At 69.5% G+C, this 57,671-nt stretch carries 48 protein-coding genes (2 of these 48 cut by a window edge); 24 read left to right on the top strand and 24 right to left on the bottom strand.

Translation table 11 applies throughout. The features are described from left to right. Positions 1-595, bottom strand: partial view of a FadR/GntR family transcriptional regulator gene (locus AWC02_RS09315; RefSeq protein WP_085128479.1) — the 5' portion only. Its footprint begins 128 nt before the window's first position; only the first 595 of its 723 coding nucleotides appear in the window; the start codon lies at positions 593-595; its stop codon lies off the left edge, out of view. 25 nt (positions 596-620) lie between these two features. Here AWC02_RS09315 and AWC02_RS09310 point away from each other — a divergent pair, with 25 nt between their 5' ends. From AWC02_RS09310 to AWC02_RS09300, 3 genes are read left to right on the top strand one after another with little or no spacing between them, the layout of a single operon-like run. Continuing rightward, the gene (locus AWC02_RS09310; RefSeq protein ID WP_085128478.1) at positions 621-1,607 is read left to right on the top strand and encodes a hypothetical protein; all 987 of its coding nucleotides are present in this window, start codon (positions 621-623) and stop codon (positions 1,605-1,607) included. Next, positions 1,604-1,960 carry a hypothetical protein gene (locus tag AWC02_RS09305; RefSeq protein ID WP_085128477.1) on the top strand — a complete coding sequence of 119 codons (357 nt, stop codon included), beginning with the start codon at positions 1,604-1,606 and terminating at the stop codon, positions 1,958-1,960. Before AWC02_RS09310 ends, AWC02_RS09305 begins: the two co-directional genes overlap by 4 nt. Further along, positions 1,957-3,825 (top strand): GMC family oxidoreductase, encoded by a 1,869-nt coding sequence (locus tag AWC02_RS09300; RefSeq protein WP_085128476.1) that lies wholly within the window; start codon positions 1,957-1,959, stop codon positions 3,823-3,825. The genes AWC02_RS09305 and AWC02_RS09300 overlap by 4 nt, the downstream gene beginning before the upstream one ends. Positions 3,826-3,835: 10 nt before the next feature. On the opposite strand, the gene AWC02_RS09295 is transcribed toward AWC02_RS09300, so the two are convergent. Together AWC02_RS09295 and AWC02_RS09290 are read right to left on the bottom strand one after the other, a co-directional pair. After that, on the bottom strand, positions 3,836-5,275 hold the full coding sequence (locus AWC02_RS09295) for a DUF4185 domain-containing protein (protein WP_085128475.1): 1,440 nt from the start codon (positions 5,273-5,275) through the stop codon (positions 3,836-3,838). Between the two features lie 132 nt (positions 5,276-5,407). Beyond that, entirely contained in the window at positions 5,408-6,310 is a 903-nt protein-coding gene (locus AWC02_RS09290) for an LLM class flavin-dependent oxidoreductase (protein ID WP_085128534.1), read from the bottom strand. Between the two features lie 47 nt (positions 6,311-6,357). On the opposite strand from AWC02_RS09290, the gene AWC02_RS09285 reads away from it, so the two are divergent. Continuing rightward, positions 6,358-6,747 carry a VOC family protein gene (locus AWC02_RS09285; protein ID WP_085128474.1) on the top strand — a complete coding sequence of 130 codons (390 nt, stop codon included), beginning with the start codon at positions 6,358-6,360 and terminating at the stop codon, positions 6,745-6,747. Between the two features lie 115 nt (positions 6,748-6,862). On the opposite strand, the gene AWC02_RS09280 is transcribed toward AWC02_RS09285, so the two are convergent. The 5 genes from AWC02_RS09280 to AWC02_RS09260 all read right to left on the bottom strand — a co-directional run bounded on the left by AWC02_RS09280 (position 6,863) and on the right by AWC02_RS09260 (position 11,574). Next, positions 6,863-7,339, bottom strand: a complete 477-nt coding sequence (locus tag AWC02_RS09280; protein WP_085128473.1) for an Rrf2 family transcriptional regulator — start codon at positions 7,337-7,339, stop codon at positions 6,863-6,865. Between the two features lie 25 nt (positions 7,340-7,364). Further along, positions 7,365-8,093, bottom strand: a complete 729-nt coding sequence (locus AWC02_RS09275) for a 3'(2'),5'-bisphosphate nucleotidase CysQ (RefSeq protein ID WP_085128472.1) — start codon at positions 8,091-8,093, stop codon at positions 7,365-7,367. Beyond that, positions 8,090-9,943 carry an adenylyl-sulfate kinase gene (cysC, locus tag AWC02_RS09270; RefSeq protein ID WP_085128471.1) on the bottom strand — a complete coding sequence of 618 codons (1,854 nt, stop codon included), beginning with the start codon at positions 9,941-9,943 and terminating at the stop codon, positions 8,090-8,092. Before cysC ends, AWC02_RS09275 begins: the two co-directional genes overlap by 4 nt. Then, on the bottom strand, positions 9,943-10,881 hold the full coding sequence (gene cysD / locus AWC02_RS09265; protein ID WP_085128470.1) for a sulfate adenylyltransferase subunit CysD: 939 nt from the start codon (positions 10,879-10,881) through the stop codon (positions 9,943-9,945). Before cysD ends, cysC begins: the two co-directional genes overlap by 1 nt. A 201-nt stretch (positions 10,882-11,082) precedes the next feature. Continuing rightward, positions 11,083-11,574, bottom strand: coding sequence for a beta-class carbonic anhydrase (locus AWC02_RS09260; protein WP_085128469.1), 492 nt, complete (start codon positions 11,572-11,574; stop codon positions 11,083-11,085). A gap of 183 nt (positions 11,575-11,757) precedes the next feature. On the opposite strand from AWC02_RS09260, the gene AWC02_RS09255 reads away from it, so the two are divergent. Genes AWC02_RS09255 through AWC02_RS09240 form a run of 4 tightly spaced genes read left to right on the top strand, consistent with a single transcriptional unit; the run spans position 11,758 to position 17,202 of the window. Next, a complete protein-coding gene (locus tag AWC02_RS09255) occupies positions 11,758-12,735 on the top strand; it encodes an ABC transporter permease (RefSeq protein WP_085128468.1) in 978 nt (325 codons plus the stop codon). Between the two features lie 38 nt (positions 12,736-12,773). Further along, complete coding sequence (locus tag AWC02_RS09250; RefSeq protein WP_109560948.1) at positions 12,774-13,652, top strand: ABC transporter permease; 879 nt, start codon at positions 12,774-12,776, stop codon at positions 13,650-13,652. Further along, entirely contained in the window at positions 13,649-15,481 is a 1,833-nt protein-coding gene (locus AWC02_RS09245) for a dipeptide ABC transporter ATP-binding protein (RefSeq protein WP_085128466.1), read from the top strand. Before AWC02_RS09250 ends, AWC02_RS09245 begins: the two co-directional genes overlap by 4 nt. Then, on the top strand, positions 15,478-17,202 hold the full coding sequence (locus AWC02_RS09240) for an ABC transporter family substrate-binding protein (protein ID WP_237160399.1): 1,725 nt from the start codon (positions 15,478-15,480) through the stop codon (positions 17,200-17,202). Before AWC02_RS09245 ends, AWC02_RS09240 begins: the two co-directional genes overlap by 4 nt. Positions 17,203-17,326: 124 nt before the next feature. On the opposite strand, the gene AWC02_RS09235 is transcribed toward AWC02_RS09240, so the two are convergent. Then, the gene (locus tag AWC02_RS09235; RefSeq protein ID WP_085128465.1) at positions 17,327-19,942 is read right to left on the bottom strand and encodes an AAA family ATPase; all 2,616 of its coding nucleotides are present in this window, start codon (positions 19,940-19,942) and stop codon (positions 17,327-17,329) included. Then, entirely contained in the window at positions 19,939-21,084 is a 1,146-nt protein-coding gene (locus AWC02_RS09230; protein WP_085128464.1) for a metallophosphoesterase family protein, read from the bottom strand. The genes AWC02_RS09235 and AWC02_RS09230 overlap by 4 nt, the downstream gene beginning before the upstream one ends. 204 nt (positions 21,085-21,288) lie before the next feature. Here AWC02_RS09230 and AWC02_RS09225 point away from each other — a divergent pair, with 204 nt between their 5' ends. Next, on the top strand, positions 21,289-21,789 hold the full coding sequence (locus AWC02_RS09225) for a SixA phosphatase family protein (RefSeq protein WP_085128463.1): 501 nt from the start codon (positions 21,289-21,291) through the stop codon (positions 21,787-21,789). Between the two features lie 25 nt (positions 21,790-21,814). Here AWC02_RS09225 and AWC02_RS09220 read toward each other — a convergent pair whose 3' ends face one another. The 3 genes from AWC02_RS09220 to AWC02_RS09210 all read right to left on the bottom strand — a co-directional run bounded on the left by AWC02_RS09220 (position 21,815) and on the right by AWC02_RS09210 (position 24,605). Then, the gene (locus AWC02_RS09220) at positions 21,815-22,465 is read right to left on the bottom strand and encodes an RES family NAD+ phosphorylase (RefSeq protein ID WP_085128462.1); all 651 of its coding nucleotides are present in this window, start codon (positions 22,463-22,465) and stop codon (positions 21,815-21,817) included. Between the two features lie 3 nt (positions 22,466-22,468). Continuing rightward, entirely contained in the window at positions 22,469-23,302 is an 834-nt protein-coding gene (locus AWC02_RS09215) for a hypothetical protein (RefSeq protein ID WP_165757876.1), read from the bottom strand. Positions 23,303-23,429: 127 nt separating this feature from the next. Beyond that, the gene (locus AWC02_RS09210) at positions 23,430-24,605 is read right to left on the bottom strand and encodes an acyl-CoA dehydrogenase family protein (RefSeq protein WP_085128532.1); all 1,176 of its coding nucleotides are present in this window, start codon (positions 24,603-24,605) and stop codon (positions 23,430-23,432) included. A 134-nt stretch (positions 24,606-24,739) separates the two neighbouring features. Here AWC02_RS09210 and AWC02_RS09205 point away from each other — a divergent pair, with 134 nt between their 5' ends. Further along, positions 24,740-25,246, top strand: coding sequence for a TetR/AcrR family transcriptional regulator (locus tag AWC02_RS09205; protein WP_085128460.1), 507 nt, complete (start codon positions 24,740-24,742; stop codon positions 25,244-25,246). A gap of 25 nt (positions 25,247-25,271) precedes the next feature. Here the strand turns inward: AWC02_RS09205 and AWC02_RS09200 are convergent, their stop codons facing one another. Continuing rightward, positions 25,272-25,823, bottom strand: coding sequence for a DUF3558 domain-containing protein (locus tag AWC02_RS09200; protein ID WP_085128459.1), 552 nt, complete (start codon positions 25,821-25,823; stop codon positions 25,272-25,274). Beyond that, positions 25,820-26,320 (bottom strand): DUF3558 domain-containing protein, encoded by a 501-nt coding sequence (locus tag AWC02_RS09195; protein WP_085128531.1) that lies wholly within the window; start codon positions 26,318-26,320, stop codon positions 25,820-25,822. The genes AWC02_RS09200 and AWC02_RS09195 overlap by 4 nt, the downstream gene beginning before the upstream one ends. A gap of 171 nt (positions 26,321-26,491) precedes the next feature. Here AWC02_RS09195 and AWC02_RS09190 point away from each other — a divergent pair, with 171 nt between their 5' ends. Together AWC02_RS09190 and AWC02_RS09185 are read left to right on the top strand one after the other, a co-directional pair. Then, positions 26,492-28,240 carry an ABC transporter ATP-binding protein gene (locus AWC02_RS09190; RefSeq protein WP_085128458.1) on the top strand — a complete coding sequence of 583 codons (1,749 nt, stop codon included), beginning with the start codon at positions 26,492-26,494 and terminating at the stop codon, positions 28,238-28,240. Beyond that, positions 28,237-30,138 (top strand): ABC transporter ATP-binding protein, encoded by a 1,902-nt coding sequence (locus AWC02_RS09185; RefSeq protein ID WP_085128457.1) that lies wholly within the window; start codon positions 28,237-28,239, stop codon positions 30,136-30,138. Before AWC02_RS09190 ends, AWC02_RS09185 begins: the two co-directional genes overlap by 4 nt. A 6-nt stretch (positions 30,139-30,144) precedes the next feature. Here AWC02_RS09185 and AWC02_RS09180 read toward each other — a convergent pair whose 3' ends face one another. From AWC02_RS09180 to AWC02_RS09170, 3 genes are all read right to left on the bottom strand, one after another. After that, positions 30,145-31,509, bottom strand: a complete 1,365-nt coding sequence (locus AWC02_RS09180; RefSeq protein ID WP_085128456.1) for an HNH endonuclease signature motif containing protein — start codon at positions 31,507-31,509, stop codon at positions 30,145-30,147. Positions 31,510-31,785: 276 nt separating this feature from the next. Next, positions 31,786-32,769, bottom strand: a complete 984-nt coding sequence (locus AWC02_RS09175) for an Acg family FMN-binding oxidoreductase (RefSeq protein ID WP_085128455.1) — start codon at positions 32,767-32,769, stop codon at positions 31,786-31,788. 94 nt (positions 32,770-32,863) lie between these two features. Then, positions 32,864-33,976, bottom strand: a complete 1,113-nt coding sequence (locus tag AWC02_RS09170; protein ID WP_085128454.1) for an adenylate/guanylate cyclase domain-containing protein — start codon at positions 33,974-33,976, stop codon at positions 32,864-32,866. A gap of 32 nt (positions 33,977-34,008) precedes the next feature. Here AWC02_RS09170 and AWC02_RS09165 point away from each other — a divergent pair, with 32 nt between their 5' ends. From AWC02_RS09165 to AWC02_RS22855, 4 genes are all read left to right on the top strand, one after another. Next, complete coding sequence (locus AWC02_RS09165; RefSeq protein ID WP_085128453.1) at positions 34,009-35,163, top strand: MalY/PatB family protein; 1,155 nt, start codon at positions 34,009-34,011, stop codon at positions 35,161-35,163. 18 nt (positions 35,164-35,181) lie between these two features. Next, on the top strand, positions 35,182-35,619 hold the full coding sequence (locus tag AWC02_RS09160; protein WP_085128529.1) for an HIT family protein: 438 nt from the start codon (positions 35,182-35,184) through the stop codon (positions 35,617-35,619). A 4-nt stretch (positions 35,620-35,623) separates the two neighbouring features. Then, positions 35,624-36,079 carry a nitroreductase family deazaflavin-dependent oxidoreductase gene (locus AWC02_RS09155; protein ID WP_085128530.1) on the top strand — a complete coding sequence of 152 codons (456 nt, stop codon included), beginning with the start codon at positions 35,624-35,626 and terminating at the stop codon, positions 36,077-36,079. 140 nt (positions 36,080-36,219) lie between these two features. Next, a complete protein-coding gene (locus tag AWC02_RS22855) occupies positions 36,220-39,558 on the top strand; it encodes a PecA family PE domain-processing aspartic protease (protein ID WP_133055615.1) in 3,339 nt (1,112 codons plus the stop codon). A gap of 3 nt (positions 39,559-39,561) precedes the next feature. On the opposite strand, the gene AWC02_RS09140 is transcribed toward AWC02_RS22855, so the two are convergent. Then, positions 39,562-40,602 carry an LLM class flavin-dependent oxidoreductase gene (locus AWC02_RS09140; protein ID WP_085128452.1) on the bottom strand — a complete coding sequence of 347 codons (1,041 nt, stop codon included), beginning with the start codon at positions 40,600-40,602 and terminating at the stop codon, positions 39,562-39,564. A 21-nt stretch (positions 40,603-40,623) separates the two neighbouring features. After that, a complete protein-coding gene (locus AWC02_RS09135; protein WP_085128451.1) occupies positions 40,624-41,442 on the bottom strand; it encodes a uracil-DNA glycosylase in 819 nt (272 codons plus the stop codon). Positions 41,443-41,545: 103 nt separating this feature from the next. Here AWC02_RS09135 and AWC02_RS09130 point away from each other — a divergent pair, with 103 nt between their 5' ends. The 4 genes from AWC02_RS09130 (at position 41,546) to AWC02_RS09115 (ending at position 46,134) form a co-directional block, all read left to right on the top strand. Beyond that, positions 41,546-42,838: a PE-PPE domain-containing protein gene (locus AWC02_RS09130; RefSeq protein ID WP_165757875.1), complete on the top strand. Its 1,293-nt coding sequence runs from the start codon at positions 41,546-41,548 to the stop codon at positions 42,836-42,838. A 46-nt stretch (positions 42,839-42,884) separates the two neighbouring features. Further along, the gene (locus tag AWC02_RS09125) at positions 42,885-44,252 is read left to right on the top strand and encodes an FAD-binding oxidoreductase (protein WP_085128449.1); all 1,368 of its coding nucleotides are present in this window, start codon (positions 42,885-42,887) and stop codon (positions 44,250-44,252) included. Positions 44,253-44,320: 68 nt separating this feature from the next. Continuing rightward, the gene (locus AWC02_RS09120) at positions 44,321-45,541 is read left to right on the top strand and encodes a cytochrome P450 (RefSeq protein WP_085128448.1); all 1,221 of its coding nucleotides are present in this window, start codon (positions 44,321-44,323) and stop codon (positions 45,539-45,541) included. Beyond that, entirely contained in the window at positions 45,541-46,134 is a 594-nt protein-coding gene (locus AWC02_RS09115) for a TetR/AcrR family transcriptional regulator (RefSeq protein ID WP_085128447.1), read from the top strand. The genes AWC02_RS09120 and AWC02_RS09115 overlap by 1 nt, the downstream gene beginning before the upstream one ends. Here the strand turns inward: AWC02_RS09115 and AWC02_RS09110 are convergent. Together AWC02_RS09110 and AWC02_RS09105 are read right to left on the bottom strand one after the other, a co-directional pair. Further along, entirely contained in the window at positions 46,115-47,254 is a 1,140-nt protein-coding gene (locus AWC02_RS09110; RefSeq protein WP_085128446.1) for an acyltransferase family protein, read from the bottom strand. The genes AWC02_RS09115 and AWC02_RS09110 overlap by 20 nt on opposite strands. Beyond that, positions 47,251-49,002, bottom strand: a complete 1,752-nt coding sequence (locus AWC02_RS09105) for a DEAD/DEAH box helicase (RefSeq protein WP_085128445.1) — start codon at positions 49,000-49,002, stop codon at positions 47,251-47,253. Before AWC02_RS09105 ends, AWC02_RS09110 begins: the two co-directional genes overlap by 4 nt. Positions 49,003-49,161: 159 nt before the next feature. Between AWC02_RS09105 and AWC02_RS09100 the strand changes: the two genes are divergently transcribed. Continuing rightward, entirely contained in the window at positions 49,162-49,689 is a 528-nt protein-coding gene (locus AWC02_RS09100) for an LppP/LprE family lipoprotein (protein WP_109560946.1), read from the top strand. Between the two features lie 10 nt (positions 49,690-49,699). Here AWC02_RS09100 and AWC02_RS09095 read toward each other — a convergent pair whose 3' ends face one another. After that, positions 49,700-51,466 carry an MFS transporter gene (locus AWC02_RS09095; protein WP_085128527.1) on the bottom strand — a complete coding sequence of 589 codons (1,767 nt, stop codon included), beginning with the start codon at positions 51,464-51,466 and terminating at the stop codon, positions 49,700-49,702. Between the two features lie 313 nt (positions 51,467-51,779). Between AWC02_RS09095 and AWC02_RS09090 the strand changes: the two genes are divergently transcribed. The 3 genes from AWC02_RS09090 to AWC02_RS09080 all read left to right on the top strand — a co-directional run bounded on the left by AWC02_RS09090 (position 51,780) and on the right by AWC02_RS09080 (position 57,378). After that, positions 51,780-52,559, top strand: coding sequence for a hypothetical protein (locus tag AWC02_RS09090; protein WP_085128444.1), 780 nt, complete (start codon positions 51,780-51,782; stop codon positions 52,557-52,559). Between the two features lie 134 nt (positions 52,560-52,693). Beyond that, a complete protein-coding gene (locus tag AWC02_RS09085; RefSeq protein ID WP_085128443.1) occupies positions 52,694-56,458 on the top strand; it encodes a multifunctional oxoglutarate decarboxylase/oxoglutarate dehydrogenase thiamine pyrophosphate-binding subunit/dihydrolipoyllysine-residue succinyltransferase subunit in 3,765 nt (1,254 codons plus the stop codon). Positions 56,459-56,553: 95 nt separating this feature from the next. Next, positions 56,554-57,378 (top strand): SDR family NAD(P)-dependent oxidoreductase, encoded by an 825-nt coding sequence (locus AWC02_RS09080; RefSeq protein WP_085128442.1) that lies wholly within the window; start codon positions 56,554-56,556, stop codon positions 57,376-57,378. Positions 57,379-57,384: 6 nt separating this feature from the next. Here AWC02_RS09080 and AWC02_RS09075 read toward each other — a convergent pair whose 3' ends face one another. Further along, positions 57,385-57,671 carry the 3' portion of a glycine betaine ABC transporter substrate-binding protein gene (locus AWC02_RS09075; protein ID WP_419179225.1) on the bottom strand. 571 nt of this gene lie beyond the right edge of the window, so 287 of the gene's 858 nt are visible here — the last part of the coding sequence; the start codon falls outside the window, past its right edge; it ends in the stop codon at positions 57,385-57,387.

Below are 57,671 nucleotides of genomic sequence, written 5' to 3'. Positions count from 1 at the left end.
CAGTCCGTACGGCGCCGGCGTCCTCGAAGGCCGCGGTGAGCTCGTGCTCGCGGCCACCGAAACCCTGCTGCACCCAACCGAACATCAGGGCCAGGGCGCGATTGTGGGTGGCCTGGATGAGCACTGCAAAAAAGGCAAGCTCCGCGGTCTGGAGCACTTCAGGGCGGTCAGCGGCGCGCACAAACTCCACAGTCGGGCGCAGGGCAGCCAGGTCCTCGGATGTAGCGCGACTGATGGCCAGCTCGCCGATGAGCAGACCGAGCGCCTCCCGGATCTCCAACAGCTCGGCGAGGAAGTCGGGACCCAGCTTGCGCAGCAGGACCTCGACGATCGCCGGATCGGTCAGCGCCGCCGGCTCACGCACCAGATTCCCGCTGCCCTGCCGGGCTTCGATCAGCCCCATGTGCTGCAACCGGGCCAGCGCCTGCCGCAGCGATGTCCGGTTGACCCCGAGTTGTTCGGCCAGGTCACGCTCCGGCGGCAGCACCGAACCCGGCGGATAAGCGCCGTCGACGATCGCCTCGATGATCGACGTCGCGATCTGCTCGTCGAGGCGCCGGCGCTGCGGTTGCCCGATGGGGCTTGACTGGTCCATTGGCTCAACCAATACAGTACGCAGGATGACGTCAAGTGATGTGGCATCGGCGGCCGCCGCCCGCTGGCGCGGACAGTCCGGTCGCCTTGAGGTGTGGTACGCGACCCTGTCGGATCCGGTGAGCCGCGCCGGCCTGTGGATCCACCACGAGATTGTCGCGCCGACCGACGGCGGGCCGCCGTTCAGCCATGGCTGGATCACCTGGTTTCCGGCGCAGGGCGAACCGCAGACGCAGCGGCTCGGCCCCGAGCCGCTGGCGCCCCACGAGCACGACGGCAGCTGGTACCGCGGCGCCGGTGGCCGGGTCGGTCCGGGCTTTCTTGGCGGAAGCGCCGGTGCCATGGAATGGGACCTGCGCTGGACGGACCCCGCAGCACCGCTGTGGACCTTCCCCCGATTCGTCTGGGAGCGCGAGCTGCTGCCCGGCGCGCAGGTGGTGTTGGCCCCGACCGCCGAGTTCCAGGGAACGCTGTCGCTCAACGGGACTGCGCACAAGATCGACGGATGGCGCGGCGCGGTATCGCACATCTACGGTCACGGAAACGCCGAGCGGTGGGGCTGGATCCACGCCGACCTCGGCGGCCAGGACGCCCTCGAGGTCGTCACCGCGGTATCGCGACGGCCGGGCCTGCGCGCGCTGCGGCCGGTGGCGTTCATCCGGTTGCGCGCCGATGGCCGGGACTGGCCGGGCAGCGGCCTGCCGGCCGTGCGAGTGCGCACCAGCCTCGACCTGCCGCGGTGGCAGCTGGAGGGACGAATCGGCAAGCGTGACATTCGAATACGCGTCGATCAACCGGCCGAGCGATGCGTCAGCATGCGCTATCAGGATCCCGACGGCGCCGTCGCGGTGTGCACCAACACCGGGCAGGCCGATATCCACATCGAGGTCGGCCGGCACCGGCGCGGCGTGCGCATCGTGGAACGCAGCTGGTCGGTGTCGGGCACCGGCCATGCCGAGATCGGCTTCCGCGGCGACGCGGCGCCCACCGTCAACGAAAGGTCGCTTGGATGAGTTTTCTGCTTGATCCCCCGATGCTGGTGGCCGCCGGCGTCTTGATCGAACGCGAAGTCGACGTCGCCGAGCGTGATCTGGCGGAGGCCGCGGTGCTGGGAACCTTCTTCGGGGCATCCTTCGGGTTGTACAACAACGTCCCCGGCTTGGGCATCATGTGGCGGCCCTTCGGCTCGCGCGACGGCCGCGACTTCATGTGGAACAGCGGGATTGGGCGGCTTCGCACCGAGTCGTTGGGATGGCGCGCGCACGCTGTGGCGGCGGTCCTCTTCGCGACGTATCCGTTCTTCCTCAAATTGGGCCGCCGCCTTGGTCGGCGTCGTTCTGCTCGCCGACTCACGTTGGTCTCATGACACTCGCCGGCCGCGCCGCCGCGTCGTTCGGTGCCGCGCTGTTGCCGCAGGAGCACGGCGGCCCCCCGCCGGAGGTGCTCGTCGCCCGGATCGAGCGTTACGTCCGACAGCTGCCCGGTGGCACCAGGCTCGCGGTACGCGCCGGGCTGCTGTCGATGGCGGCAGCCGGCTACCTGGGGACCGGCCGCACCGCGCGCCGCCTGACACCCGATGCGCGAGCGGCCGTCCTGCGCCGCATCGCCGGACTCGGTGCAGCCACCGAGGCGGCAGTCGACGGCCTCAAGGCGGTGGCACTGCTGGCCAATGGCGCCGACACCTACGCGGGCGAACTGCTTGCACACGCGCAGTCAACCCCGGTCGTGCGGCCCGACGCAGCACTGTCGGTCACCGCTTCGGCCGAAGCCGCCACGACGATTCGCGCCGACGTCGTAGTTGTCGGCTCCGGCGCCGGTGGCGCCATGGTGGCGCGGACGTTGGCGCGGGCCGGCCTGGACACGGTGGTGCTCGAGGAAGGCCGGCACTGGACGTCCGAAGAGTTCCGCACCACGCACCCGATGGACCGCTATGCCGGTCTCTACCGCGCCGGGGGCACCACGCTCGCGCTCGGCCGCCCGCCGGTGGTGCTGCCCATCGGCCGCGCCGTCGGCGGCACCACCGTGGTGAATTCGGGTACCTGCTATCGCCCGCCGGCAGACGTGCAACAACGATGGCGGGATCACTTCGGCCTGGCACTTGCCGATCAGGATGTGCTGGCACGCGCACTCGATGACGTCGAAGCCACCCTGCAGGTCGGCCCGGTTCCCCACGACATCATGGGCCGCAACGGCTCTCTGCTCTTGGCAGGTGCCCGCGAACTCGGCTGGAGCGCTGCGCCGCTCACCCGCAACGCCCCCGGCTGCGGCGGCTGCTGTCAATGCGCGTTGGGCTGCCCCCGCAACGCCAAGTTCGGGGTCCACCTCAACGCGCTGCCGCAGGCGTGCGACGCCGGGGCCCGCATCATTTCCCAGGCCCGGGTGACTCGGGTGTTGCATTCGCGTGGTCGCACCCGCGGGGTCCGCGCGCTGCGACCCGACGGTTCCACCTTCGAGGTGCTCGCATCGACGGTGGTGATCGCCAGCGGCGCCGGCGAGACGCCGAAACTTCTGTGGCGCAGTCGACTCGGCAGTCACCCCCGTCTCGGCCGCAACCTGGCCCTGCACCCCTCGGTCCCGCTGGCCGGCCGTTTCGACGAAGAGGTGTACGCCTGGAACGGCGTCCTGCAAAGCGCAGCGGTCGAGGAGCTGCACCGGTCACACGGCATCCTGATCGAGGCCACCGCCACGCCGCCCGGGATGGGGTCGATGGTGTTCCCGGGCTACGGCCGGGAACTGCTGAGCTGGCTCGACCGGGCGCATCACATCGGGTCGGTGGGCGCCATGGTTGCCGATGAGGGCGTGGGGCGAGTCGTCCGAACAGCGCGCGGCCCGGCCGTGCTGCGCTATGACATCACTGATCGGGATCTGGCCAAACTGGTGGTGGCGATCGAGGCCATGGGCCGCCTCCTATTTGCCGCCGGCGCGGTCGAGGTGATCACCGGCCTGTCCTCGGCGCCCACGGTGTCCTCGGTTGCGGAGTTGAGCGACGTTCTGCACCGGGCCGATCCCCGGCGCCTGCACCTGGCGGCGTTCCACCCGACGGGCACCGCCGCCGCCGGAAGCGACGACCAGCTGTGCCCGGTCGACGAGCGCGGGAGACTGCGCGGAGTGGACGGCGTCTGGGTCGCCGATGCGTCCATCCTGCCCAGCTGCCCCGAGGTCAATCCCCAGGTGTCGATCATGGCGCTGGCCCTGGCGGTGGCCGACGAGGTGATCGCCTCGCGGTGTTGAGCGGTCGCCCTCAGCCCAGCACCGTGCGCATCAGCATCACGTCGTAGGCGTTCCACAGCGACAGGGTGAAATACACCTCTTTGCCGGTCGACCAGGGGTGCATGTAGGGCGCGTAGATGCCGCCGGGAATCTGGCCGGTGGGGATCAGCGTCTGCTCGGCGCTCCACGGACCCTGCGGCGTCGGCGCGGTGCGGGCCACGACGTCGTTGCCGCCATTGCCGTACAGCGCCAGGTACTGGCGCAGATAGGTGTTGTACTGCACCGACATCTCGCCCACCGGTCCGGGGATCACCGGTGTGGCCGCAGCCGGGTTGTTGGGCACCCACGCCCCGTTGTCGCCGTTCCAGTACTCATATGTGGTCAGGTCCGGAATGGTGCGCTCGGGCACCCGCGACAGGTACGCCGAGCCGCCGCGGCCCGAGGGCGTGCCGTAGGAGTACAGGTAGCCGTCGTTGCCGCGCAGGAACGCGCCCATCTGAAACTTCTCGTTACCGGGCACGAAGCGCGCCCGGGGGACGTTCTCCGGCGACGTGGACCGCACCGTGCCCGGATAGACGCCCCACGTTTCGCCGTTGTCGTTGGAGACCGCGATCGCCGAGTAATTGGTGGACCACTCCCCGTCGCGGCCCCACTTCTTGATCGACATGAAGTTCATGTACTGGTTGCCGGCAATCCCGATTGCAGCAGTGGGGATCATGCCTTCCTGGTGGGGAGCCAGTTGCACGGCGGGCAGAATCTGCTTGGAGAAATTCGCTTGCCGCAGTGGCGAACCCGAATACTTGTTGCCCACCGCTCCGGCGGTCACCGTGATGCCGTCGGACAGGTTGTTGTCCTGGCTGCGCAACAGCACGTTCTTGCGCCACTGCTTGCCCTCGATACGGCAGTAGCCGAACGTGTCGCCGAACGCCATGAGGATCTGCCTGTTGACGGGATCCCCGTTGTCCCAAGGGATGCCGAGGTCGGTTCCGGAGATGCCGAAGCGTTCCAGTGTCTTGTTGGGGCTGTTGGGCCCGGTCACCCACTCCACCAGGGACGTCTGCGCACCGGCGATGGCCCCGCCGGGATCGGCGGTGGAGATGCCCTGGTCCGCACCGACGTTCGGAACGGGCTGCACCGGCTGGGCGACGTTCGGGGCGGCCTGGCCGGCGGGGTTGGGAACCGGCGGCACCACCGCGGCCTGCTGCTTGATGGTGCCGTTCGGGTTGATCAGTGCGGCGATCAGCGGGCCCAGCTTGGGCAGCGGCGCCTGATCGTTGGTGCCGCGGGGCCGGCGCCCGGTCGGCATCTGCCCCGCCCCGGTGGTGGGCGATCCCGGCGGCGGGTCGATGTTGGCCTCGGGGGCGTGGCAGGTTGCGGCGTTGGCGGGTGGGGCGAATTCGGTGGCGGCCACCAACCCAAGAACCACCGCCGGCACCAATGCCGCCGAGACGATTCGACGCGTCGCCGACATGTCCCACCTTTCCCCGGACCCGGTGCCGGGTCTCACTCCCCTGCGACCCTAGTGATTTCTGGGGCTGGTGTGGCTGGCGGTGAACGATAGAGACGTTTCCGTGACGGTGTCGCAACCAGCAGGAAAGCCCGCTCAGCCAGCGCGGCTGATCTCGGCGACCACGTCGGCCACGCTGCGCAGCTGGCCCAGGTCCGAGCTGGTGGGAATCAGGTGGACCTCATCGGTGCCCACCGCCGCAAACCGGCGCAGCACCTCGGCGAGCTCGTCCTCGCTGCCCGCCCAGCCGGTCGAGGGCGCCATCGCCTCGACGTACTCGGCGGGAATCCAGTTCATGTAGCGCAGCAGGTGCCGGCGGACCTGGTCGCGGGCAGCGTCGCGATCACCCAGTGCGAACCAGAACGACGTCGCCAGCTGCGGCTTGCCCCGGCCCGCCTGGTGCCAGGCGTCGCGCGCGACGTCGAACAGTTCGTTCTGCTTGGCCACATCAAGGTCCATGGTGATCCCGGCCAGGCCCTCGGCCCACGACGCGGCACTGCGCAGCGTCTTGGGACCGATGGTGCCGACCAGCAGCGGCGGCCCACCGGGTTGCACCGGGCTCGGCCCCACCGGCAGCACCGACTCGGTGACCTTCTCCCCCGCCCATACCCGTCGCATGATCGCCACCGCGTCGGCCATCGCGCGCATCGTCTGCGTCGCCGGGTCGGCTCCGACAGCGCGATAGTCCTCGACCCGGCCGCCCACGCCCAGCCCGACGGTGAGCCGGCCGTCGCAGAGCACGTCCGCAGTGGCCAGCGCCTTGGCCAGCATGACGGGGTCGTGCAGTTGCGGGACGATCACGGTGGTCACCAGGCGAACCCGCTCGGTCCACGCCGCCAGCGCACCCGCCAACGTCAGGCTGTCCGGGTTGGCGAAGGCGATCCGTTCGCCCCAGCACAACGCCGAGAACGGCCCGTCGTCGATAGCGCGGGCCCAGTCACGCAGCAGCGTCGCATTCAGGTCCGGTTCCATCACCGGCATGGTCATTCCCACCCGCATGACCGCGATTGTGGCATGCGCGCCGCGCACGGCCGACACTGGAACGAATGGGAATCTCCTTCAATCACACCATCGTGGCCGCCCGTGACAAGCAGACCTCGGCAGCGTTTCTGGCCGACCTGTTCGGCCTGCCCGAACCGCAGCCCTTCGGCCACTTCCAGGTGGTCGCCCTCGAACACCAGGCCAGCCTGGATTACGCCGACGTGCCGGCCGGTGAGCCGATCCGGCCGCAGCACTACGCCTTCTTGGTCTCGGAGTCCGACTTCGACGCGATCTACGCCAAGATCTCCGACCGGGGGCTGGAGCACTGGGCCGATCCCGGCGGCAGCCAGGCCGGGCAGATCAACCACCGCGATGGCGGGCGTGGTGTGTATTTCCGCGACCCCGCCGGCCACAACATGGAGATCCTCACCCGCCCGTACGGCTCCGGCGGTTAGCGAGGCTCGACGCAGGAGAGCCGAAGCTGAACCGCCGCATCAAACCCGGCGGTTAGCGAGGCTCGACGAAGGAGAGCCGAAGCTGAACCGCCGCACCAAGCCCCGCGGTTAGCGTCTAACCCCCCGAATGCCCCCGCTGGCGCTCTTGGGTGCGGTAGTCGGCGGCCAGTTCGACCACGTGGTCGGGCAACTGCCCCGACGCCACGTCGGCCAGGCTGGTCTTCTCCAGCACCGAGCGCATGCTGGCCCGCAACGCCCGCCACACGTCGGTCAGGGCGGCGGTCGGACCGGAGTAGGGCAGATCGCCCATGCCGATGTCGCGAACGCTGGCCAGCGGACCGTCGATGCAGCGCAGCACGTCCGCGACGCTGATCTGGGTTGCCGCCCGGGCCAGTTCGTAGCCGCCGTCGCGGCCGCGCTGGCTGCGCACCAGCCGGTCGGTGCGCAGATCGGACAAGATGTCGACCAGGAACTGCGCCGGAATGCCTTGCGCTGCCGCGATCTCATCGGTCTTCACCAGGGCGCCGGGCTCGGCGGTGGCCAGTTGGACCATCGCTCGCACCGCGTACTCCGCCTTGGCCGACATGCGCATTGCGAGCATTCTTCCATCTGGTGGGTCAGTTGACTGCCGAGAGCACCGCTTGGGCGTATTCGGGGCGGCACACCACGAGGTCGGGCAGCAAGGGGTCGGCCCGGTTGTAGACCAGCGGCGAGCCGTCCAGGCGGGAGGTGTGCAGCCCTGCGGCTCGGGCCACCGCCACCGGGGCCGCCGAGTCCCACTCGTACTGCCCGCCGGCGTGCACGTAGACATCGGCGGTGCCCTGGACCACAGCAGCCACCTTCACCCCTGCCGAGCCCATCGGCACCAGAACACCGTCCAGCCGGGCGCGAACGGCCTCGGAGATCGCCGGGGGCCGGCTGCGCGACACCGCGATCCGGGGCGCGCCGTCGGCGGCGGGCGGTGCGGCAACCGACGGGGTCGCCAGCGTGATGTCTCGTGCGGGCAGGGCCACCGCCCCGGCTGTCAGATCGCCGGCCTGCCACAGCGCCACATGCACGGCCCAGTCGTCACGGCCCAGTTCGCTGAACTCCCGGGTCCCGTCGAGCGGGTCGACGATCCACACCCGTTCGGCGCGAAGCCGGGCCGGGTTGTCGGCGCCTTCCTCGGACAGCACCGCATCCTGCGGCCGCGCCTGCGCCAGGGCAGCCATCAGGAATTCGTGGGACCGCCGGTCCCCGGCGGCCTTGCGCTCGGCTTCGCCGGCCTCGGCCAGTTCCTGGCGCACCGCCAGCAGCAGCCGGCCGGCCTCGGTGGCGAGGTGACCTGCCAGCTGGTGGTCGTTCACTGCCGAGCGTCGATCGCTGCGACCACCTGACGGGCCTGCTCGTCGATGCTGTCGTCGGAGGTCAGGCGCACGTCGGGATTACGCGGCCGCTGATACGGGCTGTCGATGCCGGTGAAGTGGGTGATCAAGCCCGCCCGCGCCTTCGCGTAGAGCCCCTTGGGGTCACGCTGCTCGCACTCCTCGAGCGAGGTGTCGCAGAACACCTCGATGAAGTCGAATCCGGCGTCGGTGTGCACCTGGCGGGACAGCTGCCGATGCTCGATCATCGGGCTGATGGCCGGCACCAGCACGATCTGGCCGGAGTCGGCCAGCAAGGTGGCCACATGGGCCAGCCTGCGCAGGTTCTCGGCGCGGTCGGCCATCGAGAAGCCCAGGTCGGCGTTGAGGCCGTGCCGCAGGTTGTCGCCGTCGAGAACGTAAGCGGGCGTGCCGCGTTCGAGCAGCAGCTGTTCGACGCGCATCGCCACCGACGACTTGCCCGCACCGGAGAGGCCGGTCAACCACACGGTGAGCCCCTTGGACAACCGGTCCGCCGCGGTGACCAGTGACTGGTGCCGCACCGTGTTGGGGCTCGCCGCACGCGGCGACACGTCGCGCAGCACCATGCCGGCGGCCACGGTTCCGTTGGTGGCCTGGTCGATCAGGATGAACGAGCCGGTGGCGTCGTTGCGGGTGAACTCGTCGAGCATCAGGGGCACCTGGGCACGCAGCGAGACGCGGCCGAGCTCGTTGAGCTTGAGCTCGTCGGCGTCTTTGTCGCGGTGCAAGGTGTTGACGTCGAGTCGGTAGTCCAGCGCCATCACCTTGACCCGGGTGGTGCGGGTGGTGTGCTTGATGACGTAGTCGTTGCCCGGCTGCAGGGTCGCACCGTCGGCCATCCAGCACACGGTGGCGTCGAAATCCTGAACCACGCGCGGCTGGTTGTTGGTCCGGGCGATCATGTCGCCGCGTGAGATGTCGATGTCGTCGGCGAGGCTCACCGAGACGGCCATCGGCGGAAATGCCTCGGCCACAGCGCCGTTGGGCCCCTCGATCGCGGCGACCCGGGTCGGCTTGCCCGACGGCAGCACCACCACGTCGTCGCCGGGACGCAGCACGCCGCTGGCGACCGTACCCGCGTAGCTGCGGTGGTCGGCATGCTCGTGGGTCTGCGGCCGGATCACGTACTGCACCGGGAACCGGACGTCGACCAGGTTGCGGTCACCGGCGATGTAGACCTCTTCGAGGTGCGACAGTAGCGCCGGGCCGTCGTAGAAAGGCGTCTTGTCGGACTTGGTCACCACGTTGTCACCGAGCAGCGCCGAGATCGGGATGGTGGTCACGTCGTGGACGTCCAGGCGGGTGGCGAACGAATGGAAGTCGTCGCGGATCGCCTCGAATTTGTCGGCGTCCCAGTCGATCAGGTCCATCTTGTTGACGGCCAGCACGATGTGGCGGATGCCCAGCAGCGATGCCAGGAAGGTGTGCCGGCGAGACTGCTCCTGCAGGCCGTGCCGGGCGTCGACCAGCACGATCGCCAGCTGGGCGGTCGAGGCGCCGGTCACCATGTTGCGGGTGTACTGGATGTGCCCCGGGGTGTCGGCGATGATGAATTTCCGCTTGGGCGTTGCGAAGTAGCGGTAGGCGACGTCGATCGTGATGCCCTGCTCGCGCTCGGCGCGCAGCCCGTCGGTGACCAGAGCCAGGTCGGTGTAGTCGTTGCCGCGTTCGCGCGACGTGCGCTCGACGGAGGCCAGCTGGTCCTCCATGACCGCCTTGGAGTCGAACAGCAACCGTCCGATCAGCGTGGACTTGCCGTCGTCGACCGAGCCGGCCGTCGCGATTCGAAGCAGCGTGGTGGCCGCACCCATCAGAAATACCCCTGCCTCTTGCGGTCTTCCATGCCTGCTTCGGAGATCCGGTCGTCCGCGCGCGTCGCGCCCCGCTCGGTGAGCCGCGAGACCGCTGTCTCGGCGATCACCTCCTCCACGGTGGCCGCCGTGGACTCCACACAGCCCGTGCAGGTGACGTCGCCGACCGTGCGGAACCGGACGGAGGTCTCGAACACCTCTTCGCCGTCGGCGGGCCGCAGGAACTCGTGGTCGGCCAGCAGCATTCCGTCGCGCCGGAAGACCTTGCGCTGGTGCGCGAAATAGATCGACGGCAGGGCGATCTGCTCGGTGCCGATGTAGGACCAGATGTCGAACTCGGTCCAGTTCGACAGCGGGAACGCCCGGATGTGTTCGCCCTTGCGGTGCCGGCCGTTGTACAGGTTCCACAGCTCGGGGCGCTGGGCCTTGGGGTCCCACTGGCCGAACTCGTCACGGAAGCTGAACACCCGCTCCTTGGCGCGGGCCTTCTCCTCGTCGCGCCGGGCGCCGCCGAACGCGGCGTCGAACTTGTTCTCCCGGATCGCACGCAACAGGGTGACGGTCTGCAAGGGGTTGCGCGACGGACCGTCGTCGACCACCCGCCCGGCGTCGATGTCGTCTTGCACCGAGGCCACCACCAGCCGGACTCCGGTCTCGGCGACGAGCTCGTCGCGCGCGGCGATGACCTCTTCGAAGTTGTGGCCGGTGTCGACGTGCATCACCGGGAACGGCAGCCGGCCCGGCCGGAACGCCTTGACGGCCAGATGCAGCATGACGATGGAGTCCTTGCCGCCGGAGAACAGCAGCACCGGACGTTCGAACTCCGCGGCCACCTCCCGGATGATGTGGATGGCCTCGGCCTCCAGCGTGCGCAGATGCGTGAGCTGGTACTGCCCGGCCGTGGTGGCTTCCGGCGGCGCGGCGACGTTACTGGTCATGACTTCCTTGCCAGGGATACCCGGTAATCTTGGTGAGACTTACCATATTTATTGGTTATAGCTGGCTATGCAACCAGTCGCACCGCGGTGCTGTCAACGTGACGCATGCCAACGCACGATGCGGGGCCCGCTGCCTTGCGACAGGGGGCCCCGCACCGCGTTGCACCAGACCTCACCCACCCCGCAGGGCAGGTGCGGGAATTACAGCGTGACCTCGTCGAGCTTGCCGGTGGCGACGTCGAACACGAACCCGCGCAGCGACGTCGTGGCGGTGATGAAAGGGCTGGCCTGGATCCGCCGCAGCGACTGGCGGACGTCCTCGGCGGCGTCGGGGAACGCCTCGGCCGACCAGGTCGGGCGGATGCCGGTCTCCTCCAGGATGGACCGCTTGAAGTCGTCGTCGGTGAACGTCAGCATCCCGCAGTCGGTGTGGTGGATCAGGATGATCTCGCGGGTGCCCAGCAGCCGCTGGCTGATCGCCAGCGAGCGGATCGCGTCGTCGGAGACCACGCCGCCGGCGTTGCGGATGGTGTGCGCCTCGCCCTCGTTGAGGCCCAGCAGACGATAGACGTCCAGGCGAGCGTCCATGCAGGCGACGATCGCGACGTGCTTGCTCGGCGGCATGGGCAGCGGGCCGGTGAAGGTCTTCGCGTATTCCGCGTTGTTGGCCAGGTACTCGTCGGTGACGGTCACAGGTTCTCTCTTTCTGTCGGATTAGTGGTGCCGGAGTCGTGCGGAGCCTAGTGAAGGTTCTCGGGGATTTCACGGGTAAAAATCAGCCGAGTTTCTTTCCCACTCGCCCCCGCCCCGGACACGAGCGCAGATCGGCAAGGCGCATCCGGCGCGGTCGCGCCGCGGCCCTCTACCCTGTGGGCCATGACGCGGTTTCTGGCCGGGCGGGCGCTGAACTATCTGGTGCTGCTGGGCCTGGCCTCGTTCCTGACGTTCTGCCTGACCTCCCTGGCCTTCGCGCCGCTGGACAGCCTCATGCAGCGCAACCCACGTCCACCGCAGGCCGTCATCGACGCCAAAGCCGCCGAACTGGGCTTGGACAAGCCGATTCCGCTGCGTTACGCGCACTGGGCCTCGCACGCGGTGCGCGGCGACTTCGGCGTCACCGTCACCGGCCAGCCGGTCTCCGGCGAACTGGGCCGACGCGTCGGGGTCAGCCTGCGCCTGCTGGTCGTCGGTTCGCTGGCCGGCACCGTGATCGGCGTGGTGGCCGGCGCGTGGGGGGCGGTACGCCAGTACCGGCTGTCGGACCGCGTCATCACCCTGGCGGCGCTGCTGATCCTCTCGGTGCCCACCTTCGTACTGGCCAACCTGGTGATCTTGAGCGCGCTGCGGGTGAACTGGGCGCTGGGCACCCAACTCTTCGACTACACCGGCGAGACCTCCCCGGGCCTGGTGACCGGGTTCTGGCCGGGGCTGGCCGATCGGCTGCAGCACCTGGTGCTGCCGTCGCTGACCCTGGCGCTGGGCGCGGCCGCCAGCTTCAGCCGCTATCAGCGCAACGCGATGCTCGACGTGCTGGGCCAGGACTTCATCCGCACCGCACGGGCCAAGGGCCTGACCCGCCGGCGCGCCCTGTTCAAACACGGGCTGCGCACCGCGCTCATCCCGATGGCGACCCTGTTCGCCTACGGGGTGGCCGGGCTGGTCACCGGCGCGGTGTTCGTCGAGAAGATCTTCGGCTGGCACGGCATGGGCGAGTGGGTGGTGCAGGGCGTGGCCACCCAGGACACCAATATCGTCGCGGCCATCACGGTGTTCTCCGGCGCGGTGGTGCTGCTGGCCGGGCTGCTCTCCGACGTCATCTACGCCCTGCTCGACCCGCGGGTGCGGGTGTCATGAGCCGCGCCGCCGAGGGCCGCCAAGAGGGGGCGGCGCCGATGACCCAGATCGAGTTCGCCTCACGGCGCACGCTGGTGCTGCGCCGGTTCCTGCGCAGCCGCAGCGCGGTCGGCGCGCTGGCGCTGCTGGCGGTGATGTTCGTGGGCTGCTACACGCTGCCGGGTCTGCTGCCCTACTCCTACACCGACCTGGACTACGACGCCCTGCTGGTTCCCCCGGGTGCCCACCACTGGCTGGGCACCAACGCGCTCGGGCAGGATCTGTTGGCGCAGATCCTGCGGGGCATGCAGAAGTCGATGCTGATCGGGGTGTGCGTGGCGCTGATCTCCACGGTGATCGCCGCGACGGTGGGGGCGATCTCGGGATATTTCGGCGGCTGGCGCGACCGCGTGCTGATGTGGCTGGTGGACCTGCTCCTGGTGGTTCCGGCATTCATCCTGATCGCGATCATCACCCCGCGCACCAAGAACAGCGGCAACATCGCCCTGCTGGTGCTGTTGCTGGCCGGGTTCAGCTGGATGATCAGCGCCCGCATGGTGCGTGGGCTCACCATGAGCCTGCGGGAACGCGAATTCATCCGGGCCGCAAGATATATGGGTGTCTCCAGCCGGCGCATCATCATCGACCACGTGGTGCCCAACGTGGCGTCCATTCTGATCATCGACACCGCACTCAACGTCGCGGTGGCGATCCTGGCCGAAACCGGCCTGAGCTATCTCGGTTTCGGCATCCAGCCACCCGATGTCTCGCTGGGCACCCTGATCGCCGACGGCACCGCCTCAGCCATCACCTTCCCGTGGGTGTTCCTGTTCCCGGCCGGGGTGCTGATCACCATCCTGGTGTGCGCCAACCTCGCCGGCGACGGCCTGCGCGACGCCCTGGACCCCGATGCCGCGACGCTGCGGGGCCGCCGATGAGCGCCCTGCTGGAAGTCGCCGACCTGGCAGTGACATTCGGCGCCGGAACAGACGCGGTGCGCGCGGTGCGCGGCGTCAGCTACCACGTGAACGCCGGCGAAGTGGTGGCGATGGTCGGTGAGTCGGGCTCGGGGAAGTCCGCGGCGGCGATGGCCGTGATGGGACTGCTCCCGGAGTACGCGCAGGTGTCCGGTTCGGTTCGGCTGCAGGGCCGCCAGCTGATCGGGTTGGGCGACACCGCGATGTCGAAGGTGCGTGGCGCCTCGATCGGGATGGTGTTCCAGGATCCGATGTCGGCGCTCACCCCGGTGTACACGGTGGGCGACCAGATCGCCGAGGCCATCGAGGTACACCAACCGCAGGTGGGTCGCGCCGCGGCGCGCCGCCGTGCGGTCGAGTTGCTGGAGTTGGTGGGGATCGCCCGCCCGGAGCAGCGGGCGCGGGCGTTTCCGCACGAGCTGTCCGGCGGCGAACGCCAACGCGTGGTGATCGCCATCGCGATCGCCTGCGACCCGGACCTGCTCATCTGCGACGAGCCCACCACCGCCCTGGACGTGACCGTGCAGGCCCAGATCCTGGATGTCCTGCGGACGGCTCGAGACGCGACCGGCGCCGGGGTGCTGATCATCACCCACGACCTGGGCGTGGTCGCCGAATTCGCCGACCGGGCACTGGTGATGTACGCCGGGAAGGTGGTGGAGTCTGCGCCGGTGGAGGTTCTTTACCGGGACCGGCGGATGCCATACACGGTGGGACTGTTGGGTTCGGTGCCACGCCTGGACGCGCCCCAGGGCACCCGGCTGGTGCCGATCCCCGGGGCGCCACCGTCGCTGACGGCCGGCATCGAGGCGGGTTGCCCGTTCGCCCCGCGCTGCCCCCTGGCCGCCGCCGACTGCCTGGAGGCGGAGCCGGCGCTGCTGCCCGTCGGGGCCGACCATACGGCGGCGTGCATCCACACCGACCAGGTCACCGGGCGCAGCGCCGCCGACATCTACCGGGTGCGCACCGAGGTGGCCGCCGAGCCCGCCGGCGACTCCCCCACCGTGCTGCGGGTCCGCGATCTGGTGAAGACCTACCCGCTGACCAAGGGGCTGCTGCGGCGCCGGGCCGGCGAGGTGCGCGCGGTCTCCGGCGTGAGCTTCGAGTTGCGGCAAGGCCGCACCCTGGCGATCGTCGGCGAATCCGGCTCGGGCAAATCCACCACCTTGCACCAGGTTCTGGAGCTGGCCGCGCCGCAGTCCGGGTCGATCGAGGTGCTGGGCAGCGATGTCGCGACATTGACCCGTGACGGCCGTCGCGCCCTGCGGAAAGACCTGCAGGTGGTGTTCCAGGACCCGGTGGCCTCCCTGGATCCACGCCTTCCGGTGTTTGACCTGCTGGCCGAACCGCTGCGCGCCAATGGTTTCGACAAGGCCGCGATCCATGCCCGGGTGGCCGAGCTGCTGGAGCTGGTGGGGCTGCGCCGTGGCGACGCGCTGCGCTACCCCTCGGAATTCTCCGGCGGGCAGAAGCAGCGGATCGGCATCGCCCGGGCGTTGGCGTTGCGACCGAAGATCCTGGCGCTCGACGAGCCGGTGTCGGCTCTCGACGTGTCCATTCAGGCCGGGATCATCAACCTGCTGCTGGATCTGCAGCAGCAGTTCGGTCTGTCGTACCTGTTTGTGTCGCATGACCTCTCGGTGGTCAAGCACCTGGCCCACAGCGTGGCCGTGATGCTCGCCGGGGAGATCGTCGAGCAGGGCGAGGCGGACCAGGTTTTCGGCGATCCGCAGCACGAATACACCCGGCAGCTGCTGGCCGCCGTACCGCAGCCGGTGGTGACCTCATGACCCCCACGTTGACTCTGCGCTCGCCACGAAGTTTTGCGAGCAGGGCGCCTGGTGGGCGCAGAGTCAAACGGGTGGTTGCCGCACTGTGCGCGACCGGCCTGGTGCTCAGCGGCTGCTCGGCCGTCGACATCACCGCCCCGGAAGGCACCGCCGCCGTCGGCACCGCCAGCGACATCAATCCGCAGGACCCCGCCAGACTCCGCGACGGCGGCAACCTGCGGCTGTCGATGACCCAGTTCCCCCCGAACTTCAACCCGCTGCACATCGACGGAAACCTGGCCGAGAACGCCGCCATGCTCAAGGCCACCATGCCGCGGGCATTCATCATCGGGCCGGACGGCTCGGCGACCGTGGACACCGACTACTTCACCAGCGTGGAGCTGACCGGCACCAACCCCCAGGTGGTCACCTACACCATCAACCCGAAAGCGGTGTGGAGTGACGGGACACCGCTGAGCTGGAAGGACATCGCCAGCCAGATCCATGCCACCAGCGGCGCCGACAGCCGGTACGCGATCGCGACCACCAACGGCGCCGAACGCGTCGCCTCGGTGACCCGCGGTGTCGACGACCGGCAGGCCGTGATGCGCTTCGCCAAGCCCTACGCGGAGTGGCGCGGCATGTTCGCGGGCAACTCGATGCTGTTGCCCGCCAGCATGACCGCCGACCCGGAGACCTTCAACAAGGCCCAGCTGAGCAAGCCGGGCCCCTCGGCCGGCCCGTTCGTGCTGTCAACCCTGGACCGCACCAGCCAGCGCATCACCTTGACCCGCAACCCCGCCTGGTGGGGCAAGCGCCCGAAGCTGGACACCATCACCTACCTGGTGCTCGACGAGGCGGCCCGGATGCCGGCGCTGCAGAACCACACCATCGACGCCACCGGGGTGGCCACCCTCGACCAGTTGACCATCGCGCGGCGCACCGAGGGCATCTCGATCCGCCGTGCCCCCACCCCGGCCTGGAATCACTTCACCTTCAACGGTGCGCCCGGCGCCATCCTGGCCGACAAGGCGCTGCGGCTGGCGGTCATGCGCGGCATCGACCGGTCCACGATCGCCAAGGTCACCCAGCGGGGCCTGACCGCAGATCCGGTGCCGCTGAACAACCACATCTATGTCGCCGGCCAGGAGGGCTACCAGGACAACAGTGCGGTGGTGGCCTACGACCCGGACCGCGCCGCCCGCGAACTCGACGAACTCGGCTGGCGGCGCAACGGAAAGTTCCGGGAGAAGGACGGCCGGCCGCTGGTGATCCGGCACCTGTTCTACGACGCGTCGAGCACTCGGCAGTTCGCCCAAGTCGCTCAACACAATCTGGCCCAGATCGGGGTCAAGCTGCAGCTGGACGCCAAGGCCGGGGGCGGCTTCTTCACCGACTACGTCAATGTGGGCGACTTCGACATCGCCCAATTCAGCTGGGTCGGTGACGCGTTCCCTCTGGCGGGTCTGACGCAGATCTCCGCCTCCTACGGCGAGGCCAACTTCGGCAAGATCGGCAGCCCGGCCATCGACGCCAAGATCGAGGAGACGCTGGAAGCGCTTGACCCGGCGGTGGCTCGTGCCCGGGCCAACGAGGTCGACAGCCTGCTGTGGGCCGAGGGGTTCAGCCTGCCGTTGATCCAGACCACCGGCAACGTCGCGGTGCGCAGTTCCCTGGCGAACTTCGGCGCGCCCGGTCTGGCGGATCTCGACTACACCGTGATCGGGTTCATGAAGGACTGAGTCGCAACTCGTCGCCCCCGGGCCGCCGAACGTGTACTGAGTTCGAGAATTCCGCCGAATTTGCGGTCTGGTTACACATTCGGCGACAGCTGGCGCCCGCAGGCGCTCAGCTCGCCCGCTAGGCTCAGGCGCTCAGCTCGATGCGGTGGGCACCGGTCACGCTGCGGTAGCGGTCCGGGCTGCACGTCAACACGATCACCTGCCCGTGTGAGCCGACCGCGTCGAACACCGCACCCATCTTCTCCAGGCGATCCGGGTCGGTGAAGCCGAGCGCGTCGTCGATCACCACCGGGACGCTGTCCTCCTTGGCCACCAGGGCCGCCCCGGCCAGCCGGGTCAGGATTCCCAGCTGCTCCTTGGCGCCACCGGACAGCGACTCATACGGCACGGTGCGGCCCCGCAGCGTGCGGGCGCAGATCTTCAGGTCGGTGTCGATGTCGACTTCGAAGTCCGAGCCGAAGACGTGCGCGCCCAGCCGCTGAATCTCGGCGCGGAACGGCTCGACGTAGCGCCGGCGGGTGTCGTCTCGGTGGCGGAAGATGGTCGAACGCAGCAGTTTGGCGGCCCGCGCTCGGCGCCCGATCCGATCATGTTCGGCCGCAGCGTGTTCGCGGGCAGTCTGCGCGGCGTCGAGCTGGCCCCGCCGGCCCTGGGTGCCGAACACGGCGAGTTCGACCTCCACCTCGTGCAGGGCGCGGGCGGTCTCGGTATGCCGCGCACGCAGGTCTTCCGCCGCGGCCTGCGCGGCCGTGAGTTCGGCCTCCACCGTGCCGGGCTCGGCAGCGCCGAGCTGGTCGGACAGCTCGGTCACACGCTCCCCGGCGATGCGCAACGCCTGGGTGTTCGCCTCCGCGGCGGCCATGAGCTCGGCGTCGCCGAGGGTGGCCCGCTGCGCGGCGAGGCGTTGGCCGATGGCCTCCACCTCGGTGCGTTGGGCCGCCGCCTTATCGCGCAGCAGCGTCAGCCGGCTGGCGGCCTCCGCGCGGCGGGCGGCGGCGTCGTGGGAGGCCCGGCGCAGGCTCTCGCAGGCGGCGTCGGCCTCGTCCCGTAGCGCTTCGGCGGCGTCACGGTCGGCACGGACCTGCTCCGGTGTGACCCCGGCGCCGGCCTCGCCGTGCTCGGCGCGCAGCCGGGTCAGCCGCTGACGCAACGCCTCGATGTCGTCGTCACCGCGCAACGCCGCCAGCGCGGCACTGAGCTGGTCGCGGTTGCCTTCCAGTTCGCGGCGCCGCTGGTCGGCCTGACGCGCCTGCTCCGGCTCAGCCACCCCCGCGGCCGCCAGGGCCTCGGCCAGCTCGGTGCGTGCCGCATCATGTGCGGCGCCGGCCTCGCGTGCGCTGTCACCGGGGCGCACGCGCACGGTCAGCACACCGGGAAGGCCGACCTCCAGCGCGTCGGTCACCGTGCCGCTCCAGCTCTGGCCGGCGGGCAGCGCGGTGTGCGCACCACCGATCGTCAGCTCGATGTCGGCGGCTGCGGTCAGTTCCAGAGTCGCCGAGATCGCGGCCAGCGAGGCGCCGGTACGGTCGCACGCTGCGGACGCCGCTTCGATGCGGCGCAGGATCGGCTCGGTCACGACGATCTGCGCCAGCTCTTCGACCACCGGGGCCAGCTGTGCCGCGTTGGCGTCGATCCGGGCGAGCCGGTCGGCGAGCCGGTCCGCCTCCTCGCGCGCCGCGAGCTGGTCGGCGGCGCGGCGGGCGGATGCGACGCCTTCGGCGGCAACCACCACGGCGTGCGCGGCCTCGGCAGCGGCGGCCTGGGCCTTGACGGCCTCGGCCTCGGCGGCCGCCTGGGCTTGGACGGCGCCGTCGATCTCGGTGTCCAGCAGGCCGATTGCCGCCGCCCGCGCTTCGAGGTCATCGCGCAGCCGCTGCCGTTCGGCGACGGCGGTGTCGGTGGCGGTGCAGGTCGCTTGGGCCGCGGTGGCCACCAACTGCGCATCGCGCAGCCGGCCGCGCAAGTCGGCGATGGTGTCGGCGGCCGCCCGCGCCGCACTGTGCCGGGCGTCCGCGGCGGCCTGCTCGGCGGTCAGCCGGGCCAGCTGCTCGGACAGCGCGGCGTGCCGGTGCACCCGGTCGTCGACTTCGGCGAGCAGCTCGGCGCACCGCGCCACCTCGGCGTCGGCGTCGGCCAGCGCGGCGATGGCGCCGGCCCACTCGCCGGTGGGACGCCCGGTCGCGGTGAAGTAGCGGGCGTACTCGGCCTCGATCCGCTCGATGAGCAGCGGCTCGGTGCCGCTGAGGGTGGCGGTGTCGCCGGCGGCGACGTCCAGCGCCCGAGACAGCGCATCGCAGCCCGACAAGTCCACCGCCGCGGTAGCCGACGCCTGCAGCACCCGCTGGGCCTGCCACAGGCCGGTGTCCATGGTCTCGGCCAGCATGGCGCGGACCCGGTCGTGCGCCTCGTCGCCGGTGAGCTGCTCGCGGCGCGGCTCAAGGATGGTCAGCTGGGTCTGGGGCGCCTTGTGGAACCGCTTGTGATAGACGAAACGGTAAGGACCGGTGCTGATTTCGGCGGTGACTTCGGCCCCCACGTCGGCATGGGTGGGCTTGACCTGTTTGACGTCCTTCTTGGCCGAGCGGTCCTTGGCCTCCAGCAACAGGTCCAGCGCCTCGATCATCGAGGACTTGCCGATCTCGTTGGCGCCGCACACCACCACCACGCCCTGGTCGGGAAAGTCGATCTCCCGATGCGCCACGCCGCGATAGTTGCTCAGGACCAGCCGGTGCAGTCTCATGCCACGCCCCGGTCGACCAGGCGCAGCAACAGCGCCAACGCGGCATGGGCGTCGTCGGCGGCCCCGGTGTCGCTGCCACGGGCGGCGGCGACCAGTTCCTCGACCGCGTCGGCGGCGAACCCGCCGATCCCCAGGTCGGAGAACTCGCCGTCGGCGGGTACCACCACCAGGTGGGTGTGGCGCTTCCAGGTGCCCAGCCAGGCGAACAGCCGCGAGTAGCGGTCCAGGCAGACATCGAGAGCGGCCCGGTCGGTGACGCTGAGCGACCCGGTCAGGGCCAGCTGGACGACCGTGCGCTCCTTGTCCGGCAGCTGGTCGAGGTTGATGTCGAGGTCGGTGACATCGCGCCCGGTGTCGAGCTGGCGGTGCAGAGTCAGAAACCGCCACCGGCCGACGTGGCGGGAGTCGACGTGCACGCTGCCGTCGGCCTCGTCGATGTCGACCACCAGCACATGGCCAGGATCGGATTCGATGTCGTCGAAATTGGTGACTTCCGGGGAACCCGAGTACCAGATTCGGCCCGTTGTTCCCACCTGCGTGCGGGAGTGCTTGTCCCCCAACGCGACGTAGTGGATGGCGCCGCGCGACAGGGCGTCCTGCAGGCCCGCCAGCCCGATCAGCGCCGGATTGCCGGGGTCGGGGTCCAGGGCGTCGACGCCGCCGTGGGCGACCAGGATCCGGACGGTGCCGTCGGCGGGAAGCCCCTCGAGCACGGCGGCGGTCAGGTCGGTGGTGGGACGCTTGGATCGCCATGGCGCAGCGACGATCTCCAGGCCGGGGCGCACCTGGTGCACTCCGGCGGTGTCCAGGACGGTCACGTTGTCGGGGCACTCGGCGGTGAACAGGGCGCTGGTGTAGACCGACGCGGCATCGAGTGGATCGTGGTTTCCCGGCAGCAGGTAGACCGGTATCCCGATGGTGCGCATGGCCTCCAGCGACTGACTGATGACCTCGGGAGCCAGCTGGTTGTCCTCGAACACATCGCCGGCGACGACCACGAACTCCGCGCCGGTCTGCGCTGCCAGCGCCCCCAGTCCCGACACCGCGTCTCGCCGGGCGGCCGAGTAGCGGGGCTGAGCGTCGCCGGCAAGAAAATGCCGGGTCATGCCGAGCTGCCAATCGGCGGTGTGCACGAAGCGCATGTCGGTTTCTCGTCCCTTCCCCGTCGGCCAGGCATCGCGAGTGTATGGCCGCACACCGACAAGCCCGCGGACCCCGACCGGCAGGTCCGGTGACCCACTTCGCGTCGCGACCTCGTGCGTCACACCTGGCACTTCAGTCACCGGCAGCGGTTCCGTCGGACGGCTGCGGTATCGGTCGCCGATGCGCCCCCTACCCTGGATCGGGTGAGCGCCCACCGCACCCTGATCCTGCTGCGGCACGCCAAGTCGGACTATCCGCCCGGAGCGGCCGACCACGATCGCCCGCTCGCACCCCGCGGAGTCCGGGAGGCCGGCTTGGCCGGGGACTGGCTGCGCAGCCACGCGCCGGCCATCGACGCGGTGCTGTGCTCGACGGCGACGCGCACCCGGCAGACCTACGACCGGACCGCACTGACCGCACCGGTGCGCTACGTCGACGACCTCTACGACGCCACGCCCGGAACCGTGATCGCGACCATCAACACCGTCGCCGACGACGTCGGCACCCTACTGGTCATCGGCCATGAGCCGGCCATGTCGAGCGTCGCACTCGGACTGGCCGGCCCCGGCACCGATGCCGCGGCGGCCCAGCGGATCTCGGAGAAATGCCCGACGTCGGGCATCGCCGTTCTCCAAGTCGGCGGCAGCTGGGCGGACGTACAGCTGGGTTCGGCCGCCCTGGTCGGTTTTCACGTCCCGCGGTAGGGGCGCGGGTTTCCCACTGCCCCAGTCAGTTCGGCAGCACCCCGGCGTACTGCAGCTGGAACTCCACGTGAAGGACGTCGAGGATCAAATCTCTGCCCCGCTTGTCGAAGAAGATGTCCACCTCATCGATGAGGGTCAGCGACAACGCAGGCGCTTTTCGCGTGATGAGCATCAGCGACGTCAAGTTGTCATGGTTGCGACAGCGGTACCGCATACCGAACGCGGGCGTCGTCTCGAGCAGGATCTTGGTGCCGGTCTGGCGGGTTTGCGAATACTGGCTGACACCGCCGCACAGCAACGCCGTGTCCAGGTTGAGTTTGGTCGCGCCAGAGCCGTACACCGACGCCACCGTGACATCGCTGCCAAGGCGCAACCGGACGAGCTTCTTGTTGACCAGCCAGGATCGACGTACCAGACCCGCCTTGGAGATCGATTGGTTGCGCAAGACACCCTCGGCGACCGCGCCGGCCAGTGTGTCACCGACGTAGATGTAGCCGCCGAGCCTGGGGTCGGCAGGCTCGAAGCGGCCTTGCTTGGGATGGCCCAAGGGCCGTGGCTTCATGTTGAACGAGTTCGCCGCATAGGACGCATCGGCCGCCATGATCCGGTACAGCTCGGTACCTTTGCGGACGGTCTCGACGTCAGCGAGGCGTCCGTTGTACCGATTGGTCGGCATCGCTCAATCCATGCCCTGTTGACCGAGTTGGATCGCGAGGTCGACCAGATCCTCGGTCAGTTCACCGCTTTCGACCATGTCGATCGGACGCCGATCCGCAAGGCTCTCATCCGGGCTGTACCACCAGTCCAGCGTTCCCCATGGGTCTGCGCCGCATTCCAGCTGACGGTTCGCGTAGGCGACCACGGGACGGATCTGCTGGCGCATCGGGTCGATCTGGAATTTGGGATACCGATATTGATTGCCGATCTTGACGCCCAGCAGTTCGTGTGCGCGGCGTCGGTCCTGCGCGATCGACCGATGCGGCTTACCGCTTGGCGACAAAATGGCGCTCACCGCCCCCGGACTGTAGGTCTCCTCCGGCTCGAACGGCAGCGTGTATTCCAGCGTTCCGGTGGCCGTCGGCAGCGTCACGCGCTCGCGTTGCGAAAGCCCCGCTGCGGCTCCGATCTCGCGGAGGATGCCCCGCTGCACCTCGACGACGGCGGCGAGCTGCGTAAGGAGTTCGACGGGTACCGGCGCAGCCTGTTCCACGTCCACCGCACCGGATTCCTCGGCTACTTCGCGTACCGAAGCCGGCTGCTCGACGGCGAGACCCCCAAGCCGAACGACCAAGGTGCCGTCCTCCAGTTCGACGGCCACGTCCCCTGGCGCATCGATCCCGGGCGGCAGTTCGAGCCGCAGCACGGCCTCCTCAGAGGTCTCCGCGTCGGGTCCAGTCGTCAGCTTTGACATCGGACCGAACACGATCCGCCACTGTCGGTGAGTGTGTCTTGGCAGCCCACCGCGGCCAGTGTCGGCCATGCCGGAAAATGGCTCCACCACCGCTTCCTCCACTTACTCGATGGCTGAAACACCCGCTGCTGCGGCCTTCGCGTCGACGGCCGCAACCTCGATCCGATACTACGCTTACAACGCAGTGTTTCGCTATACGTAGTAATCGTAGTATCGGACCGACGCCCGCTCAGATCATCGCCCGCAACGCCGGCGACGGCTCGACGCCCATGGACGTCAGGGCGCTGGAGTGATAGATGGTCCCCGGGGTCTGGATGGCGTGCCCCAGGCCGACGTGGGCGTCACGCCAGAACCGCTGTAACGGGTTGTTGCGGCGCGCGGCGTTGCCGCCGGAGCGGGCGAAGATCGCGTCCGCGGCGGCCACCGCCCGCCAAGCGCAGCGAATCTGGTTGCGCCGCACCAGCGAACGATCCTCGAAACTGATCTCTTTGCCCGCATCGGCGAGGTCGTACATTCTGCTGATGCCGTCGAGGAGCTGCAACCGCGAAGCCGCGATCTCCGCGGCGGCTTCCGAGATCGCGTACAGCACGTACGGGTCGTCTTTGATCTTGGTGCCGGTGGCGGCTACCCGGTCACGCTGATAGTCCAGGTGGGCCGCCAGCGCGCCCTCGGTGATCCCGATGAGCGCTGCGGTGATCCCGAGCGGGAACATCGTCCAGAACGGCAGCTTGTAGAGCGTCTCGGTGCGTCCGGCCGCCTCGGCGGCGGGGGCGCCGGAGGCGACGTGCTCGAAGTCGATGGTGCGGTAGCCGGGGATGAACGCGCCGTCGACGATGATGTCTTTGCTGCCGGTTCCCGACAGGCCGATCACGTCCCAGGAATCCTCGACGATGGTGTAGTCGGCGCGGGGCAGGACGACGTGCAGCACCCGCGGGGGCACACCGTCGGCGCCACCGACCCGTGCGCCCAGGAAGATCCAGTCGCAGTGATCGGTGCCCGAGGAGAAGTTCCACCGGCCACTCAACCGATAGCCGCCGTCAACGGGTGTCGCAACACCTTGCGCGGCATACGGGGAGGCGATCCAGGTGTCGGGATCATCGGCCCAGATCTCGGCCTGCAGCCGGCGGTCCATCAGCGCCATCTCCCAGGGGTGCACTCCCCCGACGCCGCACACCCAGCCGGTGGAGCCGCAGTGCTTCGCCACCGCCATGACCGTCTCGGCGAAATCGCGCGGGTGGGCGGCATAGCCGCCGAAGTCCGTGGGCTGGAGCATCCGCATCACGCCGGCTTGGCGGATCAGCGACACCGACTGATCGGACAGCTTGCCCAGCCGCTCGCTGTCTTCGGCGGTGGCCGCCAGCTGGGCGGCGATCTGCTCGACGCGTTCGAGGACTTCGTGGGCCATGACCGGCACCTCCTGCTCCAGGCCCCACCGCGGGGCCGTCCTGGTTCGGTACCGTACCCCCGATTTGACCATTTGGTCAATCCATACGGTCAAACCATTTGTGCAAAGGTCGCCACCCTGGTTAACCTGCACTCATGGGCAACCGTGAGGATCTGTTGGAGGGCGCCAAGCGCTGCCTTGTGGAACGGGGCTGGGCGAATACCACGGTGCGAGACATCGCCGCCGCCGCCGGCGTCAGCCACGCCGCCATCGGCTACCACTTCGGCAGCCGCGAACGTCTCCTGGTGCAGGCCCTGCTGGAGGAGCTCGACGAACTCGACGCCCGGATGGCCGCAGACGGCGACTCCGCGGCGGCGGTGGACCGCTGGCAGGCGGTGCTCGAGTCCTTCGCCACCGACAAGGCGCTGTGGACATCGCATCTGGAAGCGATCGTGCAGGCTCAACGCAACGACGAGCTCCGCGCCCGCCTGGCCGAGGGCCAGCGTCGCGCGCGCACCGAGATGGGCGGATCCGTCGCGCTGGCCGTCGTCCTGGGCCTGATGATCCAGTCCCTCATCGACCCCGACAGCGCGCCGACGGCAGGTGAGGCCATCGCCGAGCTGCGGCAGATGTCAGCCGGCGGCAAGAGCGGCGCGCACTAGCCCGCCGCGCCGTACCCGCGCCGACTCAGGAGTTGGTCGCGAGCGTGAGCTCCATCAGCTTCAGGGCCTGCTCACAGGCGTCGATCCCGGGTGCCTGCGGGTTGACCCACCACCCGACCACTCCAGCGGCGTCACTGGCGACCCCGCACGAGCCGTTCGGGTCGGAGGGACGCATCACGATCGACGGCACGCCCACGATGGACTTGGTCTCGATCTGGTACTTGAGGAACTCGGCGACCTTGCGCTCGTTGTCCAGGCTGCCCTGCTCGAACCAGAACCGGGTGATGTCGATCAGCCCAGCCGGGTTGGCCGCCTGCCAACGGCAGATCGCGCCCACGAACGTGCTCTGGATGTCGAGCGGGTCAGCACCCACGGTCTTGGCCAGGATGTCGGTGGTCAGCACCTCGCACTCCTTGAGCAGGTTCGGGTACTGCCGCTCGGAGTTGTTGTTGCGCTTGGTGTCGCCTGAGCCGGCCTTGACCGCCGTGCCGCCCACCTCACGGGAGCAGGCGGTCGGTGCGATCAGCACCGCCAGCGCGGCCAGCGCCCCTGCCGCTACCCGGACCCGGCGGTTCATTTGGCGTTCGCAATCGACTGGCGCGTCAGCTCTTTGGCGACGTCGCAGGGATCCGGGAACGGCTTCTGAGCGAAACTGACCGACCACTCGATGAAGTCATCCTTGAATTGAATGCCGATCTCGCACAGGTTGTCGCCCATCGTCGGGGCGGTGCCGATCGCGATGAAACCGCTGTGGCCGTCGATGTTGATGTCCTCCACGGACGTGCGCGACACCTCCTCGGTCTTCCGCTCACGACCGATGGGGCTGCCGCGATACCAGGAGAACGAGAAGTGCGGGCCCATGATCCCGCCGCGCAGCAGCCACTGGCAGCCGACCGAGTTCTGGGCGGTGCTGACCAGGCCGGCCACCCGCGTGAGGTTGGTCATGGTCTCGTCGCTGACGCCCCCGCACAGCGGGAACGAGGGGCCGTGAGTGCCCTGCTCGGGCGCCGAAGACGACGACTGGCTGCCGGACTGGGCTTCAGTCGAGTCGGCATCGGAACATCCGCCGAGCATCGGAATCAGGGCAGCGACCGCCAGGGCCGGGACCGTCAGTGTGAGCCGCACACGATGCACTGTAGCGGCACCGCCGCCCGTCAACCACGACACCGCGGTGACCAGTCGGTTTGTGTCGCCGGCTGTCGCCGCAGCAACACCGGCCACACGCGGGTGTGCGACAGTAACCCCATGCTTCTGGCGCTGCTGCGCTGCTACATCAGGCCCTACCGCCGGCCGATCGCGGCGGTGATGGCACTGCAACTGATCAGCACGCTGGCCTCGCTGTACCTGCCGACCCTCAACGCCACGATCATCGACGACGGCGTGGTCCGCGGTGACACCGCCGTCATCACCCGGCTGGGTGCGGTGATGCTGGGGGTCACCGGGTTGCAGATGCTGTGTGCCGTCGCCGCGGTCTACTTCGGGGCCCGTACCGGCGCCGGCTTCGGCCGCGATCTGCGCCGGGCGGTGTTCACCCGGGTGATCGGGTTCTCCGAACGCGAGACCAGCCGGTTCGGGACGCCGACCCTGCTGACCCGCACCACCAACGACGTCCGCCAGATCCAGCTGGTGGTGCAGCTGAGCGCCACCACGCTGGTCGCCGCCCCGATCATGAGCATCGGCGGGGTGATCATGGCGATTCACCAGGACGCCGGCCTGGCCTGGCTGCTGGCGGTGAGCGTGCCGGTGCTGGCGCTGGCCAATTACCTGATCGTCTCGCGGATGCTGCCGCTGTTCCGCCGCATGCAGATGCTGATCGACAACATCAACCGCGTGCTGCGCGACCAGCTCACCGGCATCCGGGTGATCCGCGCCTTCGCCCGCGAACCCGCCGAACGGCAGCGGTTCGCCCAGGCCAACACCGCCCTGTCGGAAGCCTCGCTGACGGTCGGCAACCTGCAGGTGCTGATGCTGCCGGTCACCACACTGATCATCAACACCTCCAGCGTCGCCCTGATCTGGTTCGGAGCCCTGCGCATCGACGCCGGCCAGATGCAGGTCGGCTCGCTCATCGCCTTCCTGTCCTATTTCATGCAGATCCTGATGGCCGTGCTGATGGCCACCATGGTGCTGGCGATCCTGCCCCGCGCCTCGGTCTGCGCCGAGCGGATCACCGAAGTGCTGTCCACCGAGCCGACCATCACCGCCCCGGAGACCCCGGTGGCCCCGGCGGCCGACACCGGCGAGATCCGGCTCGACGGCGTCGGCTACCGCTATCCCGGCGCCGATCGCTCGGTGCTGCACGACGTGTCGTTCACCGCGCTGCCCGGCACCACCACCGCGGTGGTCGGCTCCACCGGATCGGGCAAGTCGACCCTGGTGTCGCTGATCTGTCGGCTGCGTGACGTCACCGACGGCGCGGTGCGCATCGACGGCGTGGATGTGCGCGAGCGCGACCCCGAGGCCCTGTGGTCGGAGATCGGGCTGGTGCCCCAGCGCGGGCACCTGTTCTCCGGCACGGTCGCCGACAACCTGCGCTATGGCGCCCCGGCCGGGGCAACCGTCAGCGACGAGCAGATGTGGGCGGCGCTGCGGGTGGCCGCCGCCGACGACTTCGTGGCGGCCCACCGCGACGGTCTGGCGATGCCGGTGGCCCAGGGCGGGATCAATCTGTCCGGCGGGCAGCGTCAGCGGCTGGCGATCGCCCGGGCGGTGATCCGGCGCCCCCCGATCTACCTGTTCGACGACGCGTTCTCGGCACTGGACACCCGCACCGACGCCGCCGTGCGCACGGCGTTGCGTGAGGTGGCCGCCGAGGCGACGGTGATCATCGTGGCCCAGCGGATCTCGACCGTCATCGAGGCCGATCACGTGATCGTCATCGATGACGGCCGGGTGGTCGGTGCGGGCACTCACCACGAGCTGCTTGCCGACTGCCCGACCTACGCCGAGTTCGCCGAGTCGCAGACGGTGACCGCCGGGATCGGTGGCTCGTGACCACACCGGCAGCAGATCCCGCCGAGCGGGCCGGGGAGTTCTGGCCGACCGCGCTGCGCCTGGCCCGCCGGATGGGCCCGCAGCGCCGGCTGATCGCCGGAGTGATCGGGCTGTCGCTGGCCGGGATCAGCCTCGGCGTGGCCGGGCCGCGAATCCTCGGCCACGCCACCGACCTGGTGTTCAGCGGCATCCTCGGTCGCGGCCTGCCGGCCGGAATCACCAAGCAGCAGGCCGTCGCGGCCGCCCGCCAGCAGGGCCGGGACGCCTACGCCGAGATGCTGGACCGAATGAATGTGGTGCCCGGCGCCGGTGTCGACTTCGCCGCGGTGGCGCGCACCCTGGCGCTGGCCGTGGGCCTGTATCTGGTTGCGGCGCTGACGGTGTGGGCGCAGGCTCGGCTGCTCAACGTGATCCTGCAGCGCACCATGCGGACGCTGCGCCGCGATGTCGAGGACAAACTGCACCGGCTCCCGCTGCGCTACTTCGACACCCAGCGACGCGGGGAGTTGATGAGCCGGGTCACCAACGATGTGGACAACACCGCGACCTCGGTGTCGATGACGGTCAGTCAACTGTTCTCCTCGGTGCTGACCGTGCTGGTGGTGCTGGCGATGATGCTGTCCATCTCGCCGCTGCTGGCTGTGATCACCCTGGCGGGCGTGCCGGTGACACTGTTGGCGGTGCGGGCGATCACCCGGCGTTCGCAACGGCTCTACGCCGCGCAGTGGGCCGCAACCGGCCGGCTGGGCGCCCATCTGGAGGAGACCTACAGCGGCTTCACCCTGGTGCGGACCTTCGGGCATCGCGACTGGGCACAGCAGCGGTTCGACGAGTGCAACGACGCGTTGTACCGGGCCGGGTTCGGCGCCCAGTTCCTCTCCGGGCTGATCGCGCCGGTGACCGGGCTGATCGCCAACCTCGGCTACGTCGCGGTTGCCGTGATCGGCGGCTTCCAGGTGGCCACCGGGCAGATCACGCTGGGCAGCATCCAGGCGTTCATCGCCTATGTGCGCCAGTTCAACCAGCCGCTGGGCAACCTGGCCGCGCTGTTCAACGCCTTGCAGTCCGGGGCCGCCAGCGCCGAGCGGGTGTTCGCCTTCCTCGACGAACCCGAGGAGCCTCCTGCACCGCCGGTGCCGCTGTGGCCCCCCGGCTCCGAACCGCACGACGCGAGCCCGCGCGGCCGGGTGGAGTTCCGCGATGTCAGCTTCGGCTACCGGCCCGGCGTGCCGGTGATCGAGGACCTGTCACTGAGCGTGGCGCCCGGCAGCACGGTCGCGATCGTCGGCCCGACCGGCGCCGGCAAGACCACCCTGGTCAATCTGCTGATGCGGTTCTACGACGTGGACCGCGGCCAGATCCTCATCGATGGCGTGGACATCACCGCCGTGGATCGCTGCGCGCTGCGCTCGTCGATCGGAATGGTGCTGCAGGACACCTGGCTGTTCACCGGGACGATTGCCGACAACATCGGCTACGGGCGGCCCGGCGCCACCGACGAGGAGATCATCGAGGCGGCGCGGGCAGCGCATGTGGACCCGTTCGTCCGTGCCTTGCCGCATGGCTACCGCACCCGGGTCGACGACGACGGCGGGGCCATCAGCGCCGGCGAGAAGCAGTTGATCACGATCGCCCGGGCATTTCTGGCCCGGCCGCAACTGCTGATCCTCGACGAGGCCACCAGTTCGGTGGACACCCGCACCGAGCTGCTGATCCAGCGCGCGATGCGCGAACTTCGCCGGGGCCGCACCAGTTTCATCATCGCCCACCGACTCTCCACGATCCGGGACGCCGACCTGATCCTGGTGATGCAGTCCGGACGGATCGTCGAGCAGGGCACCCACGCCGAACTGCTCGCCCGGCGCGGCGCTTACTGGGCAATGGCCGAGCGCAGCTGAGCGGACTTACGGAACGTCGTCGTCGCCGTTGTGCTCCAGGAGTTTTTCGGGGTGGTGGTAGTGGTTGGTGCGGGGTTGGCCGTGATCGAGATGCGGTGGGGGCAGGGTCTGGGTGGTGCCGCTGGCGTTTTTGCGGGTTTTCCAGCCGTGGGCGGTGATCAGCCGGTGGTGGGGGCCGCAGCGCAGGGTGAGACCGTCGATGTCGGTGCGACCGGTGGTGGCGTAGTCGGTGTCGTGGTGGACTTCGCAGAGGTAGCCCGGCACGGGGCAGCCGGGGTGTGAGCAGCCGCGTTCTTTGGCGTGCAGCACGATGCGTTGCGCGGGGGTGGCCAGGCGTTTGGTGTGAAACAGCCCGAGTTCTTTGGCGCCTTGGTAGATGCGCAGGTAGTGGTGGGCGTGCGACGCCATGGCGATGACGTCGGACATGGGCAGCCAGCTGCCGCCGCCGGCGTGGGCTTTGCCGGTGCCGGATTCCAGGTCGGCCAGGGTGGTGGAGACGATCAGGGTGGCCGGTAATCCGTTGTGTTGGCCGAGTTCGCCGGAGGCCAGCAGGGCGCGACCCATGGCGGTCAGGGCGTCGTGGTTGCGCTGGGCGGCGCTGCGGGTGTCGGCGTCGATGGCGGCTTGACTGGGGGTTCCTGCGGTGCAGGCGGTCGCATCGGCGGGATTGCACATGCCCGGTGCGGCCCAGCGAGCCAGGACGGCATCCAGGGTGGCGCGGGCCTGGGGGTCGAGGTGGCCTTTGATCGGGGTCATGCCGTCGCGGCCCTGGGGCCCCAGGGTCAGGCCGCGGCGTCTGGCGCGGTCGTCCTCGGTGTGGTTGCCGTCGGGGTGCAGGTAGTCGGCGAGGCGTTGGGCGAGTTTGGTCAGCTCCTCGGGCCGGTAGGCGGCGGCCAGCTCGGTGAGGTGGTGTTCGGCGTGGGTCCGTGTGCCCGCATCGATATCGCTGGGTAGGTAGTTGAAGAAGGCGCGGATCACTGCGATGTGGGCGGGGCCGATCTTTCCGGAGCGTTGCGCGGCTGACACCGCGGGCAGCACCGGTTCCAGCGGTTCGCCGGTGAGGCTGCGCCGGGTTCCGAGTTCGGCGGCTTCGGTGATGCGACGCCCGGCCTCACCGCGGCCGATGTGCAGTTCGTCGGCGAGCACCCAGCGGGGTTTGCCGCCGAGTTCGGCGGGCTCGGTGGCGGCCAGCCGGTTGACCATCGGGTGTTCCAGGGCGGGCAGCCGGCGCCGCAGCGCCTCGCAGCGCTGCAGCAGTGCCAGGCATTCCCGCGGTGTCAGGGCATCGAAGTCCAGATCCAGCGCCCGATCCAGGTCCGCAGAGAGCACGTCGAAGGCTTCGACGATCTCCTCGCGACTACTCGAACGCATGTTCTAATGCTAGCCCGCGCCCCCGACAACCCGCCCGCCATTCTCCACAACCAAAACCACAGTGACACACGTGAATACAGTGACAATCTGACAGGAAATCAGTCGCGGGCCAACCATTGCCCACCCCGATCAGACGGCGTAGATTCGACGGCGAAGCAGGCTCGGATATGACCGAATCCGAAGAGCTGGACTAGTGGGTGGAAGCCAGCCGCGCGGAAAGTGTAGACGCTCCCAAGTCAGTCCGGGCCTGCCCTAATGCCCGGGGCCTTCGCCCCGTCAGAGCTTCCGTTCCAACACGTCGCCCAGCGGACGTCGCGGCGTCGGCGCCGGGGGCGTCTCCAGTGCCGGCGCCGCACCGATGCGAACCAGTACCTGCGGCAGGTCGTCGTCGGCGCCGACCACTCCCGCAAGCATCGTCCGCGCAGCCGGGACCTCCGTCACGTGGGTTACCGGGCACGTCGCCAACCCGGCCATCGTGGCTTCCAGCAGCACCTGCGACAGCGCCTCGCCGCAGGCCAACGCGTCTTCCGGTTCGTCGCCGGCGGTTGACAGCAGCACGATCCTGGACTGGTCCTCGCCGACCTGAAGACGGCGCTCCCGGTTGTGGGTGACCGGGAACGCCCGGCCGACGTCCACCCGGTCACTTTCAGCTGCCGATACCAGCGCACTCTGCGGAATACCGTCCGAAACCTCGAACGGTGCTGTCCACCAACCAAGTTCGGCGTGATACGCCGAGTCGTAGAGCCGCAGCGCCTCGGTGAGCTCAGAGGCCTCGGCAAGCGTGGCGCGCGCCTCGGCGTCCAGGACGTACAACCGCACAGGGGCGCTCACCGTGTCGTGCAGCACCGTCTCGAAAGGTTCCCAGTTGCCCGGCTCCAAGAACGGCAGCCGATCGGTACGGCGAGCCAGAATCGCGCCGGAGCGATAGCGATCCAGATCGGTGACCGGGCCGGTGGCAGCGGTGAAGCCTACCGAGGCCAGGTGTTCCGGCTGCGCGGCATCGGGGAACCGCTCGATCTCGGCAGTCCAGCCGGCCGCGGCCATGGCGACCCGCAAGTGGTCGAGCACGGCGCCGCAGCTGATCAGCGCCTCGCGTGCCGACTGGTCGCCGTGCACGGCACGGTTGGGGTCCAGGTACAGATCCAGGCGCCCCGCCTGGGCAACCCATCGCCACGGTTGGCTGTTGTGCAGCGACGGCGCCCGGCACGCCAGCCGCACCGCCTCGGTCAGGACATCGGAGTCCACCGACGTGTTCAGCATCAGCCACCTCCCACAAGATCTGCCGCTTCCAGGCTCTCAGCCCGGCCCGGACCGCGCCAGGGGCCGTTGGTCCCCGGTGTGACGGCGCCGCCGGTCAGTGTTCGGTGTTGCTGCGCACCCGAAATAGATTCACCTGGCCGTTGATGCCCTTCAGACGGCGCCCGCCGGCGAACGACCACCGGAAGTCCTCGGAGTCGCCCAGCGCGACCCGAACCGGCTCGGCCACCAACACCGTCCCCGGCCGGGCCACCCCGGTGATTCGGCTGGCGGTGTTCACCGGGCTGCCGAACCAGTCCCCGACCCTGCTCACCGCCTCTCCGGAGGCGATTCCGGCCCGAAGCCGCGGCAGGGTGTCGTCGGCCTGAGCTTCCTCGACCAGCCGCAACACCGCCTCGACCAGCGGCGCCGGCTCGGGACAGACGAACATCACCGCGTCGCCGATGGTCTTGATGAACCGCACCGGCGGAACGGCGATCTCGCGTCCCAGCACGGCCAGCCGCTCGGCAAGCTCCACCAGTTCCTCGGGCGGAACCATCTCCCCGAGCCGGGTGAACCCGACCAGGTCGGCGAATGCCACGGTGATCTGCCGGGCCCCCGGCAGCGGGGTGCCCGCCACCCGCTCACCGGCGGTGATCACGTCGATGTCGAGCTGATGACGCAGCTGCATCATCAGCATGTCTTCGACGAACGCGCCCAGCATCGGCGCCAGCCGTCCCACCAGATCGCGGGACCGCTGCGCCACCTGCAGTTCGGTGACCCCCGGTTCGCCGATGGCCGACATCACCGTGAAGCGCATGAATTCCGCCGTGTGCGCCAGGCCGTCGGCCAGTACGCGAGCCGTTTGCAGGGCCTGCTCGGCGTCGATACCGGCCTCGATGAAACGGCGCGCGTGCACGGCGATGCTGGCGTCGGCACTCATCTGCACCGGGGCATCCGGATCGTCCATCCACGGCAGTCCGACCGCCCGCTGCAAGCGCTGCAACTGCTCGAGGGTGATCCCACTGGACTCACTGATCTGGCGAGCCGAGACGTAAGTGCCGTCATCACCGATCAGCCGCCGCGATGCCAGCAACATCGGCGAGACACTCGCCCGGATCTCTTCGGCGGTGATGCCCTGTCCCAACAGCCATTCGATCAGCTCGGCACGCTCGGCCCGCGCGGCGCCCTCCAGCCCCTCCAGTAACTCCTCGATCACAGGATCAACCACGTGGCAAACGTATCTCGCGGCAGACTGTCGGGGTGGCTGAAGTCTTCGACGCGTTGACCCCCGACCGGCTCCGAGCACGCAACACCATCAAGTGGAACCACTTCCCTCCCGACGTGCTGCCGCTGTGGATCGCCGAGATGGACTTCCCCACGGCACCCGCGGTGCTCGACGGGCTGCGCGCCTGCATCGCCGACGAGGAGTTCGGCTATCCGGTGCTGAACTCCGACACCCTGCCGGTGGCTCTCACGCAGTGGTGCCGGCACCGCTACGGCTGGGACGCCCGGCCGGAATGGGTGCGCGTGGTGCCCGATGTCCTCAAAGGAATGGAAGTGGTCATCGAGTTCCTCACCCGACCGCAGAGCCCGGTGGTGCTGCCGGTCCCGGCCTACATGCCGTTCTTCGACCTGCTGACCGTCACCGGACGCCAGCGAGTGGAAATCCCCATGCACCAGCAGGCTTCGGGGCGTTATGTGATGGACATGGAGGCCCTGGACGCGGCGTTCGCCGCCGGAGCGGGGTCGCTGATCCTGTGCAACCCGAACAACCCGCTGGGCACCGCCTTCACCGCCGCCGAACTCAGCGCCATCGTCGAGGTTGCCGCGCGCCACGGTGCCCGGGTGATCGCCGACGAGATACACGCCCCGCTGGTCTACGACCGCCCCCATGTCGCCGCCGCCTCGGTGTCGGCCACCGCCGCAGACACGGTCATCACGCTGATGTCGGCCTCCAAAGGCTGGAACCTGCCCGGCCTGATGTGCGCACAGGTGGTGCTGTCCAATCAACGCGACGCGGACGCCTGGGACCGGATCAACATGCTGAACACGATGGGCGCGGCCACCGTCGGCATCCGCGCCAACATCGCCGCCTACCAGCACGGCGGCGGATGGCTGGACGCCCTACTGGTGTATCTGCGAGCCAACCGCGATCACCTCAGCCGGGCGCTGCCCGCGGCGATACCCGGCCTGCGGGTCAGCCACCCGGAGGCGACCTACCTGGCCTGGGTCGATTTCCGGGAACTGGGGCTGCCGGCCGAGCCGGCCGCGATCTTGCTGGCGGACGCGCGGGTGGCATTGAGCCCGGGCATCCCCTTCGGCGGCGGCCCGGGCTTCGCCCGGCTGAACTTCGCGACCACCCGAGCCATCCTGGACCGGGCGATCGAAGCGATGGCCGGTGCGCTGAAACGATGACGGGCTAACGTGGCCACCATGTCCTGCGTGTTCTGCGCCGTCGTCGCCGGGGACGCACCCGCGGTGCGCGTCTACGAAGACGACGAGTACCTGGCGTTCCTCGACATCCGGCCCTTCACCCGCGGCCACACCCTGGTAGTCCCCAAGCAACACTTCGTGGATCTGACCGACACCCCGCCCGCCACCCTGGCCGGCATGCTCAAAGTCGGACAACGGATCGGCCAGGCCGCGCGGGCCTCCGGCCTGCACGCCGACGGAAACAATCTGGCGATCAACGACGGCCGGGCAGCCTTTCAGAGCGTCTTTCATATCCACCTGCATGTGGTGCCGCGCCGCAACGGCGACCGGCTGTCCTTCGCCAAAGGCCTGCTGATGCGCCGCGACAGCGACCGCGAGGGCACCGGGGCGATACTGAGAGCCGCACTGGCGAGCAGCGAGTCGGCGCAGTCAGACTGATGTGATGGACCATCTTCCCTGGATCGAAAAGGTGGGCGTCCGCGTCCTCGGCCTGCACGACCTGATCTACCGGCAAAGCCATGGCTGGATCGGCCATAAGCTGCCGGGCCTGCCGCCCAACCTCCTTCTGCACACCGTCGGCGCCAAGACGGGGAAGCCACGCACCACAACCCTTACCTACGCTCGCGACGGCGATGCGTATCTGATCGTCGCGTCGATGGGCGGCGCTCCCCGCTCCCCCGGCTGGTACCACAATCTCAAGGCCCACCCCGAGGTAGAGCTCAACATCGGGCCGAAACGTCTTCGGGCCACCGCCCAGCCGGTGCTGCCCGACGACCCGGACTACGCCCGGCTGTGGCGGATCGTCAACGCCAACAATGCCAATCGCTACGACGGCTACCAGCGCCGGACAAGCCGCCCGATACCCGTCGTGAAGCTCATCCCGGCATCCGCTGCTTAATCGCCCCTCTTTCCTCACGTAGACCGTTTTTCTCCTTTGCTCAGGTATCACTCAGCTAGTACGTTGAGGCGATGAGTGGTCAGGGCACGGCGCGAAAGTCAAAATCAGTCCGCCGGCGCCTGGTGGGCGCCGGAGCGGCAGTGGGGACTTTCCTGGGCTTCGGGCTGGCCCCGGTCGCCCCGTCGGCACACGCCGACGGCCTGGACTTCGACTGGCTGATCGACTGGTTCACCCCGGACACCGGGGTGGCTGCCGACACCACCACCGCATTCGATTCCGCGGACTGGTTCGACGAGCTGTTCTACGAACCGCTGCACGCATCGATGCAGGCCTGGATCACCAGCCCGTTCGGCGAACAGATCAACAACGGCATCAACCAGCTGCTGGGCGCCTACGTGATCGGCAACGGCCTGGACGGGACGGCGGAGAACCCCGACGGCGGCGCCGGCGGCCTCTGGTTCGGCGACGGCGGTGACGGCTTCGACCAGATCGAGGCGGGCCTGGTCGGCGGCAACGGCGGAGCGGCCGGCATGTTCGGCGACGGCGGGGCCGGCGGCGACGGTGGAGCCGGTGCCGACGGCGGCATCGGCGGCACCGGCGGATGGCTCATGGGCAACGGCGGCGCCGGCGGCGCGGGCGGTGCGGGCATCGACGACCTTGCCGGCGGCCTCGGCGGCGCCGGCGGCGACGCCATCGCCTGGCTGTTCGGCAACGGCGGCGCCGGCGGCGCGGGCGGCAACGGGGCTGCCGGCCTGGACGGGGCAGCGGGCTTGGGCGGTGGGACCGGCGGCGTGGGCGGCAACGGCGGCGCAGGCGGATTCAGCGCGGCACAGTACGGCGACGGCGGCCGCGGCGGAGCGGGCGGCAACGGCGGTTCGGGCGGAGCCGGCGGTGCCGGAACCACCGGGGCCGACGCCATCCTGGCGGGCGGTGCCGGCGGCAACGGCGGCGACGGAATGCAGGGCGGTAACGGCGGCGCAGGCGGGGCGGGTGGCGCAGGCGGCGTCGCGGCCCACGGCGTGGCGGGTCTGACGGGTGTGGGCGGAAACGGCGGAAACGGCGGAGCCGGCGGGACGCCCGGCGACGGCGGGGCCGGCGGCCACGGCGATGCGAGCAACCCGAACGGCGGCCGCGGCGGCGATGCCGGCGCTTACGGCGCCGGGGGCCTCGGGGGCGACGGCGGAGCGGGCTCGGTCCAGGGTGCTGCCGGCGCGAACGGCACGTTCTCGACCGTGCCCGCCGGCCACGGCGGTGCCGGGGGTAACGGCTTCAACGCCGTCACCGCGGGCGGCAACGGCGGAAACGGCGGCGACGGCGGGACCGGCAGCCTGCACGGCAACGGCGGCGCCGGCGGGACCGGCGGCAATGGCGCGACCGGGGCCGACGGCATCGCGGCGGTCAACGGCGGCAACGCCGGACACGGCGGTAACGGCGGCGCCGGCGGCGCCGGCGGAAACTCCCTCGGCGACGGCCACGGCGGCGCCGGTGGCGCCGGTGGCCAGGCCGGCGACGGCGGCCGAGGCCTGGACCAGGTGTACCTGCCCCCGAGCGCCACGTTGCCCGGTAGCGGCGGGAACGGCGGAACCGGTGGCGCCGGCGGTGCCGGCGGCTCCAGCGTCAGCGCCCACGGCGAGGGCACCGGCAACGGCGGCGCGGGCGGTGCGGGCGGCGCCGGCGGAAACGGCGGCGGCAACGGCATCGCCAAGCTGGACGTGGCCAACAACGTGCAATACGGCAGCGGCGGAGACGGCGGCGTCGGTGGCGCCGGCGGGAACGGCGGGCTCGGAGACACCGGGGCGTTCGGCGGAGGCGACGGCTACCACGGCGGCAACGGCGGGGCCGGCGGCAGCGGCGGAGCGGGCGGGTCGGCCTACGTCGGCAACCCGGCGATCGGCGAACACGGCAGATTCGGCACCAACGGCAACGGCGGTGACGGGGGTGCCGGCGGCAGCGGCGGTGGCGGTGGTGCCGGCGGCGCGGGGAACGACAGCGCCGGCGGGACGGGCGGCAACGGGGGCAACGGTGGGGCGGCCGGTGACGGCGGCTCGCCCGGTTCGGGGCTCTACGCCCAACCCGGGATCAACCGCGCGCCGGTGGGTATCGGCGGCGAGGGCGGCGCCGGCGGATCCGCGGGATCTGGCGGGTCCGGCGGGGTCGGCGACATCGGATTCGACGGCGGCACCGGCGGGAACGGCGGCCTCGGCGGTCTCGGCGGCAACGGCGGCAGCGCCGTCGGCACCTACTACGCACAGGGTTCCAGCGGCGGCAATGGTGGCGCGGGCGGATCCGGTGGCGATGCCGGTGAAGGTGGCGCCGGTGGCGGTACCGGCAATGCCGGATCGGGCGGCAACGCCGGCGCGGGCGGCCGCGGCGGCGACGGGGGCAACGGCGGCGAATCCACTCTGACCGGCACGAACGTCCATGGCGGGGCGGCCGGTGACGGCGGCGACGGCGGGGCTGCTGGAGCGGTGGCGGCCGGCGGGGCCGGCGCCCGTGGTGGCGACGGCGGCGACGGCGGCGACGGCGGCCTGGGCGGGGCGGTCGGCAGCAATGGCGCCAACGGCGCCGGAGGCGACGGCGGCGCGGGGTCCGGCGGTGCGGCTGCCGGCGAGCGGGGCGGCCCGGACGGCCCGGTCAACGTCGCGATTCCGCTGTATCTGCAAAGCGGTGGCATCAGCCCGATCGTCTACATCTCGATCAACGGCGGGCCCCCGGTGCCCGTCCAGATCGACACCGGCTCCACCGGCCTGACGATCCTGAACAGCGCCGTCAGCGGCAACATCGGCGACGTGAAGCTGGCCGGCAGTGCCAGCTACGCCGGCCTCGGCGGGGCCAGCTACGGCTACCAGACCTACAGCACCACGGTCGGGTTCTGCGACAAGGTGGGCGACTGCCCGGATGAGCTGATCACCCAGCCCACCGGCGTCAACGTGGTGACCTCCGGGTCGAACGCACTGATGACGCAGTACTTCAACCAGTACGGCATCGTGGGCGTGCTGGGCATCGGCCCCAACAACGGCTACGCGGGAACCTCGACCATCATCTCGGCGCTGCCCGGCTCGCTCAACCAGGGCGTGCTCATCGACGAGCAGACCGGCCAGGTGATCTTCGGCCCGAACCCGCTGACGCCCGAGATCGCGGTTTCCGGCTCGCCCTACGTCGACACCATGGTGTCCATCAACGGCGGTCCGCCGGTGGCCATCTCGACTTCGATCGACTCGGGCGGCATGTACGGCAGCATCCCGCAGTCGCTGGTCCCCATCCTCGGCGTCGGTTCGCAGGTGCCGGCGGGCACCGTGATCTCGGTGTACACCTCCGACGGCGAGACGCTGCTGTACTCCTACACCACCTCGGCCGGCACCGGGCCGTGGGTCACCTCCGGTGGCGCGGCCAACAGCGGCTACTACCCGTTCTCGGTGAACCCCGTCTACATCGATTACCGGCCAAGCGGATACGGGATGACGATCATCAGCCGCTGAGGCTTACAGCAGCTCCTTGGCCAGCAGCTCGCAGGTGCGTTCCCGGCCGGGAGCAGTGGCCGGGTCGGTGCCGAGATGCGCCGAGGCGACCGGGTTGATCATCACCTCGTCGACGCCGAACCGGTCGGCCAGCGCCCGGACCTGTTCGGCTGCCTCGTCCGGGGCACCGACGACAGCACGCCGCAGACCACTGTCGATGATGCGTTGTTCGGCGTCGGAGACCACCGCCGCCAGCGCGTCCTCGACCACATCAACCGGACCCAGCGGTCGCCCGGTCCGCAACCTGGCCATCATCTGCAGGTTCGGCAGCATCAAAGCCTCTGCCTCCGCGCGGGTGTCGGCAACGGCGGCGTTGACGGTCAGGAACGTCGTCGGGGCCGCGCACACCTCACTCGGGGTGAAGTTGGCCCGGTAGTACGCCAGCGCCTCCTCGGTGCCCTGGCCGGAGAAGTGGTGGGCGAAGACGTACGGCAGCCCTTTGGCCGCGGCGAGCCGGGCCGAATACATGCTGGAACCCAGCAGCCACAGTTGCGGCTCCCCGACGGCGGCCGGGGTGGCCTTGAGCAGATAGTCGCCGTCGCGCAGCTGGACCTGCACGCCGCGGCTGCTCATCATCGCCCGCACATGGTCGAGGTAGTCGGGGAAGTTCGCGACGTCCTCGTCGGGAGCGCCGCTCCGGTTGCCCCGCAACATGACCGAGGTGACCGGGTCCGAACCCGGCGCCCGGCCGATCCCCAAGTCGATGCGCCCCGGGGCGGCGGCCTCCAGCAGCGCGAACTGTTCGGCGACCGCCAGCGGGGCGTGGTTCGGCAGCATCACCCCACCCGAGCCCAGCCGCACCTGCGCCGTCTGCGCGGCGAGGTAGGCCAGCACCACCGGCGGGCTGGTCGCTCCCACCGACGGCATGTTGTGGTGCTCGGCCACCCAGTACCGGGTGAAGCCGAGGCGGTCGGCGGTCTGGGCCAACCGCACCGTGGCAGCCAGCGCGTCGGCGCTGGTCTGGTCGGAGCGGACCGGGATGAGGTCGAGAACGGAGAGTCGCACGCTCTTAGTCAACACCGGAAGTCAGCCGGATAGTCCCGCCAGCGCCGAGGCCTGGGCAAAGATGTCGTCCAGCATCGCCGGGGTCAGCCGGCCGGTGAACATGTTCTGCTGGCTGGGGTGATAGCAGCCCACCAGGTGCAACGCCGGACCCAGACCCACGACCACGCCGTGGCCGAACTTCGGCTTGGGCTTGGGCACGGGGTCGGCGGCAATACGCAGCGCGATCTGCCAGGCGAACCCGCCCAGAGCGACGATCACCCGTACCGACGGGGCGATCAACTGCCATTCGGCGTCGAGCCACGGTGCGCAGGTGTTGCGCTCGACGGTGCTGGGAGCGTTGTCCGGCGGAGCGCACCGCACCGGGGCGGTGATCCGGATGCCGTTGGCATGCAAGCCATCGGCAGCGTCGACGCTGGTCGGCTGGTTGACCAGTCCGGCACGGTAGAGCGCGGCGTACAACTGGTCGCCGGACCGGTCGCCGGTGAACATCCGGCCGGTGCGGTTGGCGCCGTTGGCCGCCGGAGCCAGCCCCACGATCACGATCTTGGGTTTGCGCGAGCCCCAGCCGGGCACCGGCCGGCCCCAATAGGGCTGGTCGGCAAAGGACTTCCGCTTGGTGACCGCCACGTGCTCGCGCCAGTCCACCAGCCGCGGGCAGGCCCGGCAGACGCTGACCAGCGCGTCGAGCTCGTCGATCGCCTCGGACTGACCAGCCAGCTCCACCACCTGCGCGGCGTCGGCCGCCGGCGGGGTGTGCGGGGTGGCCGGGTCGCCGGGCCAGCCGGTCCCGGGCGGCACCGGCGACTCGAACGGCTGCCCCGTGCGCGGGTGGTTGAGCATGCGTCCACTGTGCCCGCACCCAGCTCGGAGTGGGCAAACGGCCTTGATTTCTGAGAGATTCTCAGACATAGTTGACCCCTCACCGGACACAAGGGGGCCAGACGTGGGCCGACGCTGGCCTTCCGGCCGGTTGCTTGCGACGTTGCTGTGCGGCGCGTCGGTGGCGTTCGCGGCGCCGGTGGTACCGGCGCACGCCGGTGCCCCCGACGATCCACAGACGGCGCTGATCATGGGCGGCACCTTCATGCCGACCCCGAGCCAACGGTGGCAGGACGCGGTAGTCGCCGACTACATCAACCCGGCTACCGGCGCCGATCATGTCCCGGTGGTGGTCCCCTACCCCGCATCCGGGGCCAGCACGTCGATTCCCACCGGCCTGGCGAACCTTGCGGCAGCGATGGCGCAGCAGCCTGACAGTCAGCCCTATGTGGTGGCGGGATATTCGCAGAGCGCGCAGATCGCGGTTCTGCAGAAGATCGACATGATGCAGTCGGGGCAACCCGACCCCGACGTGACGTTCTTGCTCCTGGGTTCGGGCAACCGGCCCAACGGCGGATTCCTCGAACGCTTCGACGGCCTGGTGATCCCGGGCATGCCGGGGCTCAACTTCAATGGGGCGGCACCGACCAACGGCGATATCGCCACCATCGACGTGGCCGCGCAATACGACGCCAACGCGGATTTTCCGCAGTACCCCCTCAATCTGGTGGCGGTCCTCAACGCCTTCCTCGGATTCCTCTACACCCATGGGGGCTACGCCGACGGTCCACTGCCACAGCTCGTTCCGGCGGTGTGGCCACCGTCGCAGCCGCTGGTCGGTCCGTTCGCCGACGAGTACGTTGCGGGCTCGACCGACATCGTCCGGCAGGTCACCGGCGACACCACGTTCTATTTCATCCCGACCGCCGAGCTGCCGCTGCTGAGCCCGCTGCGGACCCTGGGGGTACCGGAGTCCTGGCTGGAGATCGTGCAGCCGGCGCTGCGGGTGATCGTCGAAGCCGGCTACGACAGGTCGGTTCCGTTCGGCGAACCGGTGCCCGCCCAACTCATCCCGATCATCGACCCGGCGACCTTCCTGGTCGATTTCACCAGGGCCGTCGTGCAGGGCGCGGACAACGCCTTGGCGCTGTTCGGCGCGGACCTTCCGGGCTACGCCGAACTGATGGAGCTGTTCGACGACGTGCGCGCCTGGACGGCCACCGAGATCGGCGAACCGTACGCGCAGGCGGTGTCGTGGCTCAACGACTACATCAACCCGTTCACCGCTTTCACCGCGATCGAAGGCCCCATCGGGGAGGCCATCCAACTGCTGTTCGATGTCAGCGGGTTCCAGGAGTACCTGCTGGATCCGGCGCTCGGCCTGATCGGCACCCTCGGCGGCCTGGTGACGAGCTGATCGCGCCGGCAGACCCTCGGGTCCGCCCGCAACTAGGATCGCCTGCGTGAACACCGACGCGCTGGCCCAGCTCACAGCCGATCTGCCCGAGGGCATGGTGGTCACCGACCCGACGATCACCGCGGGGTACCGGCAGGACAACGCGCTGGATCCCCGGGCGGGCCAGCCGCTGGCGGTGGTCCGACCGCTGCGTACCGAACAGGTGCAGACCGTCCTGCGGTGGGCCACCGCGCACCGCATTCCGGTGGTGACCCGCGGTGCCGGCAGCGGGTTGTCCGGTGGTGCCACCGCCATCGACGGCGGGATCGTGCTGTGCACCGAGAAGATGCGTGACATCACCGTGGATCCGGTCACCCGGACCGCGGTATGCCAGCCCGGACTGTTCAACGCCGAGGTGAAGAAGGCGGTCGCGGAATACGGCTTGTGGTACCCGCCGGACCCGTCGTCCTTCGAGATCTGCAGCATCGGCGGCAACATCGCCACCAACGCCGGCGGGCTGTGCTGCGTCAAATACGGCGTCACCACCGATTACGTGCTGGGCCTGCAGGTGGTGCTGGCCGACGGCACCGCCGTGCGGCTGGGCGGGCCGCGCCTCAAGGACGTCGCGGGACTGTCCCTGACCAAGTTGTTCGTCGGCAGCGAGGGCACTCTCGGCGTGATCACCGAGGTGACGTTGCGACTGCTGCCGGCCCAGCCCGCCTCCTCGGTGGTGGTGGCCACCTTCGACTCGGTCAGCGCCGCGGCCGATGCCGTCCTCGACGTGTCCGGGCGGCTGCGCCCGTCGATGCTGGAGTTCATGGACGGCGCGGCGATCAACGCCGTCGAGGACCAGCTGCGCATGGGGCTGGACCGCGACGCCGCGGCCATGCTGGTGGCGGCCTCCGACGAGCGCGGCCACGCCGGCGCCGAGGATGTCGAGCTGATGGCCCGGGTATTCGCCGAGCACCACGCCAAGGAGGTGTTCTCCACCGCCGACCCGGTCGAGGCCGAAGGTTTCGTCGCAGCCCGGCGATTCTGCATCCCGGCGGTCGAGGCGAAGGGTCCGCTGCTGCTCGAGGACGTCGGGGTGCCGGTGCCGCGGCTGGCGGAGCTGATCACCGGCATCGAGAAGATCGCCGCGGAACGTTCGCTGCTGATCTCGGTGATCGCCCACGCCGGAGACGGCAACACCCACCCGCTGATCGTGCACGACCCGAGCGATCCCGAGAATCTGCGGCGCGCCGAGCTGGCCTACGGCGAGATCATGGATCTGGCCCTGGCGCTGGGCGGCACCATCACCGGTGAGCACGGCGTGGGCCGTTTGAAGCGGCCGTGGCTGGCCGACCAGTTGGGGCCCGAGGCGATGGCGCTCAATCAGCGGGTCAAGTCCGCGCTGGACCCGCTGAACATCCTCAACCCAGGTTCGGGGATCTGACCCGAGACGGCGACGCAGATCACATTTGGCCATTGACACCGGTTGAACCGTTGTCGTATCAATGAGACATGACGACCACGCTGTCTCATCCGAAGTTTGAGCTCTGCAACGCCGACACCTGGCCCAACCCCTGGCCGATGTACGCCGCGCTGCGCGACCACGACCCCGTCCACCACGTGATTCCGCCGGGCGCGCCGGATCAGGACTACTACGTGATGTCCCGGCACGCCGACATCTGGGCCGCCGCCGCCGACCATGAGACCTTCTCGTCCGCCCAGGGGCTGACCATCAACTACCGCGAGCTGGAGATGATCGGCCTTGCCGACAATCCGCCGATGGTGATGCAGGATCCCCCGGTACACACCGAGTTTCGCAAACTCGTAGCCCGCGGCTTCATGCCGCGACAGGTCGAGCTACTCGAGCCCAAGGTGCGCCAGTTCGTGGTCGAACGCCTGGAGCGGCTCAAGGCCAACGGCGGCGGCGACATCGTCGCCGAACTGTTCAAACCGCTGCCCTCGATGGTGGTTGCCCACTACCTGGGCGTGCCCGAGGAAGACCGCGACCAGTTCGACGGCTGGACCGACGCGGTGGTGGCGGCCACCGTCAGCGAAGACGGCGTGGCCTCGGCCGGGGAAGCGGTCGGACAGATGATGGCCTACTTCGGTGGGCTCATCGAACGCCGCCGCACCGACCCGCAGGACGACACCGTCTCGCACCTGGTTTCGGCGGGCCTGGGCGCCGACGGCGACATCCAGGGACTGCTCTCGGTGCTCGCCTTCACCTTCACCATGGTCACCGGCGGCAACGACACCACCACCGGAATGCTCGGCGGCTCAGTGCAACTGCTGCAGCAGCACCCCGATCAGCGTCAGCTGCTCGTCGACAAGCCGGAGCTGGTCCGCGACGCCGTCGAGGAGTTGCTGCGGCTGACCTCCCCGGTGCAGGGGCTGGCCCGAACCACCACCCGGGACGTGACCGTCGGCGACACCACCATTCCCGCCGACCGCAAGGTGCTGCTGCTCTACGGCTCGGGCAACCGTGACGAACGCCAGTTCGGCCCCGACGCCGGCGAGCTGAACGTGTTGCGCAAACCGCACCAGATTCTGACTTTCAGCTACGGCGCCCACCACTGCATCGGCAACCAGGCGGCACGGATGCAGGCGCGGGTGGCGCTGGAGGAACTGCTGGCCCGCTGCCCCGACTACTCCGTCGACGAGTCCGGGATCGTCTGGGCCGGCGGCAGTTACGTGCGGCGTCCAATCTCGGTACCGTTCACCGTCGGGTCGTGATGGCTGGGCGGTCCTGGCTGTCCGATCAGCGCGGTGAGCTGGCCGCCGAGAAGATTCTCGACGCGGCCGAGAAGCTGTTCGCGCAACAGGATCCCGCTTCGGTGGGCATGAATGAGATCGCCCGCGCCGCGGGATGTTCGCGCGCCACGCTGTATCGGTACTTCGAGAGCCGCGACGCGCTGCACACCGCCTATGCGCACCGGTGGGCCAATGCGCTCTATCACCAGTTGACCCAGCGGCTGGCCGGTGTCGAGGATCCGGCGGAGCGGCTGGTGGCCGGGATCACCGAATCCCTGGCGCTGGTGCGCAACAACCCGGCCCTGGCGTCGTGGTTCGCCGAGAGCGGCCCGCCGATCGGTGCCACCATGGCTGCGCAGTCCGAGGTCATCACCGTGATGGTCACGTCCTTCCTGTCCGGGCTGGACGGTCAGGACAGCGACACGGTGCCGGCGCGCGCCCGCTGGGTGGTGCGGGTGCTGACCTCGCTGCTGAGCTTTCCCGGCCGCGACGCCGAGGAGGAACGGGCGATGCTGAGGCAGTTCGTGGTGCCGGTCGTGGTGTCGCCCGGCCGGCTCAACTCCGCACCCGGGTAAACCGGTGCAGCAGCCATGCCGCCGGGACGGTGACCGCCATGGTGAGCACGAACAGCGCCGCCATCGAGCCGGTGTAGACCGGGGCGCGCAGCACCTGCACCATCACCACCTCCATCAGCACCAGGTGCACCAGGAAGATCTCGTAGGAGATCTCCCCCAGCCACACCATCGGCCGGCTCGCCAGCAGCCGCGCGTACCAGCCCCGGTTGCCCAACGCCAACGGCGCCACCATCAGCGCGGCGATTGCCGCGTAGAAGCCCGCCTTGACCAGGGCCTCGGACAACTTGGCCGGTGACGTGGTGGGCTCCCCGGCGATCGGGGTGGAAGCGATGAAATAACAGATGAGCGCCAACGGAATCGCGACGAATCCGTAGCACCGCACGCCCATGGCCCGCAGCACCGCCAGCACCATCCCGGCCACGAACCAGGCCAGGTAACCCGGCAGCCACAGCCGGGCGCCGTCGGGAAGGAAGTCGGTCACGTGCACCAGCGTCAACCACAGCGGCGTGATCGCAGCCGCGGCGGCCAGCCCCGCCAGCAACAGCCCCGGCCGCCACTGCCGACGGCACAGCCAGACCAATGTCACGTAGGCCAGCAGGGGCAACACCACGTAGAAGGCGACCTCGACCGCCAGGCTCCACATCTGGGTGAGGCCCTGATGCAGGTACCCGAACATGTAGTTGTCGGTGTAGATCTGGGTCAGCGTCAGGTTGCGCAGCAGCCCGATCCAGGAATGGCCGGGGTTCGGGCCGGCCGTGCGGAAGTGGTAGATCACGTAGGCCAGCAGCACCGTGACCACATAGGCGGGCATGATGCGCCGCACCCGGTGCCAGGCGTAGCGCCGCACCGAGGGTTCGGGCGCCCCGAACGCCGTCGCCCGAACCCACGGCTGGAACAGCAGAAAACCGGAGAGCACGAAGAAGATCGGCACGCCGATCTCCATGCGCGAACCCAGCAGCCCCGCGTAGCCATGGGTGTACTTGCCGGTGGTGTAGGCCGCGTGCGTTCCGACCACCAGAATCGCGGCCACCGCACGCACACCCGTCAGCGACGCGACCCGATCGACATGGTCGATCTGCTCGAGCCCGCCCTGGGCGACCTCCTCGCGCGGCAGGGTCATTCGTTGCGTTTCCGGTGCCCGCCTTCAGGACGACGACTGGGCTTGCCGGACGGCCGTTCCCGACTCAGGTTGATCAGCTGTCCCTGAATCCGGGTCTGCTCCAACGCCTTGAGCGTCTTGCCGGACAGCTTGGCCGGAAGCTCCACCAGCGAGTGGTCCACCTTGATGCTGATGTTGCCGAAATCGCTGCGGTGCAGGCCGCCCTCATTGGCCAGCGCCCCGACGATGGCACCCGGGTTGACCTTGTGCCGCTTGCCGACCGAGATCCGGTAGGTGGCGAATCCGTCCTTCGGCGGGCCCTTGCGGTCGCCTCTGCGGTCATCCCGGCCGCCGTCGCGGTCCGGCTTGACGCGTTCGCGTCGCTTGTCCGGCGGCGGTTCCACCATGAGGAACGCCTCGCCGTCCCGGGACTGCACCGCCAGTGCGGCGGCGATGTCGGCCATCGGGACGTTGTGCTCGCGGCTGTAGTCCTCGACCAGACGGCGGAACAACTCGATGCCCGGGGCACTGAGGTGGCCGGTGATCGCGTCGGCGAATTTCGAGACCCGCTGAGCGTTGACGTCGTCCACGCTGGGCAGCTCGGACTCGACCAGCTTCTGGCGCGTCACCTTCTCGATGAGCCGCAGCAGATGGCGTTCGCGGGGGCTGACGAACAGCAGCGCGGTTCCCGACCGCCCGGCCCGGCCGGTGCGCCCGATCCGGTGCACATAGGCCTCGGGGTCGTTGGGAATATCGTAGTTGACCACGTGGGAGATCCGGTCGACGTCCAGGCCACGGGCGGCGACATCGGTGGCGACCAGGATGTCGATGCTGCCGTTCTTCAGCGCGGTGATGGTGCGCTCGCGCTGCGCCTGGGCGATATCTCCGTTGATGGCCGCCGCGGAAAAGCCGCGGGCGCGCAGCTTTTCGGCGACCTCCTCGGTGGCCTGCTTGGTACGGACGAAGACGATCATCGCTTCGAAGGGCTCGACTTCGAGCACCCTGGTCAGGGCGTCCATCTTGCGCGGACCGGCGACCTCGATGTAACGCTGCGAGATGTTCTCCGCCGTGGTGGTTTTCGCCTTGACGGTGACTTCGACCGGGTCGTGCAGGTAACGGCTGGTGATGCGGCGAATGGCCGCGGGCATGGTCGCCGAGAACAGGGCGACCTGCTTGTACTCAGGCGTGTCGGCCAGGATGCGTTCGACGTCTTCGGCGAAACCCATCTGCAGCATCTCGTCGGCCTCGTCGAGCACCAGGTAGTCCAGGTGCGACAGGTCCAGGCTGCCACGTTCCAGGTGGTCGATGACCCGGCCCGGCGTACCCACCACCACCTGTGCGCCGCGCTTCAGCCCCGAGAGCTGCACGGTGTAGGAGGCCCCGCCGTAGATCGGCAGCACGTTGATCCGCGGCAGGTGCGCGCCGTAACGCCCGAACGCCTCGGCCACCTGCAACGCCAACTCGCGGGTGGGTGCGAGCACCAGCGCCTGGGTGGCTTTGCTGGAGGTGTCGATGCGCGACAGGATCGGGATGGCGAACGCGGCGGTCTTGCCGGTGCCGGTCTGGGCCAGCCCGACGACGTCGGAGCCCTCCAGCAGGGCGGGGATGGTCGCGGCCTGAATCGCCGAGGGCGTCTCATAGCCGACATCGGCGACGGCCCGCAGCACCGAGGGGTGAATCTGCAGGTCGGCGAAGGTCGGGGTGGAGTCCGGGATGGACGGGGCGGACGGGTCCGAGAGGGGCTCAGCGGGGGCATCAGGCGAGGTCATAGCGCTTAGCAGTCTACGGGCAAAGAAGCCCTGCCCGTGCCGCGCTCGACCCGGCTCGCCGAAGCCCGCCTTCGCCCGCCGGTCGGCCGCGCCTCCCCGGCCGGTCGGCCGGCGGACGGTACGGTGCCCGGTGTGCCGGGTGCCGTCAGAACGTCCGTCGTGATTGCCGCGCTGGCCGCCACCCTGCTGGCCGGTTGCGGCTCGGGCGACTCCACCGTCGCCAAGACGCCCGAGAACACCAGCCCGGCCGCCGCGCCGCCGCAGGCGCCCGTCGCAGAGCCCCCGGCCTCTCCCGGCCCGCCCAGCGACCCGTGCGCGGTCGACCTGGCCGCCCCGGCGATCGCGCAGGCCGTCTCGGAACTGCCGCACGACCCGCGCAGCGGGCAACCGTGGAGCCCGGAGCCGCTGGCCGGCAACTACAACACCTGTGCCGACATATCGGCGGTGATCGTGAAGGCGAACACCAACTCCGAGCGTCCCGGCACCCGCGCCGTGCTGTTTCACCGCGGAGAATTCCTCGCCCAGTCCGTGCCGGACACCTATGGATTCAGCGGCATCGACCTGGCGCAGTGCACCCCCGACACGGTGGCCCTGCGCAACGCCAGCGGCATACCGGGCATCGCCGGGGTGGTGAAGTTCCACTGGAACGGCACCGGTGTGGAGATCGTCGGCAACACCACCCGGTGACCGGGCTGCCTCACCACCGCCGCGAGTGCCGTCCCACGGTCGCGGTGTCACCGGGATCCTCCAGATAATGCCGGTTGCGGCGCGACGGGTTGTTGCCGGTGATCCCGAATTTGGCCAGCACGTCGGGCACCGGTGCCCCGTTGCTTCCGGGCCGAATCTGAGGTTCCGCATCGACGCTGACACCGTTACGCCGTGCCGGTGCGGGCTCGGCGAGCGCCGGCCGCACGATCTCGACCGTCAGCGGCTCGGTCGGCGGGTCATCGGCCGGCGACGGCCGCACAGCGTGATGCGGGGCCACGACCGGGATCGGCTCGGTCGGCGGTTCGCCTCGGCGTGCGGCGTCCCCGGCGTAGGCCCCGCGCCCGGCGGTGCGGCGTGCCGGGTCGATCACGTAACCCACCATGAACAGCGCGGCGAGGACACCGAACAGGGCGACGAACGCCGGCAACAGCGTGGCCTCCGACATCGCCAGCGCGAACGGCTCGTGCAGGAACTCCGGTAGGTGCAAGACCCCGGCGGCATCCCCGGGGCGTGTCTCACCGGGCATGGCGGGCAGGTCCGCGGCGATGCGCGAGGTCATGAAGGCGGCCATACCGGCGCTGCCCAGCACGGCGCCGACCTGGCGGGTCGCGTTGTAAACCCCCGAACCGGCACCGGCCAGTTGCGGCGGCAGGTTGCGCGTTGCGGTGGTCGCCAGCGGCGACCAGATGAACGCCATGCCGACGCCGATCGCCGTGAAGGGCAGCACCAGCCGCCAGATGGGGGTCTGCGGCGTCATCTCGATCGAGAGCCAGGTGAGCCCGATCGCCAGAACCGAGAAACCGAAACCGACCACCGCCCGGGGGTGTGCCCTGTCCACGATGCGTCCCACCACCGGCGCCAGCAGCCCCGAGGTGATCGCCATCGGTGCGGTCAGCAGCGCTGAGCGCGTCGGCGTCATGCCGCACACCGCCTGCGCGTAGAACATCACCGGCAGCACCATCCCGGTGGCGGCGAAGCCGATGACGGCAACCCCGACGTTGGCCAGCCCGAAATCGAGGTCACGGAAAATGCGCAGCGGCACCAGCGGTTCGCCCTTGTTGACGGCCTGCCAGTAGACGAAGGCCGCCATGCAGCACAGGCCGCCGACCAACTGAGCCCAGATCCACGGCGCCCAGCCTCGCGACTCGCCTTCTTGCAGGGCGAACACCAGCAGGAACATCCCGGCTCCCGACAGCGCGACGCCCAGCAGGTCGAAACGGTGGCGGTGCACCGGCAGATCCGGGATCAACACGATTGCCAGCACCAGGCCGATTGCGCCGATCGGGACGTTGATGAAAAAGATCCACTCCCAGCCGAGCCGGTCCACCAGCACGCCGCCGGCCAGCGGGCCGATCAGCGTCGCCACCCCCGCGGTGGCACCCCAGACACTCATCGCCGCGCCGCGCCGATCCGGCGGGAAGGTGCGGGTGATCACCGACAGGGTCTGCGGGGTGAGCAGCGCCGCTCCGATCCCCTGCACCGTGCGCGCGGCGATCAGCATCGCGATTCCCCCGGCCAGACCGCACCACAGCGACGCCGCGGTGAACACCGCCAAACCGATCAGGTACAGGTTCTTCGGACCGAACTGGTCGCCGAGGCGGCCGGCGACCAGCAGCGGCACCGCGTAGCCCAGCAGGTAGGCACTGGTAACCCAGATCACGGTGTCGTAGCCCACGCCCAGCGACGTCATGATGCTCGGGTTGGCGACCGCGACAATGGTGGAATCGACCAGGATCACGAAGAAGCCGAGCAGCATCGCCCACAGCGCGTTCCACGGGTTGACCGGCTCGGCTGAGCGCACCGCACCCGAGCGCGCGGAATCGGCGCGTTCCGAGTGCTCCCCGGGCCCAAACCGGCTGATCGTGCTGCTCAAGCGCCGCCCCTCTCATCGCTGCGCGGTGCTGTTGGGGCATCAAGCCACCGCGTCCGACGCTACGGACAGATGAGGTCACGAACAACTCGGATCGCCGATGGGACGCTGTGCCGTCTGGCGGTGCCCGCTTCGTTCGCCGGGCCGAGTGTCGCCGGCGCGTTAGCCTGAAAGGCACCGCACCAAACGGGAGGCAACCATGGGCATCTTTCGACGGCGGAAGTCGGCGCAGGCTCCATCACCGACCTCCGGGGAGGGTAAGCCCACCATGGCGGCCCGGGCGTTGGCGCGGGTCATCGAGGGCAGCGAACGGGTGCAGGGCCCGGCGGTGCGCGCCTACCTGGAGCGACTGCGCCGAGCCGATCCCGACGCCAGCCCGGCCCAGATCATCGCGAAGCTGGAGAAGCGTTACCTGGCCGCGTCGACGGCCACCGGCGCCGCGGTGGGCGCCACCGCGGCGGTACCGGCTATCGGCACTCTGATGGCCCTGTCGGCGGTGGCCGGCGAAACCGCGGTGTTCCTGGAGGCCACCGCGTTCTTCGTGCTGTCGGTGGCGCAGGTGCACGGCATTCCGGTGGACGACCACGAGCGACGGCGGGCGCTGGTGCTGGCGGTGCTGGTGGGCGACCGGGGTAAGGGCGCGCTGGGCGAGCTGCTCGGCACGGGCCGTACCAGCGGCGCGTGGCTCGCCGAAGGTTCCGCCGGTGTCGCCGCCCTGCCGCTGCCGGCGGTCCGGGAGCTGAACTCCCGGATGCTGCGGTACTTCGTCAAGCGCTTCACCCTGCGCCGCGGGGCCTTGGCGTTCGGCAAACTGCTACCGGTCGGCTTGGGTGCGGTGATCGGGGCGATCGGCAACCGCCTGATGGGCAAGAAGGTCGTCGGCCACGCCCGTAAGGCGTTCGGCGAGCCCGCCCCGCGGTGGCCGGTGCCCTTGCACCTGGTTCCGGCCCTGCCCGACGACGACGCCCACTCCGCCTGACCGACCGCTATAGGCGACGGACAATCGGCCGCGATCCTGGCGGAATAACCGGGAGGGGCTAGCCTTTATAAGGCAGGTGGGCGCGGGCGCAAAGTGCCTCGCCGGACGACCAGGAATCGAGGCGAGAAGCTGTCGTGAGCGGTATCAGTTCACCCTTCGGTCAGAACGAGTGGCTAGTCGAGGAGATGTACCGCAAATTCCGCGAGGATCCCTCCTCGGTGGATCCGAGCTGGCACGAGTTCCTCGCCGACTACAAGCACGACGGGAACCGCGGCGACGGGGCGGCCGCGCCCGCCCCGGCAGCGACTCAGCAGGCTCCCCCGGCGCAGCCGGCTGCCCCCGCACCGGCGTCGCAGGCACCGGCTGCTCCGGCAGCGGCCTCCCCCGCCCCAGCCGCTCCCACACCGGCCGCCAAGCCCGCCACCCCGGCGCCCAAGCCTCCGGCGCCGGCTGCCAAACCGGCGCAGGCGGCGAAGCCGTCGCAGGCGGCGCCCTCGGCCGCCGACGACGAACGTCAGGTGCTGCGCGGAGCCGCAGCCGCCGTGGTCAAGAACATGTCCACCTCCCTGGAGGTGCCCACGGCCACCAGCGTGCGCGCCGTGCCGGCCAAGCTGATGATCGACAACCGCATCGTCATCAACAACCAGCTCAAGCGGAACCGCGGCGGCAAGATCTCCTTCACCCATCTGCTCGGTTACGCGATCGTGCAGGCGGTCAAGAAGTTCCCCAACATGAATCGGCATTTCGCCGAGATCGACGGAAAGCCCAATGCCGTCACCCCGGCCCACACCAACCTGGGACTGGCCATCGACCTGCAGGGCGCCGGAGGTAAGCGCTCCCTGGTGGTGGCCGCCATCAAGGGCGCCGAATCGTTGCGCTTCGCGCAGTTCGTCGACGCCTATGAAGACATCGTGCGACGGGCCCGCGACGGCAAGCTGACCGCCGAGGACTTCTCCGGGGTGACCATCTCGCTGACCAACCCCGGAACCATCGGCACGGTGCACTCGGTGCCCCGGCTGATGGCAGGCCAGGGCGCCATCATCGGAGTCGGCGCCATGGAGTACCCCGCTGAGTTCCAGGGCGCCAGCGAGCAGCGCATCGCCGAACTGGGCGTGGGCAAGGTGATCACCTTGACCTCGACATATGACCACCGCATCATCCAGGGCGCGGAGTCGGGCGACTTCCTGCGCACCGTGCACGAGATGCTGCTCTCGGACGCCTTCTGGGACGAGATCTTCTTCGAGCTCTCCATCCCCTACGAGCCGGTGCGGTGGCGCTCGGACAACCCCGACTCGGTCGTGGACAAGAACGCCCGCGTGGTGGAACTGATCGCCGCGTACCGCAACCGGGGCCACCTGATGGCCGACATCGACCCGCTGCGCCTGGACAACACCCGATTCCGCAGCCACCCGGACCTGGACGTGCAGAGCCACGACCTGACGTTGTGGGACTTGGACCGGGAGTTCAAAGTCGAAGGCGTCCCCGGCGGCAGAATCCGCAAGCTACGCGAGATCCTCTCGGTGCTGCGCGACGCCTACTGCCGCCACGTCGGCGTGGAGTACACCCACATCCTCGAGCCCGAGCAGCAGCAGTGGTTGCAGGAGCGCATCGAGGTCAAGCACGTCAAACCCACGGTGGCCCAGCAGAAGTACATTCTGAGCAAGCTCAATGCCGCCGAGGCGTTCGAGAGCTTCCTGCAGACCAAGTACGTCGGCCAGAAGCGCTTCTCCCTGGAAGGCGCCGAGACCGTCATCCCGATGATGGACGCGGCCATCGACCAGTGCGCCGAACACGGCCTGGACGAGGTTGTCATCGGCATGCCGCACCGCGGCCGGCTCAATGTGCTGGCCAACATCGTCGGCAAGCCCTATTCGCAGATCTTCACTGAGTTCGAGGGCAACCTCAACCCGGCCGAGGCGCACGGTTCCGGCGACGTCAAGTACCACTTGGGCGCCACCGGCGTGTACCTGCAGATGTTCGGGGACAACGAGATTCAGGTCTCCCTGACCGCCAACCCGTCCCACCTGGAGGCCGTGGACCCGGTGCTCGAAGGGCTGGTCCGGGCCCGCCAGGACCTGCTCGGCCGGGGCGCTTCGGGCACCGAAGAGGAGCCGGCATTCTCGGTGGTGCCGATGATGCTGCACGGCGACGCCGCGTTCGCCGGCCAGGGCGTGGTCGCCGAGACGCTGAACATGGCGCTGCTGCCCGGCTACCGGGTCGGCGGCACCATCCACATCATCGTCAACAACCAGATCGGTTTCACCACGGCGCCGGATTACTCGCGCTCCAGCGAGTACTGCACCGACGTGGCCAAGATGATCGGCGCCCCGATCTTCCACGTCAACGGCGACGACCCGGAGGCCTGCGACTGGGTGGCCCGGCTGGCGGTGGACTTCCGCCAGAAGTTCCACAAGGACGTCGTCATCGACATGCTGTGCTACCGCCGGCGCGGGCACAACGAGGGCGACGACCCGTCGATGACCAACCCCTACATGTACGACGTGATCGGCACCAAGACCAGCGTCCGCAAGAGCTACACCGAAGACCTGATCGGCCGTGGCGACATCTCGCTGAAAGAGGCCGAGGACGCCCTGCGCGACTACCACGGCCAGCTGGAGCGGGTGTTCAACGAGATCCGCGAACTGGAAAAGCATGCCGCGCTGCCCAGTGAGTCGGTGGAATCCGAGCAGCAGGTGCCCCGCGGTCTGAACACCGCGGTCGACAAGGCGATGCTGTCCCGCATCGGCGATGCGTTCGTGGCGATCCCCGAGGGCTTCACCGTGCACCCGCGGGTGCTGCCGGTGTTGGAGCGGCGCCGCGAGATGGCCTACGAGGGCAAGGTGGACTGGGCGTTCGGCGAGCTGCTGGCGCTGGGTTCGCTGGTCGCCGAAGGCAAGCTGATCCGGCTGTCCGGGCAGGACACCCGCCGCGGCACCTTCTCGCAGCGGCATTCGGTGATCATCGACCAGGCCACCGGGGCGGAGTTCAGCCCGCTGCAGCTGCTGGCCACCGACGCCGACGGCAACCCGACCGGCGGGAAGTTCCTGGTCTATGACTCGCCGCTGTCGGAGTTCGCCGCCGTCGGCTTCGAGTACGGCTACACCGTGGGCAATCCGGACGCCCTGGTGCTGTGGGAGGCGCAGTTCGGCGACTTCGTCAACGGCGCCCAGTCGATCATCGACGAGTTCATCAGCTCCGGTGAGGCCAAGTGGGGGCAGTTGTCCAGCGTGGTGCTGCTGCTGCCGCACGGCCATGAGGGCCAAGGCCCCGACCACACCTCCGGGCGCATCGAGCGTTTCCTGCAGCTGTGGGCCGAGGGCTCGATGACCATCGCGATGCCCTCGACGCCGTCGAACTACTTCCACCTGCTGCGCAGGCATGCCCTCGACGGCATCAGGCGGCCGCTGATCGTGTTCACCCCGAAGTCGATGCTGCGCAACAAGGCAGCGGTCAGCGACATCAAGGACTTCACCGACGTCAAGTTCCGGTCGGTGCTCGAAGAGCCGACGTACGAGGACGGCGAGGGCGACCGCAACAAGGTCACCCGGGTGTTGCTGACCAGCGGCAAGCTGTACTACGAGCTGGCCGCCCGCAAGGCCAAGGACGGTCGCGACGACATCGCGATCGTGCGGATCGAACAGCTGGCCCCGCTGCCCAAGCGCCGCCTCGGGCAAACCCTGGACCGCTACCCGAACGTCGAGCAGTTCTTCTGGGTGCAGGAGGAGCCGGCCAACCAGGGCGCGTGGCCGCGGTTCGGTCTGGAGCTGCCGGAGCTGCTCCCGGACAAGCTGACCGGGATCAAGCGCATCTCGCGGCGGGCGATGTCGGCGCCGTCGTCGGGGTCGTCGAAGGTGCACGCTGTCGAACAGCAGGAGATCATCGACTCGGCGTTCGGCTGAGGCACGAAGCCGCACCTCTCGTTTACCGAGGCCCACTCATCCAGTACCGGCGGTACCGGATACGCTCGTGGTTCCACAGACCGCTGGGAGAACACATGCAGGGATTCGCGGGCAAGGTCGCCGTCGTCACCGGCGCCGGTTCCGGCATCGGTCAGGCACTGGCCGTCGAGCTGGCACGCGCGGGAGCGCAGCTGGCGATCAGCGACGTCGACACCGAGGGTCTCACCGAGACCGAGCGGCGGGTGGCCGCGCTGGGTGTGCGGGTCAAGGCCGACCGACTCGACGTCACCGAGCGCGAAGCGTTCCTGCTCTACGCCGACGAGGTCAAAGAGCATTTCGGCAAGGTCAATCAGATCTACAACAACGCCGGGATCGCCTACAGCGGCGACATCGAGATCACCCCGTTCAAGGACATCGAACGGGTGATGGATGTCGACTTCTGGGGTGTGGTCAACGGCACCAAGGCCTTCCTGCCGCACCTGATCGCCTCCGGCGACGGACACGTCATCAACGTCTCCAGTCTGTTCGGACTGCTGGCGGTGCCCGGCCAGGGCGCCTACAACGCGGCGAAGTTCGCCGTCCGCGGCTTCACCGAGGCGTTGCGCCAAGAGATGGTGGTCGCCGGGCACCCGGTCAAGGTCACCACGGTGCACCCGGGCGGCATCAAGACCGCGATCGCCCGTAACGCCACCGTCGCCGAAGGCCTCGACGCCGCGGCGATGGCCGAGTTCTTCGACCGGCGGCTGGCCTCCACCACCGCCGAAGAGGCCGCCCGGGTGATCCTCGCGGGGGTCCGGAAGAACCGGGCCCGCGTGCTGATCGGAAATGACGCACGGGCTCTGGATCTGCTGGTGCGCGTCATGGGCTCGAAGTACCAGTGGCTGTTCTCGCGCGCCATCCCGCGGCTGCGGCCCCGGTAGCTGCCGTTACCTGCCCAGTGGGTGTTCGTCGAGGAAGCCGTCGACCACAACCTGCGGATCGGCTCCCTCGGCCACCCGGCGGCGCATCTCGATCAGCGCCTCGGTGTCGAGCACTCCGGCCACCTGGTTGACCGCCAGCAGCTGGGCCTCGGTCAGCTCGTTGCGGCGATACAGCGGCACCACGTTCTCCGCGCGTACCAGCGCGGGCCGGCCGTCGGTGAGCAGCAGCGCGTCCTCCGGTACGTCCGGATCGGCGGTAGTGGCCCACGCCGCCGTGATCTGGCGAGCGCGCA

Origin of the sequence: Mycolicibacter engbaekii (genome assembly GCF_002101585.1) — a bacterium.
GTDB lineage: Bacteria > Actinomycetota > Actinomycetes > Mycobacteriales > Mycobacteriaceae > Mycobacterium > Mycobacterium engbaekii.
Note: the sequence above shows the minus strand (reverse complement) of the source record. Positions and strands in the feature narration are given on the sequence as shown.

Bases quoted from the DNA above. Each gene is read 5' to 3' on its own strand.
- AWC02_RS09300 (WP_085128476.1), top strand. From the start codon at position 1,957: ATGACACTCGCCGGCCGCGCCGCCGCGTCGTTCGGTGCCGCGCTGTTG.
- AWC02_RS09295 (WP_085128475.1), bottom strand. From the start codon at position 5,275: ATGTCGGCGACGCGTCGAATCGTCTCGGCGGCATTGGTGCCGGCGGTG.
- AWC02_RS09180 (WP_085128456.1), bottom strand. From the start codon at position 31,509: ATGCGTTCGAGTAGTCGCGAGGAGATCGTCGAAGCCTTCGACGTGCTC.
- AWC02_RS09200 (WP_085128459.1), bottom strand. From the start codon at position 25,823: ATGAACCGCCGGGTCCGGGTAGCGGCAGGGGCGCTGGCCGCGCTGGCG.
- AWC02_RS09175 (WP_085128455.1), bottom strand. From the start codon at position 32,769: ATGCTGAACACGTCGGTGGACTCCGATGTCCTGACCGAGGCGGTGCGG.
- AWC02_RS09120 (WP_085128448.1), top strand. From the start codon at position 44,321: ATGACGACCACGCTGTCTCATCCGAAGTTTGAGCTCTGCAACGCCGAC.
- AWC02_RS09220 (WP_085128462.1), bottom strand. From the start codon at position 22,465: ATGCCGACCAATCGGTACAACGGACGCCTCGCTGACGTCGAGACCGTC.
- AWC02_RS09250 (WP_109560948.1), top strand. From the start codon at position 12,774: ATGACCCAGATCGAGTTCGCCTCACGGCGCACGCTGGTGCTGCGCCGG.
- AWC02_RS09195 (WP_085128531.1), bottom strand. From the start codon at position 26,320: ATGCTCGGCGGATGTTCCGATGCCGACTCGACTGAAGCCCAGTCCGGC.
- AWC02_RS09095 (WP_085128527.1), bottom strand. From the start codon at position 51,466: ATGCTGCTCGGCTTCTTCGTGATCCTGGTCGATTCCACCATTGTCGCG.
- AWC02_RS09135 (WP_085128451.1), bottom strand. From the start codon at position 41,442: ATGCTCAACCACCCGCGCACGGGGCAGCCGTTCGAGTCGCCGGTGCCG.
- AWC02_RS09105 (WP_085128445.1), bottom strand. From the start codon at position 49,002: ATGACCTCGCCTGATGCCCCCGCTGAGCCCCTCTCGGACCCGTCCGCC.
- AWC02_RS09205 (WP_085128460.1), top strand. From the start codon at position 24,740: ATGGGCAACCGTGAGGATCTGTTGGAGGGCGCCAAGCGCTGCCTTGTG.
- AWC02_RS09155 (WP_085128530.1), top strand. From the start codon at position 35,624: ATGGACCATCTTCCCTGGATCGAAAAGGTGGGCGTCCGCGTCCTCGGC.
- AWC02_RS09255 (WP_085128468.1), top strand. From the start codon at position 11,758: ATGACGCGGTTTCTGGCCGGGCGGGCGCTGAACTATCTGGTGCTGCTG.
- AWC02_RS09240 (WP_237160399.1), top strand. From the start codon at position 15,478: ATGACCCCCACGTTGACTCTGCGCTCGCCACGAAGTTTTGCGAGCAGG.
- AWC02_RS09210 (WP_085128532.1), bottom strand. From the start codon at position 24,605: ATGGCCCACGAAGTCCTCGAACGCGTCGAGCAGATCGCCGCCCAGCTG.
- AWC02_RS09285 (WP_085128474.1), top strand. From the start codon at position 6,358: ATGGGAATCTCCTTCAATCACACCATCGTGGCCGCCCGTGACAAGCAG.
- AWC02_RS09160 (WP_085128529.1), top strand. From the start codon at position 35,182: ATGTCCTGCGTGTTCTGCGCCGTCGTCGCCGGGGACGCACCCGCGGTG.
- AWC02_RS09290 (WP_085128534.1), bottom strand. From the start codon at position 6,310: ATGCGGGTGGGAATGACCATGCCGGTGATGGAACCGGACCTGAATGCG.
- AWC02_RS09090 (WP_085128444.1), top strand. From the start codon at position 51,780: ATGGGCATCTTTCGACGGCGGAAGTCGGCGCAGGCTCCATCACCGACC.
- AWC02_RS09115 (WP_085128447.1), top strand. From the start codon at position 45,541: ATGGCTGGGCGGTCCTGGCTGTCCGATCAGCGCGGTGAGCTGGCCGCC.
- AWC02_RS09190 (WP_085128458.1), top strand. From the start codon at position 26,492: ATGCTTCTGGCGCTGCTGCGCTGCTACATCAGGCCCTACCGCCGGCCG.
- AWC02_RS09110 (WP_085128446.1), bottom strand. From the start codon at position 47,254: ATGACCCTGCCGCGCGAGGAGGTCGCCCAGGGCGGGCTCGAGCAGATC.
- cysC (WP_085128471.1), bottom strand. From the start codon at position 9,943: ATGGGTGCGGCCACCACGCTGCTTCGAATCGCGACGGCCGGCTCGGTC.
- AWC02_RS09310 (WP_085128478.1), top strand. From the start codon at position 621: ATGACGTCAAGTGATGTGGCATCGGCGGCCGCCGCCCGCTGGCGCGGA.
- AWC02_RS09245 (WP_085128466.1), top strand. From the start codon at position 13,649: ATGAGCGCCCTGCTGGAAGTCGCCGACCTGGCAGTGACATTCGGCGCC.
- AWC02_RS09305 (WP_085128477.1), top strand. From the start codon at position 1,604: ATGAGTTTTCTGCTTGATCCCCCGATGCTGGTGGCCGCCGGCGTCTTG.
- AWC02_RS09235 (WP_085128465.1), bottom strand. From the start codon at position 19,942: ATGAGACTGCACCGGCTGGTCCTGAGCAACTATCGCGGCGTGGCGCAT.
- cysD (WP_085128470.1), bottom strand. From the start codon at position 10,881: ATGACCAGTAACGTCGCCGCGCCGCCGGAAGCCACCACGGCCGGGCAG.
- AWC02_RS09080 (WP_085128442.1), top strand. From the start codon at position 56,554: ATGCAGGGATTCGCGGGCAAGGTCGCCGTCGTCACCGGCGCCGGTTCC.
- AWC02_RS09280 (WP_085128473.1), bottom strand. From the start codon at position 7,339: ATGCGCATGTCGGCCAAGGCGGAGTACGCGGTGCGAGCGATGGTCCAA.
- AWC02_RS09230 (WP_085128464.1), bottom strand. From the start codon at position 21,084: ATGCGCTTCGTGCACACCGCCGATTGGCAGCTCGGCATGACCCGGCAT.